We start from the raw sequence: 55767 nt of genomic DNA, 5'->3' as shown, positions 1-55767 counted from the left end.
CATCCGATCCAAACCATCCTCGATCGCCACAACCCCACCCGACAACGGGTCAGGCAACGAAGCAAGAACAGCCGACACGGGCAACCTCCAAAGCGGAATCTACAACCCGAAATCCCTACAATTCCGGTGCACAAACCACTCTGCCCCACACCTCAGACACTCACTTTTCGAGCGACCGAAGTTATCCACAACCGCCCTAGCGAGTCGTGCTGGCCCGCACCTGCAGCTTGCTCGGCACGATAACCGGAGTCGTGACTTCGCGGCCCTGGATGCGAGCGATCAACAGTTCGACCGCTGCCGCAGTCTGCTCCGTCGGACGTAGGTCGACCGCCGTGACTGTGGGAGTGCTCTCGCGGGCCTCACGTCCGTCATTGCCGCAGACGAGCAGGATGTCATCGGGTATTCGCAGCCCACGTTCCAGACATGCCCTGGCGATGCCGCTGCTGTACCTCTCGGCGGGGGCATAGAACGCGTCTGGTGGTTCGGGACCGTCGAGCAGCACTCCGGCCGCCTCCCAGGCATCGCGTTGATCGAACCGCACCGGCACGACGACGCGAACCTGATCCTGTCCGCGCGCATCGCACCAGTCGGCGTAGGTCGCGTCGATGTCGGTCGACCAACCGCGGGTCCAGTCCGTCGCTACCAAGGCGATGCGCCGCGCTCCTTGATCGCGAAGGTGATCGAGGACCTGGCGGGTGTTCGACACATTGTCGCCGGCGACGTAGTAGGTCCAATCGGGACGCCCACCGTCTCGTTCGATCGTCACGACCGGCACGTCGATGCTTTCCAGCACGTCGATGAGCGGATCGCCGCCCACCGGATCGCATAGCAAGACCCCGTCGGGATTGACTCGCGCCCAATCCGTCGCGGTCTTGAGTTCCGGCGGCAGAATCAGGGGCCTGTTGTGCACGAAGGCCGTTGAAGCCGCCGCAGCCGCGATCTGCACGTAATAGTCGAGACCCAGGATCTCGGCCGGCATCCCCTGACTCTGCCGGGGCACGACCAGGGCGATCGCACCGGTGCGGCCGCTTCGCAAGGCCTGAGCTGTCGCGCTGGGCCGATAGCCCAGCTGCTCAGCCGTGGCCTGCACCCGCGTGATCGTCGCGGCACTGACCTTTCCCTTGCCGTTGAGGGCATGCGAAACCGTCGTCACTGAGACCCCTGCACCCCGCGCGACATCGCGAATTGTGACCCGAGAATTATTCACGCTGACAGCCTACTCGGGCCGACATTCCAGTGAGTTGTCAAAAGAGACTTACTGACACTTTTCGGTCCGACGCAGATGTGCCGATCAACCGAAGTTCAGGGCAATGTCATACACGGGGTTCTTGGCGGATGCGCACCGCAGTAGCCTCCGCTGCCTGCCGAGCTGCGTCCGTCAGCGCGTCCCCGTCCAAGAGACCCGCGATCAACGCCGCGGTGAACGTGTCACCGACCCCGGCAGGGCTGCCGGGCAGGAGCGGATGGGTCAGCAGATCGGCTGACTCATGGGAGAGCACGAGTTCGCCGATGAGCTGGGAGCCGGTCGAGTCGCCGAGCGCCTCTCCGCGCAGGCCCGTGACCACGATCCACTGCGTGCGGGCCGACAACAGCGTGCGAGCCGCCTCGGTGATCGACTCCAGCTGGTTCAGCGCTTCCGGCGTCGTGCCGGTCAACTGAGCCAGTTCGAACAGATTCGGAGTGATGGCCCAGGCCTGAGGGACCAGCAGATCCCGCAATGGCTCGACCAGCCGCGGGTCGTTGTAGAAGCCCAGCCCGACATCGCCCAGAGTCGGATCGAGGATCAATCGGATGTCTGCCAGAGATGCCGGTCCGCTACGGCGCCAGTCGACGAGCACATGTGCTTGATCGACGGTCGCGAGATATCCGATGCTGATGGCTCGGAGCTGATCGAGGGCCCCGCTGGCATGCAGATCCATGAGGGTGTCGGCCAGCCACGATGCCGACATATCGGTGCGGTGCACCGACGGATAGTGCGGCAATACGCTGAGGATCGTGGTCGGCACCGACGCATATCGCAGCCCACGATCGTCGAACACCGGCAAGGTGGCGTTGAGTCCGACTCGCCCGTATGTCAGTTGGGAGCCGATCGCGAGAACGTCCGCGAGTCTCTGATCGAGCTCGAGGCTGCGGACTTCCGGCACGTCCCAAGTAGCGCTCATCGCTCGACGGGCCAGTAGTGGTCATTGGTCGTGTTGCGAGCGCCGAAGATGGCCTGCCCGACGCGGACGCAGTCGGCACCTTCCTCGACGGCGGCCTCGTAGTCACCCGACATGCCCATCGACAGATATCCCGGGCCGGTCAGGTCGGGGTCCTGCTCGCGCGCGCGGTCTCGGACGTCCCGCAGGACCCGGAAGCACGCACGTACCCGGTCGGTGTCGTCGGTGAACAGCGCCAAGGTCATGAAGCCGCGCACCCGCAGACTCGCGTAGGCAGGCAGTTCGCGTAGGAACCCGGGAACATCGTCCGGCGCGAGACCGAACTTCGACTCTTCGGCGGAGGTGTTGACCTGGACGTACACATCCAGTCCCCGCCCGGCTGCTTGCAGACGACGGTCGAGCGCCGCGGCGGCACGCAGGCTGTCCAAGGCCTGGAACTCGGAGGCGAATGCGGCGACATCGCGTGCCTTGTTGGTCTGGAGGTGGCCGATCACGGACCATCGCACATCCAAGTCGGCGAGATTGGCGTGTTTGCGTGCGGCTTCTTGCACCTTGTTCTCGCCGAGCTCGGTACAACCGGCCGCAACCGCGAGTCGTACCCGCTCCTCCGGAACGGTCTTGCTCACCGGCAGCAACCGCACGTCATCGGCGGAACGTCCCGCCCGAGTGGCCGCAGCGGCGATATTCGCCCGGACGGCGGAGAGGTTGGCACGGAACTCGTCCACGGTCGTCGCCGGAGGGTAACTTGGCATAGGTCAAATCTAACATGGCCTAGACTGGGCAGATGCCGAGCTCGATCCAGGGAAAGACCGCTGCCGACATCGCCGGCAGCATTCGCACACTCGTCGACAGCGGCGCTCTCGCAGCCGGCGCGGGACTTCCGCCATCTCGCGAACTCGCTGTCCGGCTCGGCGTGAACCGCAACACCGTCGTCTCGGCATATCGCCAACTGTCGGTGGCTGGAGTCGCCGTGACCAATCGCGGCGGGGGCACGACGATCGCCCCGACGACGAGAGTGACCGAGGAGGGCTTCTCCCCCGACACCGCCCTTCGCGACATCAGCAGCGGCAACCCGGACCGGGATCTGCTGCCCGATCCCGCCCGAGTGCGCCTGAGCCCCGCGCGTCCACCAGTGCTCTACGGGGAGTCGACGATAGACCCGGATCTCGCCGAGTGGGCGGACCGCTGGTTCAGCTTCGACCAGCCCCGTCCGTTCCGGTTGACCGTGACCAACGGGGCTGTCGACGCGATCGAGAAACTTCTTGACCAAGCACTCAGCCACGGAGATGCCGTCGCATTGGAAGACCCGTGCTTCCTGACCAGCATCAACGCCGTTCGCCGGGCCGGCTACCGGCCCGTCCCGGTGCCGATCGACGCGGAAGGCATGACGGCCGACGGATTGCGCCAGGCGCTCGAAGCAGGCGTGCGCGCAGTGGTGTGCACACCCCGCGCGCACAACCCCACCGGCGTCAGCCTCTCTGCCCGGCGTGCGGGTGAGCTACAAGACGTTCTCGCGGACTATCCGCACGTCCTGGTCATCGAGGACGACCACTTCTCGCTCCTGTCCACGTCCGAATATCGGACGATCATCGCCGCGAGCCATGAACGGTGGGCACTCGTACGATCGATGTCGAAGTTCCTGGGTCCGGATCTGCGGATCGCTCTGGTCGTCAGCGACGAAGGCACCGCGCAACGGTTCGCGAGCCACATCAGCGCCGGCAGCAAGTGGGTCAGTCACCTCCTGCAACGCACGGCCCACGCGATGCTCGCCGATGAGCAGGTCCGCGAAACGGTCACGACCGCCGCAACGCACTACCGCACTCAAAACGCCCGCTTCATCCGGCTGCTGGGCGAACGCGGCATCAGCTCGATCGGGACCGATGGGCTCAATGTGTGGGTCGACGCCAGCGCGGGCGGTGACGCCCACACAGTGGCAGCCCGGTTGGCGCGACTCGGCTGGGTCGTGCGCACCGGAGACAGTTTCGCCCTGACACCCGCTTCAGGAAGCGGCCGACTCCGGATGACCGTCCACGCCCTGGACGACGACTCGGCGGCCTTGCTCATCGATTCCGTTGTCGAGTCCGTCGCTGCCCCGTAGACCTACCGCTGGGCCACGACGATGGATTGGTCCGCTCGACTGCTGCGAGTGGTGCCATCCTTCTCGGCACGACGCTCCAATGCACCTGACAAGACCGCGATCGCGAGCGCTCCGGCCACCAGAAGGGCCCCGACCCAATTGGGCGCGGTGTAGCCGAGACCTGCCGCGATCACGACCCCGCCGAGCCATGCGGCCAGGGCATTGCCCAAGTTGAAGGCACCGATGTTGACCGCAGAAGCCAGCGTGGGTGCACCGCTGGCCTGATCCAGCACCCGCTTCTGCAGGGGCGGGACTGTGGCGAAGCCGAGGGCGCCGACCAGGGTGATGCTGATGGCCGAGAGCACTTTGTCGTGCGCCGTGAAGGTGAAGAGTCCGAGCACGATCGCGAGTCCGCCCAGCGAGGCGTACAGAAATGGCATCAGGGCACGGTCCGCATACCTGCCGCCGATCAGATTGCCCCCGACCATTCCGCTGCCGAACAACACGAGCAGCCAGGTCACCGCACCTTCGGAGTAACCGGCGACCTCAGTCATCATGGGCGCGATGTACGTGATGGCCGCGAAGACTCCGCCGAATCCGAGCACCGTCATGAGCATCGCCAAGACAACCTGGACATTACGGAAGGCCGCCAGCTCATGGCGCACGCGCACATCGCTCTCCCGCGGGGCGAAGGGCACGAGGGTCGCGACGCCGATCATCGCGATGACGCCGAGCCCGGCCACCAGGACGAACGTTGTGCGCCAACCGATCTCCTGCCCCACATAGGTTCCCAACGGGACTCCGACCACATTGGCCAGTGTGAGCCCCGTGAACATCGTGGCGATCGCCCCGGCCCGCTTGTCAGGGGCCACCAGACCTGCCGCGACGACCGATCCGATACCGAAGAACGTGCCGTGGGCCAGCGAGGCGACGAGCCGTCCGGCCACCATGACCTCGAACGTCGGCGCGAAAGCCGTGAGGAGATTGCCGATCACGAAGATGCCCATCAGCGCCGTCAACATCTGTTTGCGCGAGATCCTGGTGCCCAGGATCGTCAGCAGCGGCGCTCCGATCAACACTCCGAGTGCATAGCCCGTGACAAGCCAACCGGCTGTGGGGATCGAGACTCCGAAATCGGCCGAGACGCCGGGCAGCAGACCCATAATGACGAATTCCGTGGTGCCGATCGCGAACGCTCCTACAGCGAGGGCGAGCAGTGCTAATGGCACAATGAGCCTTTCCAGACGAACGATGGTTACCGTTGACGACAATAGTTGCAGGCGCGGGTTAATGCAAACGACGATTATTGCTGTTTGGTATCTTTGTCCCGTAGAAGGAAGGGAACCCATGACCGCAACAGATCCGGCCATGACGGCTCTGGCCGACGGATGGTGGAGCCTGTCGCTGCTCCACGGAACGATCGAATCGCGGATCGAGCGGGCGCTTCAGGCCGAGCACGATCTCAGCGTCCGTGAGTTCTCGCTCCTCGACGTACTGAGCCGCCAGCATCCGGGCGACGGTGGGCACCTGCAGATGAATCAGGTCGCGGTCGCGGTCGTGCTGAGCCAGAGTGCGACGACCCGGCTCGTGAGCAGACTCGAGGATCGTGGCCTCCTCGCCCGATATCTGTGCCCGACCGACCGTCGAGGCATCTACACCGATGTGACCGACAAGGGATTCGAGCTTCTCGAAGCCGCACGCCCGACCCACGATCAGGCTCTCCGGTCAGCACTCGACGATGCTGCCGAAAACAAGGACCTCGAACCCTTGGTCCGGGCCGTCGAAAGTCTCTCCTCGGCCAAGTCGGCCTGACCCCCGGTCGGTCACACTCGCCCCGTCTCTCGCGTCAGTAAGGTGACCAGCAGAGAGACCGAAAGGTGTAGGCCGTGGACCAGACCGAGCAATTCGAGGCCGAACGACCTCGCCTGATAGGAATCGCGAGCCGGGTGCTCGGTGACCACGCCGAGGCCGAGGACGTCGTCCAGCAGGCCTGGTTGCGTCTGCATGGCACCCACAGCCAGATCGACAGTCTGCCGGCCTGGCTGACCACCGTGACGACCCGTCTGTGCCTCGACCGGTTGCGCTCGCGCACCCCGGTACCCACAGAGGAAGTCGACCCCGGCGAGACCGTCAGCGATCCGGCCGACGACATCGCCCTGGCCGACACCGTCGGTATCGCACTGCATGTCGTGCTCGACCGGCTCTCCCCCCGCGAGCGGGTCGCCTTCGTGCTCCACGACAGCTTCGGTTTCGAGTTTCCGACCATCGCGGGAGTGCTCGACACGAGCCCGGCGGCGGCGCGCAAGCTGGCTTCGCGGGCACGGGCCAAGGTCTCCCAACCCCACTCGGAGGACCGTCTGGCCGATTGGGAAGTCGTCGATGCGTTCATGGCTGCCGCCAAGAGCGGTGACTTCGACAGATTGCTGCAACTCCTCGCACCCGACGCGAGCATCAGTGCTGATGATGCTGCGATCCGAGCAGGCACACCGCAGCAGATCGTGGGACGCGGCGAAGTCGCCGCTTTCTTCAACGGCAGCGCTCACGCCGCGCTACCGGTCTTCATCGGCGAGCAGCCCGGCAGCGCGTGGTTCCACCTCGGCGACGCCAAAGTTGTCTTCGACTTCACGATCGGGGACGGGCAGGTGCAGGCCATCACGTTCCGCGCCGCGCCCGAGGTGTTGTCGCGGGTCGTGCGCCGTGACGGCGGAAAGTCCCGCGACTGACCCGGTCACACTCGGTCCCTCCCATTCGTCAGAACAGTAAGAACCAGAAACACACCACAGCAACACACCACAAGGAGATCACCATGAAGACCATGACCTGCCGAGCCCTCGGAGGCCCCTGCGACCTCGAGCACCATGGCGAGACTGCCGACGACGTCATCAACGCCCAGGACCGGCATCTCAAGGAAGCCGAGAAAGCCGGCGACGCCTCCCACCAGGAAGCACGCAATGCCATGAAGGGCCGCTGGCGTCACCCCAAGAAGTCGCTGGGTTGGTACAACGACACCAAGAAAGCCTTCGCCGAGCTGCCCGAGGACTGACAACGCGGACGGGAGCAAGCGCCTGTCAGTGGCTGTCAGTCGTGGCAGCGCGATGACAGCCACTTGCCAGCGCACGAAGCCAGACTGGTCGACATGACTGCCACCGAACTGTCGTCCGCATCTCGCACCTATCCCTCATTGCGCGCGGCGTGGATCCCTCTGACCGCCCTGTGTCTGGCATTTTTCGTCGAGATGGCCGACAACACTCTGCTGACGATCGCCTTGCCGACGATCGGCCGCGACCTCGGCAGCGGCACGACCGCACTGCAATGGGTCACGGGCGTGTACTCGCTGACGTTCGGCGGTCTGCTGCTCACCGCTGGATCGATGGCCGACCGACTGGGAAGACGGCGCGTGCTCCTGGTCGGACTTTCGTTGTTCGGTCTGCTGAGCCTGTTGGTCCTGGCTGTCACAACCGCGGGAGAACTCATCGCCCTGCGTGCCGTGCTCGGTCTTGCCGCCGCGGCCATGGCACCCATCACCAGTTCGCTGGTTTTCCGTCTGTTCGACGACAAAGCGCTGCGGATGCGTGCCATGACCGTCATGATCATCGTCGGGATGTCCGGATTCATCCTCGGCCCGCTGCTCGGCGGCACCATGTTGGCTCATTTCCGTTGGGAATGGCTCCTGGTCGTCAACGCCCCGATCGCGTTGATAGCGTTCATCGGCGTCCGCCTCGGCGTACCGGCCGATCGACCGGAAGATCTGACCGACGACGCACTCGATCTGCCTGGAGCGGTGCTGAGCATCGTCACGATCGGCCTGGCCTGCTATTCACTGACCAGCGGTGTCGAGCACGGCTGGCTGTCCCCCGTCACGCTCGCCTCGATCTTCGGCTCGGTGGGCGCTGCGATCGCGTTCGTGCGACACGAGAATCGCACCGCATCGCCCATGCTGGATCTCGGCCTGTTCTCGAACGGCACAGTCCGCGGCGCCGCGATCGCCCAGATCGGGACATCGATCGCGATGGCCAGTGTCATGTTCGGGCTGATCTTGCACTTCCAGTACGCCTACGGCTGGAGCCCCATGAAAGCCGGTCTGGCCAATCTGCCGCTCATCGTGACGATGATCGCCGCGACGCCGGTGTCCGAATGGCTCGCGAGACGATTCGGCCACCGCATCGCCTGCCTGGTCGGGGCAGCCCTGCTCGCAAGTTCGCTGGGCGGTCTCGCGTGGGGTGTCGACCGAGGCTACGCGGTGATCGCGGTGTGCATGGTCGTCATGACGATCGGCCTGCGCACCGTCATGACGATCTGTGCGGTCGCGCTGATCGACGCGATGCCGAGCAACCGCACCTCGATCGGCGCGGCGCTCAACGACACCGCACAGGAAGTTGGTTCAAGTGTCGGCACGGCCGTGGTGGGCACCCTGATCGCCGTGATGGTCACGACACAGCTGCCCGCCGGGGCCTGGGACAGTGAACTGGTGGCCTCGTTCTTCCACGGGGAACGCGTCACGTACGCCATCTTGGCGGTAGTCGTCGGGCTGATCGCGGGAGTTGGCGCGCTGACGCTCACCGACTCCCACACCACAGAAGAACACGTCTGAGGGGCTCCCCACCGGGTTGCCGTTCGCCGATACACCCGCAGAAGCGCTCCGCCCCGGTAGCGGGCTGATCGGTCAGAGCCCGGATTCGTCGATCTCGTCGCCGGCCTTGTTCCGCACGATGGTCTGCAGCAGCGCTGTCACGGCACCGAGTATCGCCACGACGAAGGCTGCATAGACCCACATGCCGTGGAGCGCGACGATGCCGATGATCCCGGCGATGACCGCGATGACCGAGGCCGTCAGACCGATCGACCACCGCCGATTGATGACGAACAACTGGCGTCTGCGAGAACGTGGAGACATAACCTGGCTGTACCCGCCGATCCGCTGCGCATGCACGGGAGCTGTCACAACGATCCGTCGACACGCGCCATCAGCGCCATCGCGTCGAATGGCGCGCGAACCTTCATGTCATTGTCGAAATACACGTACACATCGGTCCCTTGATCGGACCACTTCCGCACGAGGTCAGCCCAACGATCCAGCGCCTCGTCGCCGTAGCCGCTCGCGTAGAGCTCGGTGTCACCGTGCAGGCGCACGTAGGCCAGATCGCTGGTGGTCTCTTTCAACAGCGGCCATTTGCCAGCGGTGTCGGCCACGACGACTGCGATGTCGTGCTCACGCAGCAGGTCGAGGAATCGCGGCGTCACGAATGAGTCGTGGCGTACCTCCAGAGCGTGGCGGATCGGCCGATCGCGGTCCGTCTCGAGCCAGGTTCGGCCCTCGACCCGGTCGTCGTGTTCGGTGGCGAGCTCGACCGCGGCAGTCGTCGTCCGCGGCAGCAGATCGAAGAAATCCCGGAGCCGGTCGGCGTCGAAACCGAACGTCGGAGGAAGCTGCCACAGCACGGGGCCCAGCTTTCGTCCCAGCGCGAGTGGGCCCGAAGCGAAGAAGTTCGCGAGGGGCTTTTCGACGTCAGCAAGTCGCTTCATATGGGTGATGAACCGGCCGCCCTTCAGCGCGAACACGAAGTCTTCAGGTGTGCGGTCACGCCAACTCGCATAGCTCTCGGGACGCTGCAAGGAATAGAACGACCCGTTGATCTCGATGCTGGTCATCCGGTCCGCAGCGTAGGCGAGCTCGTCGGCATGTCGGAGCCCCCGCGGATAGAACTCCCCGCGCCACGGCGGATAGAGCCACCCGGAGATGCCGATCCTGATGACCCCGGTCATCGTCCTGACTGTTGCGCCCGTCCGGAACGCTCGGGAGGATTCTCGTGGACTTCGTGCTCCGGATCCGGCGCAAGACCCGGATCGGCGTCGAAGTCTGGTTCGGCGGGTGTCTCGCTCATGGCATTCCTTTCGTAGGAGGGCCCCGACTCAGCGCCTCGACTGCACATCGTTGATGACCTGCGAAGCCCATCTCCTCTCCCGACGGTACCGCCGCCAGGATGGGCGGGCGACCGGTACCACGCGCGACTCTTTCCGCCGAGTCGGTGTAGATCGCGACGGTGCGGGTAAGCACTCCCATGACAGCGCAACCGCGACCCACAACACCTGCCAGGAGGAGAGAGTCATGTCCACATCGCCGCTGGACCCAGAACCCGGCACCGACCCAGGTGAAACTGACGATCCGTTCGCTGATCCGTCGGACTTACCAGATGACACACCCGATCTCGAACCGGAGTACGACGTGGTCCAGGTTCCTCTCGATGATTGACCCTCGCCCGTAGGGACCCGATACAGGGCAGACCAAGTGCGTTAAACAGTCAGCCGCTTGGCCTGTCCGCTAGGGGACCTGGCGAGACTTCACGATCTGCTCGGCGATCTCTCGCAGCGGATGGTTCGAGCATTGCGAGAACCGGCGAAGCACCGAAAAGGCCTGATCCGCGTCGATGTCGAAGCGCTCCATCAACATGCCCTGGGCCTGGCCGATCAGTGTTCGGGTCTCCAGCGCCTCCCGAAGCCCCCGTTCACTGCTCATGACCGCCATCAGTGCGGCACTCTGATCGGCCAGGATGTTGGCGAGTTCGACGTCGTCGGCATCGAATGCCTTCTCGCTGTGACTGTAGAGATTGAGCGCGCCGATCCGACGGCCTCGCCCATGCATCTCGGACGACAAGACACTGCTGATTCCGAGACGTGCGACCTCGGGTCCCCACCGTGGCCATCTGGAGTCGTTCCCGACACAGTCCGAGAGCACCGACCGTGACTCTTGAGCCGCATCGACGCACGGGCCTTCACGCAGTTGGTACTGGGCCGCATCCGCCTGGTTCACCTTCGGATGCGTCGCGCCGAGTGTCTCGAGGTGCCCACGCGAACGCAGCAGCGTTATCCCCCCGAAGCTCGCGCCCACAGCCTTGACGGCGTACAGAATCAGGTGCTCGGCGGTGTCGTTGAAGTCTTCCGCCTCGGTCAGACTAGCCGCGAACTCCGCGAACTTCTGCGCAAAACCGTCCATGAGCTGCTCCCGGCCCAAACGTTTCGGCGCCGTCCTTGACACCACCTTTGACGATAGTTCACTCCGGACCCCTTGGACCAGATCCAGGGCGCGCTTCATACGTCCCGTCGGCCCGCCGGACCACCAGACCGAGCTGCTCGAAAGCAGTCAGCCAGCCCAGCATGGGCCATTCGCCCCACCTGTCGTGGAACAGATTGGCGTTGCGCACGATGTCGTCGACGTGCTCGACCGGGGGCGTGCTCACGGCATGGTGCTGGTGGAATGATCGGGCTTCGCCCACCCAGGCCAGGACGGTTCCGGCTCTCTGCGCGCGTCGGGCGAAGTCGGTGTCCTCTCCCCCGTAGCCGAGATAGTGCTCGTCGAAGCCGCCGATGTCGAACCACGTGTCGGCCGACAGCGCGAACGACAACGACCAGAACAGCTCGTAGTCGTCGCGCGAACGGATCACCTCGCCGGCGAGCGGTGCCGGTCGAGCCGGGTGTGGCTCACCCATGGACGACAACGTCGCCAGGTCGTAGCCTCCCTCCGGCGGAGGCGGCAGATATGTCACGGGACCGCACAACAGATCGCGCGAGGTCGCCGGGTGGGCCACGGTCTGTTCGTACGCCCCGACCAGTTCAGGCGCCGGAATGCAGTCGACGTCGAGAAATATCAGCAGTGTCGCGCCTTCGGCGATCGCCGTCTGGGCACCGATATTGCGTGCCCGTGCAAGCGGCAGATGGCCACTGACGCGCGGCACGTGGACGACCCGGCGGGTCAACGGTCCCGCAGCACCGATCGACTCCACTGAGCGGTCGTCCATCGCGACGACGACATGACTGTCGGGAAGACGAGTCGACCGGAGCAGGCCCGCATGCTGCATCGCCAGGTGATCGCGACGGCCATGCACGATCGTCACGACGGCGACCGTCACGGCGGTCCCGTCGGGGTCCGGTCGAGCTCCTGGTGAATGATGTCAGCGATGCGCCGTGCACCCTGACCGTCATTCCAGGCGGCCCAACGGGAGCCGTCCAGCACCGCGGTCTTGTCGAGCAACTCCTCCCAGTCCGTCTCGGGCAGCGCGGAACACACCGTGACGGGGAACCGGGAGTCGGTCGCCAGTACGGCGGCCATCGTGGTCTGTTCCCAGAACGGGCGCGGCTGCGGCACCACGACGGCAGGTCTCCGGGCAGCGGCGACCTCGGCGATCGCGTTCTGACCGGCGTGGGTGATGACGACATCTGCCTGGCACAGCGCCTCCCACGGATCGTCCAGCCAGGTCGTCCCGCCGAGCACCTGCCAGGACCATCCCGGTGTCTGCGCCTGCGCTGCGGTGAGGTCCCACAGGTCCAGGCTCTGGTTGCCCGCGCCTTGAAGCACCAGCACCCTCTTGGTCCCCGGGCGGTCGACAGCCGGTATGTCACGCCCGTCGAACCGCGACAGCCCGCCGACGCAGGCGAGTCGGTCTCGGTGGACGTCGAGTCCCTTGACCATGCCGTCGACATCGGCCGGCCAGGCCGCGATGATGCGCCGGGCCACGGAGTGCACCAGATCGTGGGCCGAGTCGCGGCGGTCGCCCGGTAGAACCGTCGTGACGACCGGCGTCCCGTGCAGCCGTGCCAGCAACGACACCTCGGCCGACACGTCGACCACCATCAGTGCGGGTTCGACATCGGCGATCCACGACGAGATCTCCGCCATGCGCGCGGTCAGGCCGCTGTCCATCTCGGGCACCCAGTGCAGTCGTCCCCTTGCGCTCGCGTCGACGGGGTCACTGCCTTGGTCGTCGCGCGGCAGCACCAACCAGGGTCCGATCCAGCCGGCCGGTCGAGGCAATGAGCTCAGCCCGACGACGACGGTGTCGATTGCCGCCGCCACCGAGATGGCACGATGCAGGTGCCCTTTGCCCTGATGGTGCACGTAGTAGCCGATCATGCGGCCTGCTCCGTGTACGCGCGCAGGTAGATGTCCTCGTAGGCCGACACCATACGCTCGACGCCGAGGTGCCGTAGCGCATGTTCGCGTACACCGCGCCGGTCCAACCGCCACGCCTCGTCGATCGCCATCGCCAACGAGCCGACGTCGTCCGGCGAGGCGAGCACTCCGGCAGCGTCGGCGACGATCTCGGGCAGCGCGCCGCGGCGAAATGCCGCGACGGGAGTGCCGCACGACATCGCCTCGGCGGCGACCAGGCCGAACGGTTCGTCCCACACCGGGGAGACGACCGCGACGGCCGCGCGGGCGACCAGATCGACCAGATCGTCCGAACCCAGGTGTCCGACGTAGCGGGCATGCTCGCCGAGCAGCGGCTCCACCTCATCGGCGAAGTAGACCGGATCCTGCACGGGTCCGGCCAGGTCGATGGGCACACCGGCCTCGCGGGCCGCCCGCATCGCCAGGTGCGGGGCCTTCTCCGGCACCAGCCGCCCGGTCCAGACGGCCCGGTCGCCGCCCGGACCGGCACGCCACTTCTCGGTATCGACGCCGTTGAGCACGACCTCGGCTCTCACCGCGTGCTTCCAGGCCGCTGCCGTGTGGCGGCTGACTGCGACGAACGTCGCCGGACCGCGGCACAGCGTCAGTGCCGATTCGAGCCATGGCACGGGTGGGGTGTGCAGGGTGGAGACCATCGGCAGCCCCACCAACTCGGACATCGCGACAGGTAGATGGTGCAAGGAGTTGTTGTGCACGACGTCGAACCGGTCGGCGCCGGTCCGGGCCAGCTCCATCATCAGGCCGAGGTAAGCGTGATGCTCCTGCATCCAGCTCCGTGGCATGGCGCCCACATCGCGCAGGGACGCCTCGCTCGGCTCGAACGGCACCACGGCGAGCTCCTCGGTGCGAAGACGGCGGTCCGATCCGGGCGCTGCGAAGACGCACACGTCATGTCCGCGTCTGATGAGCCGTTCGGCGAGCATCGCCGTGTGGGCCTCCATGCCACCGTGAAATGGCTCGCGCACCGGAAACCGGCTCGACGCGATCAGACAGATCCTCATGACTGGACGAGCCGGGTGTACAGATCGCGATGCACCGCCGCGATCTCGTCGCGTTGCCGCCTGCGCTCTCGCAGATCGACCGGCGGAACAGGATCATTGTGCGCCTGCCACACCGCACGGACGAGGGACTCCTCGTCATACGACTCTGAGTCGAGCAGATAGGGATGCACGGTGCCTTGATCCGCGTAGTAGCCACAGCTGGGGGCCACGACCTGGGTTCCGAGATCCCTGCAGGCCTCCAGCCAGCCCGAATGGGTGCCGTGACGGTAGGGAAGCACCGAGACGTCCAGGCGACCCAAGTACGACCAGAACTCGGTATCGGACAAGAAATCATGCACACGCAGGTCCACCGCGGCGCCCAGATCAGCCAGCGTGCGGGCCACATGGGGGTCGAACCGCGCACCGTCGGGTTCGAGGACATCGCGATGACCGTTGACCTGCAGCACCGCATTCGGGAGGTCCCGCACGGCCCTGACGAGTCCCGGCAGGATCGTCTCGACGTCCATGCACGCGCGCAGGCTCTTGACGTGGACCCCCACGCGGAATGGCCCGGTCCTCGACTCGCGCGCCCGTCTGATGCTCGATGCCGTCATGGGGTCGACCACGTGTGGGTGCGGCACGACGATCGCGTGGCGGTGCCATCGGGCGGCGATCTCCCGGGCAGCGCCCTCGGTGAGCGTGATCAGCTGGTCGGCGGCAGGCACGAGCACGTTGAGTTGATCGTCGTGCGGTCGACGATCGGCATGGTGCGGATTACGCAGGTCATGCACTGTGAACACGAACTTCTTCCCCGCTGCCCGCAGCGCGTCCACCAGATCGGCCAGCTCGCTCGGGGCACAGGCGTCGAATCCGAAATGCAGGTGGAAGATGTCGAATTCGGCGGCATGGGCCCTGACCCACTCGGCGTCGAGCATCACCGGAGGCCACCAGGCCGATTCGGCCGAGACCCGACCCGCCGGGTGAGGATCCGGCAGCCGGACGATGTCCCTGTCCGTTCCGTCCGGAGCAGTCAGATGCCGCACATAGACGTGCGACGAAGGAACAGAGGCGATTCTGACGCATCCGGGCTTCGAGCGAGGAATATCGCGAGTGACCGTCGGCAGCATGGGGCCCTTCCAGTTCTTGGATAGGAGCGACCTTCTGCACTCAGCATGCGTCTTACCCATCCCGCTGCGACCCAAACACACCGCGAGCTAGTACCACCGTGAGTCAGCGTCCGACCGCCTTCTCGAGTTCGGCCTTGTTCATCTTCGACCGGCCCTCGATGCCCTTGTCCTTGGCCTCGTTGTAAAGCTGGCGTCGTGTCCGGCCGCCTGAACCGCGGTGTGACCGCAGTCCCCCGCGCCGGCCCGACGAGATGTCGTCGGTCGAACTCCGGCTGCTTTCGCGGGCCTCCCCGGCACGGGCTCGCTCCTTGTTGACCGTGCGAGCCGCAATCTCCTCGGCAAGGTCTTCGGATCGTCCACTCTCTTCCAGACCGCTCTTGATGTGTTCGTACTGACGTTCGCGCTTCTCGCTCCACGCCTTCGGCATCGTCGTTCCTCACTCTCGATCGCCGGCGCTGATTTCGCCTTTGTCGGTTGGCTGTGACGTACCCACCGGCCCCGCAGTCAATCGCGTCCTGTACCCCGGCCATGGCGTGTGAGCGCTCTGCGTCTCCACGACGGTCATGAGTTCGGTGCGGGCGTCGTTGCAGGTCAGCACGTCCATCCTCATCCGCGATCCGCCGGGTGCTGTCCTCCGACGCGCTACATCCCTAGGACTGCGGGAGCGGCGTCGAACGTCCATAGCCGCGGCCCTGTGCCACATGATCGAGAAGCGGTTGGACGCGATATGGAATCGGGGTCGAGACAGCCATTGTGGTGATGGTGTGCCGGACCCCGGGAATCGCGACCATGATCGCGACCAGATCCTGCAGGCCTTCCAGAGTCGTCGAGGCCACGTGGGCGATCAGATCTTCCCGGCCCGCCTGCGCCTTGACTTCCAGGACCTGCGGGATGGCCCCCAACGCGGCGATGACTTTCAAGATCTTCCGCTGATCGAGTTCCAGACTCACATAGGCCTCCACGGCCACACCCACGGCCGACAGGTCGATCTGTGGCCTGAATCCTGCCAGCACCCCTGAGTCCTCAAGTCGACGAAGCCGGGCCTGGATCGTGTTGCGACTGACCCCGAGGTCGGTCGCTAGTTCCACGACACCTGTGCGGGCATTGCCCGTCAGCCTCCCGATGATGTCGACATCGAGCTGATCGATGCTGATCATTGTGCCCACCACTTTCGCTCCAAATACGGCGCATCTTCACCGATTGCCACATTAATTGACCACGTATTGACCATCTGGTCTCGATCATCCACGGTTAGTTCAGCGAATGGCAAATGTGACACGCGCTACGTCGACAGCGGATCGCACCTTGTGCCCGCTCTATCGAAGGGATGCCTGAATATGGCGACTGCACTGATCGACACGATCCCCCGCGGGTTCGGAGTCTTCGACCGCGCCGACGAACTCGATTCGGCTCACCACGAGCAGGTCATCTTCTGCCGAGACACTGCCAGTGGGCTTCGCGCGATCATCAGCATCCACGACACGACGCTCGGTTCCGCATTGGGCGGCACCCGCTTCTACCCGTACGAGTCGGAGGCAGCTGCTCTGACCGATGGACTGCGCCTGTCACAGGGAATGACCTATAAGGCCGCTGCGGCCAATCTCCCGTTGGGCGGGGGCAAAGCCGTCATCATCGGCGATCCGTCGACCCACAAGTCTCCCGAACTCCTGCGCGCGTACGGCCGATTCGTCGAGACCCTCAACGGCCGCTACATCACGGCCGCCGATGTCGGCACGACGTCGGACGATCTGGACATCATCGGCCAGACCACAAATCACGTGGTCGGACGGAACACGGCCGCCGGGGGCTCCGGCGACAGCGGCTTCTCGACCGCATTCGGTGTCTTCTGCTCCATGCGGGCGGGTGCGGAGTTCCTGTGGGGCGACGACGGCCTGAACGGCAGGACGGTTGGCGTGGAAGGCGCCGGCAAGGTCGGTTTCCACCTCATCGGACTGCTGATCGACGCAGGAGCATCTGTCGTCCTCACCGATCCCCAATCCGCCTCGACCAACCGGGTTCTCGACACGTACCGCGATGTCACGATCGCCTCCTCCGTGGTCGATGCCGACGTCGACGTATACGCGCCGTGCGCGCTCGGAGGAACTCTCTCCGAGTACTCCCTGGGATCCTTGAAGGCCAAGCTGGTCTGTGGTGCGGCCAATAACCAGCTGGCCGAGCAGAGCATCGATTCGGCTCTCACAGCGCGCGAGATCTTGTGGGTGCCCGACTTCATCGCGAATGCCGGGGGCCTGATCCAGGTCGCCGGAGAACGCGACCGCAAGGAAGCCGAAGCCGTCCGGGCAGACATCGGATTGATCGCCAACACCGTGACCGAAGTGCTCGAAGCCGCTCGCGCGGCCCACACGCCGACCGGCGCCGCAAGCCTCAAGGTTGTGACCGCGCGGTTGGCTGCCGCGAAAGCCGAGAACGCTTCATGACCGAGATCGCGGTTCGACCGCCCACCGAAGTGCCGTACGACCTCGCGGATCGCTATTCCAGCGGCTCGGCACCGGTCCTCCTCACCGGCGTGCAGGCCATCGCGCGGCTTCTGGTCGAGCAGCACGAACTCGACCAGCGTCGCGGCAAGCACACCGCGACGTTCGTCTCCGGATACCAAGGCAGCCCACTGGGCGGTGTCGATAAGATGCTGGCCGAGATGCCCGAGGTGCTCGCGAAACACGACATCAACTTCATCCCCGGCCTCAATGAGGAACTCGCGGCGACCTCGGTATGGGGAAGTCAGAGCGAACTGCCTCTGGGGACGGCGACCCACGAAGGCGTGATCGGTGTCTGGTACGGCAAGGGCCCCGGCGTCGATCGGGCGACGGATGCGCTGCGTCACGCCAACATGTACGGCGTGAACCCCAAGGGCGGGGTGCTCCTGCTCGTGGGAGACGACCCCGCATCGAAGTCGTCGACCGTTCCCGCCGTCAGCGAGCGAACCCTCGCTGCGCTCAACATCCCGGTGCTCTTCCCCCGCAATGCCGAAGAGGTCATCACGCTCGGCATGCACGGGATCGCGATGTCCCGGGCGTCGGGCTGCGTCGTCGCGCTGAAGATCGTCGCCGACGTCGCCGACGGATCCTGGGTCGTCGACGATTCGGTCGCAGACATCGATCCCATCACGCCCGAAGTCGATTGGGCCGGGCGGGCGTTCACGTATCAACAGCGCTCGATCGCGGTCAAGCCGGAACGGATCGCCGATGCCGAATCGGATCTGTTCGGCCCCCGCATCGCGACTGTGACCGAATACGCCAAGGCCAACGTCCTGAATGTCGTGGAGGTCGAATCCGACCACGCCCGACTCGGGATTGTGACATCCGGTACCACCTACGACGCACTCCGACAGGCCCTCCAGGATCTCGGCATCGCGGAAGCCGACCTCGTGAATGCAGGAATCCGGATTCTCCGCATGGGACTCATCCATCCGGTTGAGAGAACCTCCCTCGTCGAATTCGCCCGAGGCCTGGAAGAGCTGCTCGTCGTCGAGGACAAGACACCGTTCCTCGAGACCTATATCCGCGAGGCCCTGTACGGAACTCCCGCGGCCCCTCGTATCACCGGCAAGCAGGATGCGGCCGGAAAGCCGTTGATCCCCAACGGCGGCGAACTGACCTCGGGCCGGCTTCTGTCACCGCTTCGCCACGTCCTGGCAGGACGCATCGAGATCAAGGTTCCCCGCCCCTCGACGATCCAGTTGCCGCTGTTGCAGACGTCGCGCACCCCGTACTTCTGCAGCGGCTGCCCCCACAACCGGTCGACCGCTCTACCCGACGGCTCGCTCGGCGGCGGCGGCATCGGCTGCCACATCATGGTGACCAACTCAGGCCGTGAAGACAGTGCCGTCACGGGGGTCACCCAGATGGGCGGCGAGGGCGCACAGTGGATCGGCCAGGCCGCCTTCACCGACGTCGATCACATGTTCCAGAACGTCGGCGACGGCACGTTCTTCCATTCCGGCCAGCTCGCCGTGCAGGCGTGTATCGCGGCTGGGGTGAACATCACCTACAAGGTTTTGTACAACGAGGTCGTGGCTATGACCGGCGCACAGGACGCCGAAGGAGCCCTCTCCGTCGAGCGCCTGAGCCATAAACTCACGAGCGAAGGCGTCGCGAAGATCATCGTCTGCGCCGACGAGCCCCAACGGCACAACCGGCGCAAACTCGCCAAGGGCACCGTCTTGTGGCACCGCGATCGTCTCGACGAGGCGCAGCGCATACTGCGCGACACACCTGGCGTCACCGTGCTGATCTACGACCAGCACTGCGCGGCCGATGCCCGTAGACAGCGCAAACGGGGCACCTTGCCGGCCCGCAACACCAGAGTCGTGATCAACGAGGCGGTCTGCGAGGGCTGCGGTGACTGTGGCATCAAGAGCAACTGCCTCTCGGTGCAGCCCGTCGAGACCGAATTCGGACGCAAGACCCGGATCGATCAGACATCGTGCAATACCGACTACACATGCCTCGACGGCGATTGCCCCTCCTTCGTCACCGTCGAAGTGGACCCCTCTGCCAAACAGGCACGGAAGGCCACCCCGCAGCCGCCCAACACCAAGCGCCCCGCCACCGAGCCGATGGCCGGCACGCAGGACATCTTCTTGGCCGGTATCGGCGGTACCGGGATCGTGACGGTGAATCAGGTCTTGGCCACTGCTGCCCTTCGCGCCGGGTTCGAGGTCGAAGCCCTCGATCAGACCGGTCTCAGCCAGAAGGCCGGGCCCGTCACGGCTCACTTGCGCTTCTCCTCGGGCAAGCTCGAGCCGGCGAACAGGTTGACCCCGGGTTCGGCCGACTGCATCATCGCCTTCGACCTCCTGACGGCCGCGACCAGCAATAACCTCGGGTACGGAAGTCCGGACTCGACGGTCGGGATCGCGTCGACCAGTCAGACCCCGACCGGTGACATGGTCTACGACTCATCGGTGACCTATCCGGCCGATGACGACCTCCTGAACCGGCTCGCATCCGCGACCCGTCATGTCCATGCCTTCGACGCCCTACAAGCCGCCGAGGTCCTTTTCGGCAGCACGACGACGGCGAACTTCCTCCTCGTCGGCGCGGCGTACCAGGCCGGGGCTCTGCGAATCCCCGCGGAGAAGATCGAGGAGGCCATCGGCATCAACGGCGTCGCGGTCTCGGCGAATATCGCCGCCTTCCGTTGGGGACGTACCGCGATCGCCGACCGGGCAGCTTTCGACGCGGCGACGACAGTCGCCGGGCCGAGAACGACCGCCGTCCGGCACGTCAAAGCTCTCGATGACGCGACCTTCGACGTTGAAGTGAGAAGGCTCGTCGAACGCAGAGCATCCGACCTCGTCGCGTTCCAGAACGAACGCACTGCGAACCACTACATCGAGCTCGTCCAGAAAACCTGGGACCTCGAACGTCGCGTGACGTCCGAGACCCGCCTCTCCGAGGCCGTGGCGAAGTATCTGTTCAAGGTCACGGCCTACAAGGACGAGTACGAAGTGGCCCGGCTGCTGACCCAGCCGGAGTTCACCGACGAGGTCGCCGGTCAGGTGCCCGGAGGCAAGAAGCTGACGTTCAAACTGCACCCGCCTGCACTCCGCGCGATGGGCCGGTCCAAGAAGGTGTCGTTCGGACCGCGATCGCATTTCACCCTCAAAGTCCTGGCCCGGTTGAAATTCCTGCGGTCCACGCCTTTCGACCCGTTCGGCTATGCGCATGTGCGCAAGATGGAACGACGGATCATCGCGCACTACGAGGATCTGATCGGAGGCCTGGGCTCCTCGCTCACCGCAGAGAGCTACGACAAGGCCGTCACCATCGCGTCGTCACCCGACATCGTCCGCGGATATGAGGACATCAAGATGCGCAATGTCGAAACGTACATCTCGACACTGCGCGATCTCGGGGCCGATGTCACGCGACTCGAATCTGGGAGATCCTGAACGACGCGATATCGACGAGCGACTCAATCTGATGACTGGACATCGTCAGATCTCTGTCCGTCGGCTCGCCCAGTGATGAGCACGATCACGGCAGCAGCGACGCAGATGAGAGCGGTGGACGATCCGATCACCACGAGGGTGTGCGTCCACCGGGTGTGGTCGTGACCGGGCCGGTGGATCCGCACGGCGGTGGCACACACGGCGACGCCCAGACTGATCCCGAACTGACGCGCAGCGTTGACCGCACTGGAGGAGACACCGGTCTGGGACGGGGCCACGTCGTGCATCGCGGCGGCGGGCAGGACTGGTGAGATGATCCCTGCGCCCACGCCCGTGAGGATCATCGCCGGCATGATCGCGTGCCACCCCGGTGTCACGGCGGGAAGGCCCAGACCCAGGCAGCCGAGACCGCAGATCGCCAGGCCGATCGTGAACGGGATGCGCCGATCGAGTCCACCGACGCGTGTACCTGCAAGGGCCGAGGTCAGGAAGAACGTCACCGGCTGAGCTGACAGGACCAGCGCGGTTCCGACGGGGGTCAGATCGCGAGCGTCCTGCAACCAGGAGGAGACAGCCGGCAGTGCCCCGAAGGCAGCGAAATAGTACGCGGCGGCAACCACGACGGCCATGAGGAAGACTCGATTGCGGAGCAGCGCCGCACTGAGGAGCGCCGTGGTGGGGTGGCGTTTTTCGTGGGCGATGAGCCCGAGGAACAACCCGGCGCACACCGCGAGCGCCAGCATCGACGTCCGGCTCACGCCGTGCTCGGCGAAGACAAGGGTCGCTACGACGAGTCCGCCGACAGTCGTCGCGAGCAGGATCATTCCGGGTAGGTTCAGCGGGGTTCGTACCTTCGGCCGGTCGACGGGGATGAACACCGCCGTCAGCAGTGCGGCAGTCAACGCGATGGGGATGGCTGCGGCGAAGATCGTGCGCCAGCCGAACGCGGACAGAAAGCCGCCAGAGACATTTCCCACGGCGGCCGCCAAGCCTGATACGGCACCCCAGATGGCGAAGGCACGGTGTTTTGCCCGTCCACTGTAGGTGGCCTGCAACAGGGGCAGAGTCGTCGCGAACAATGCTGCGGCCGCAACTCCCTGCACGAACCTGGCCACTGTGAGGACCATGACATCCGGAGCCAGCGCACAGGCCGAAGACGCGACGGCGAAGGCGACCAGGCTCCAGATCAGCAGAGCACGCCTGCCCGTCCGATCGCTGATGACGCCCAGCGGGATGAGGAGTGCGGCAAGCGCGATCGTGTAGATGTCGATGACCCACTGCAGGGCACCGAAGTCCGTTCGGAGGTCGTCGGCGATCACGGGCATCGCGACGGTGACGATCGTGCTGTACGCCAGTAGCAGGAACGTTGCCGTACACGAGATGATGAGCGGCATCTGTCGCCTCATGCGCGTCTCCCACGTCATCGGTGCGGGACCGCCGAAATGCGACCCGTACCGATCCTTTCGCCGGAACCGCGCGCGCGGTGTGGAGAAAGACGCTCCCCTGTGTGGAGAGAGCGGCCTGTCTAGCGGCCGTGCGTACGCCGGTACTCGGCCGGAGTACACCCGAGGCGTCGGCGGAACGCGTAGACGAAGTTGCTCGCTGCGGAGTACCCGACCTCGGCACCGATCCGCCCGACCGTCCACTCCGTGTCGACGAGTAGATCAGCAGCGCGATCCAGGCACTGTCGGCGGTGATACTCGATGGGCGGTGCCCCGAAAAGGACTTTGAACCCGTTGGCCAGACGCTTCGGACTCATCGACAGCAGGTGCGCCAACTCGGCGATCGTCGGCAGCTCGTGCCGCTCCTGCCACAGGATCAGTGGGACTGTGCGCAGAGCGTCGATCTCGTGGTCCGCAAGGCTGCTGTCGGTCGTGCCTGATGGTGCGTCGACGAGGAGGGCGAGAGCCGCCATGACCCGCGATTCCATCAACAAGGTCTTGCCGGCAGTCTCCGCGCGCATTCCGAACAGATCCGCCAGGACGCTCGGCACGCCGTGAAGCTGCGCTCCCCGCCCCAGGTAGAGATCATCGCCTCCGGAAGAATCGAGCCGAGCAAGTGAGGACGCGAACGTATCGGTGTCGACGCTGCCCAGATACGGCCACAGCGCGTCACGGCTGCCGGTCAGGGAAACACCTCGATAGAGCTGACCAGCGGGGTGGGTCAGCATTCCCTGCGTCGGGCGGGGAGGTGTCAGCGACGAGGAGAACCGTCCGAGATCGCCTTGCCCAGCAGTTTCCTCAGCGATGCGCAGTCGACCGTCGAGACAGACCTCCAACTCGAACCGATCCGCGGAGAAGCGATACCCCAACCGGTGATCGGCCAGGAAGGTCACGTCGTAGCGGACCATCCGCACTCCGCCTCGCAACCGCGTCACCTCGATCGAGCCGTGGCCGATCTCGGGACGCAGCGTGTAGGTCGTGACGTTCGGTGCGATCCGTCCTGTGGCCTTGTCCGCGATCGCCGCGTAGTAGCGCTCGTATTGGCGTTTCTGCTCGATGGAGTCGAGATCGCCGGAGACGATCACGATATCCGAGCGCGCAGCTGTCATGGATCGACAACGTCCTCGGCGACTTCCCGGTTCCAGGCACCCTTGATCGTGCGCCACTGTTCGTCGTCGTAGCCGCGGCGCCAATACGGCGAGCAGGACAGATGCTCCTGATCGACCACACCTGAGCTGAGCAACTGTCGGCGGACCGCCCGGGTCTCCACGGCCTCTCCGTGCACGAATGCGCTGACCACGCCTTCGAAGACCGGCAGCGAGGCGACGGCCGCGGCGAGTAGTGAGTCGAGCTCATCGGCGCGGCCGGACCGGTGCACCCAGTGAACCTCCAGCTCGCCTGGCGACGTGAGCTCCAACTCCCCCTCGGCATCTTCGACCTCCACGATCACGACCACTCGACGACCGGCGGGCACCGCCTCTGCGGATGCAGCGATCGCCGGGAGGGCGCTCTCGTCGCCAACCAACAGATAGGCCGCGGCGTCGGCGTGCGGCACGTAGGTACCGGCCGGTCCGCGCATCTGGAGCCGGTCGCCGGGTTGCGCGCGCAGCGCCCACCGACCGGCATGTCCGACGTCGCCGTGGGCCGCGATGTCCAGAGTCAACAGGCGTCTGAGCCCATCCCAGTGCCGTACCGTGATCCGGCGCGGGAATGGCCGGTGCTCACCCTCGACGTCGTGGGCCTCCTGGCCTTCGAACAGACAGTTCACATACTGATCCGTGGCATCGCCGGGCACGTAGTCGGCAAGTCCTTCGCCGCCGAGGACGACCCGCACCAGTTGCGGGGTGAGACGCGACGTCGAGACAACCTCGCCGTACATAGAAACTCCTTCGTTCAAAGGGATACTGATCTGGCCAGCGCCGCTGCGTGCGCGCCGAGTGGGACCACAAGTGGTCCACCGGTGACCGGGTCTTCGATCACCACGTTGCGAAGTCCGAACACCCCCTCGATCCGTTCGGAGGTGATCACCTCCTGTGGGGTGCCTTCGGCAACGATCGCACCGTCCTTCATGACGATGAGATGCGATGCGTACCGCGCCGCCTGGTTCAAGTCGTGCAGAACCGCAACCAAGGTCCGCCCCTCCCGGTTGAGTCGAGCGAACAGCTCCATCAGCTCGATCTGATGGGCGATGTCGAGGTAGGTCGTAGGCTCATCGAGCAAGACGATCGGTGTCTGCTGAGCGAGCACCATCGCGACCCAGACCCGCTGCTGCTGACCGCCTGAGAGCTCATCGACCATGCGCGCCGAAAGCTCTGTCGTCTGGGTCACAGCGAGAGCATCCGCCACCGCCGACTCGTCGTCGGGGCTCCACTGGCGCAACAGGTTCTGGTGCGGATACCGACCGCGAGCCACCAGATCCGCAACCGTGATGCCATCTGGGGCCGTCGCCTTCTGCGGCAACAGCCCGAGCCGCCGAGCGACTTCCTTGGGTCGATGGCTTCCGATCTCCTGGCCGTCCAGGAGCACCTGCCCCGCCCGCGGTGCGAGCACATTGGCCAAGCCACGTAACAGCGTCGATTTGCCGCACGCATTGGGCCCGATGATGACAGTGAACGAGCCATCCGGGACGTCGACACTGAGCCCCGTGCTGATCGTGCGGCGGTCGTAGCCCAGCTCGACGTCGACCGCGCGAAGCCGGTTTCCGTCCGCTGGACCCTGCGACATCGGCACATCATTCACGCTCCACCTCATCTTTGCCTCCGGATCTCATGCACGATCATCCACACCAGGAACATGCCCCCGATCACGACCGTCACCACACCGGCCGGAAGACTGACCGGCAGCAGATGCTGGGCCACGAAATCCGCAACCAGCAGAAGCAGTCCGCCGACCAGGGCAGTCAAGGTCAAGGGCAGGTAAGGCGTAGCCGCCAGACGTCGCGCGATCTGCGGCGCGGCCAACGCGATGAACGCGACCGGGCCGACGACTGCGGTCGCCACGCACACCAAGGCGACCCCGACCAGCACGGCCATGCCCTGGACCCGACCGACCGGCATCCCGAGCGCTGCCGCGACATCGTGACCGAGGTCGAGCTGACATAAGCGCGGCATCAGGGCGCCGCAGGCGACGAAGAGGACGGCCACACACGCGCCGGCCCCGATCATCTGGCCATTGGTGACGCCGTTCAAGCTGCCCGCGCCCCAGGCAGAAGCGAACATCGCCGTGTCGACCTCGATCTGCAACAGCATCCAGGTGTTGGCAGAAGCAAGCATCGAGGAGATCGCGATGCCGACCACGATGAATCGGAACCCCTGAACCCCGTTGCGGTAGGCAAGCAGGTAGATCAGGGCCGCCGCAGCCGCGCCGCCGGCAACCGAGCCGATCGTGACCTGGAGCCAAGAGCTGCCGACCAGCAGGACTGTCAGCAGCATCCCGGTGAACGCACCGTGTGAGAGTCCGATGATGTCGGGACTTGCCAGCGGATTGCGGGTCAACGTCTGGAAGATCGCTCCCGAGACCGCCAACGCCGCCCCCAGAACTACGGCGGCCAGCACCCTCGGAAGCCGCCACGACAACACGACGGTCGGATTGAGACCGTCCTCGACCCCCAGGAAGACCTCGACCACCTCACGAGATGTGAGCGGGAAATCACCCGTCATCATCGAAACGACCGCAATCGCGCACAATGCGACAACCAGGACCATCCCGACCAACACGCTGCGCAGCCGCAGCACGACCTTCGTTCCGCCGACGCCGATGACCCGACGTCGGTAGCCGAAGGCCACCGGAATCTGGACGCTCACAGCGCGCTCACCTCCCGCCGGCGGATCAACACGATCAGCACTGGAGCGCCGACGAAGGCCGTCACCACGCCGACCGGCATCTCGCCGGGTATCACCAGAAGCCGCCCGACGATGTCCGAAACCAGAAGAAGGATCGGCGCCACCAGCAAGGTGCCCAGCATGATCGCCCGCTGGTCGGGGCCGGTCACCCAGCGCACGGCATGCGGAACCATCAGGCCGATGAACGTGATCGGTCCCGCGMCCGCGGTCGCGCAGCCGGCCAACAGGGTCACGGCGATCACCACCAACAGTCGAGTGCGAGCGACGTTGACACCCTGACTCCGTGCGACGTCGCCACCGAGCGCGACCGAGTTCAAGCCGGGGGCGACCAGAACCGCCACCATCAGCCCGATCGCGATCAGGGGCAGCACCGGAAGCAGGACGTCGTATCCCCGTCCCAAAATGGTTCCGGCGTGCCAACCGCGCATCGACTCGAACGTGGCAGGGTTGCTCAAGCTCAGCGCCGTAGTGATGCCCGAGAGCACTGCCCCGATCGCGACACCGGCGAGGGTGAGGCGCACGGGGTCGGCAGGTCCGCGACCTGAAAAGCCGATCAGATAGACCGCGACCGTCACCACCAGCGCACCGATGAACGCCAGCCAGACATATCCGGTCACCGAGCGCACGCCGAGGAAAGCCACGCCCAGCGACACGAAGAACGCTGCTCCGGCATTGACGCCGAGGATGCCGGGATCGGCCAACGGATTGCGCGTGAAGGCCTGCATCAGGGCACCGGAGACCCCCAGGGCCATGCCCACCACGATGCCGGCCAGGGTTCGCGGAACCCGTAGGTCCAACACGACATACCGCGTTTCAGTGTTCCCTCCCCCGGTGACCGCCGCAAACACCTCGCCGATACCCAGCGGCTTGGAGCCCACTGCCAGCGAGAGCAGCACGACGACCCCGAGCGCCACCGTCAGACCGAGCAGCCAGGTCAGGCGATTGCGCGAAACCGGGCGCGGTCCGACGGCGGCGCCGGCGGTCTCGGCGGTCTCGGCGGTCTCGGCGGTCAGTGCGGCCGATGACATCAACTTTGCTCAGCGGGCATTGCTCAGGATCGCCTCGATGTCGTCGAGCACGGCTTTGCCTCCGAGCGGCCCGACCCCGGCGACCCAGTAGGAGAAGTCGACCAGGTGCGGGTCGGGGAACGCCTCGGCGTTGGCGCGTACCGGTGCGGGCAAGGTGCTCTTGTCGTCCGGATCGTTGCTGGTCACGAAGACGACGTCGCCGACGGCGTCCATGACTCGCTCGGGCGAGATGTCGACCGAGATCGAACCTTTCCAGTCACGGTCGGGGATCTTGAAACCGACGCACTCCAGGGCGCTTCCGGCAAATGATGTCGGGCCGTAGATGCTCAGCACGGTCTCGTCACGCGGTCGCAACAGCTGAGCCGTGGAGCCGTCGACCTGGTGTTCCTTGGCGATCGCGGCACACCGATCGTTGTAGTCGTCCAACAAGGCTGCGGCTTCCTCGGGCTGATTCAGCGCCTCGCCGACCAATGCGACATTGTCCTGCCACGGGTCTTCCTGCGTGGCCATGAAGACCGTGGGCGCGATATCGCTGAGCTGCTGATAGAGCTTGGAGTGACGCGACTCGGTGCCGATGATCAGGTCCGGCTTCTGCTTGGCGATCAGCTCCAGCGACGGTTCGGTGACGGTGCCGACGTGAGTGATCTCCTGGGCGGCGTCGCCCAGATAGCCGGGAATGCCGGTTTCGACGCTGGCAACAGCTGCGCCGACCGGAGTGACGCCGAGTGCCACCGCTGTGTCGAGCTGGACCGGTTCGAGGACGACAACTCGCTTGGGCGAGTCGGGGACGTCGGTGGTTCCTCGGGCGTGCTTGACCTCGTGGCCCGAGCTCCCCTTCTGTTCCGAGCCGCCACCATCGGAGGAACAGGCGGCAAGGGTGAGCGCGGCGAGCACACCGACCGAGATCAGAGCGAGCCGCCGAACAGGACGCGCGGCAAAGGGTGCGGGAAACATGCGTGATCCTCAAGAACTGAGCGCCAGTAGGTCGGCGCGTGGAGACGTGTTGGGGGCCATCGGGCAGGACCGCCCCGGCCTCGCCCAGAGTATAGGTAAGGCTCACCTCATTAACATGGGGTAATGTGACAGTTTATGTCCCGATCCCGACATCGATTGAAGGCTGTGTGAGCGTCACCACATCCCCCGCCGCGCTGATCACGAGACATCTCGTCGAGCCCCGCCCCCGTCAGATCGGGTGGCACACCCACAGGCGTCACGAGCTGTTGTGGGGATTCACGGGAGTACGAACTGCCGAGACCGACGGCGCTGTCTGGACGCTGCCTCCGACGGCGGGCTTGTGGATCCCGGCCGGCACCCGGCATGCCGGGTTCGCCGGAGAAGGGTCTCGGCACTACTTCACTCTCGTGGACCCGACAACCTTCCCGTCGCCGTGGTCACAACCAACCCTCGTCGGAATGCCACCGGCCATCCGAGAGCTGCTGATCCACCTGCGAAACTCCACGCTGAGCCCTGCCGAGCGCCATGACCCTGAGCGGGCTGCGATAAGCCTGCTGCGGCCCATGGTCGGTTCCGAGATCGTGTTACCCACCCCATCCGATCCACGGGCCCGCGCCGTGTCCGTGGCAGTCGCCAACGATCCGGCGGACAACCGGACCACCGAGCATTGGGGACGCGAGGTGGGAGTGTCCGGACGCACCCTGGACCGGCTCTTCGCCTCGCAGACCGGGATGACCTTCACCCGATGGCGCCTGCAAGCCCGGGTACGTGCCGCAGTGCTGCTGATCGCCGACGGCCAGTCGGCGACGGCGGTCGCCCATCAAGTCGGCTACCAGACCACCAGCGCCTTCGTGCGGGCTTTCAGACAGACCACGGGCAGCACGCCCCGGGCCTATGTGGCGGCCCAGCGCGATCACAGTTCACGCTGATCCCCGCAGCGCGTCAGATGGCCGGGTCGATGGTGAACCAGGTGAGCACGGGTGCGGCTGCCAGCAAAGGTCCGAGATCGGTGATCGCGCCGGCACCGGCACGGAACTCACGGTAGGCGGCGTCGTGCTCCAGCGACTCCCACGTCTCATACGCGATCCCGTGGGCCGGATCGTCCACGTCGACGAGGACGTCGACCCCGAGATTTCCGTCGAAAGCGCGGGTCTCTTCCAGAACTCGTCGCACGACGATGCGAGCGTCGTCCAGGAGCTCGGGTTTGAACCGCAGATCGAGTGTTGCTGTGACAGTCATGTCGTCCTCCGTCGGTGGCTGCGGAACCAGACTAGAGCCATCGAAGCCCGGCTTGGGCCAACCCCACTCGCATACTCTCTCGCTCCGCGGCATCCCACGGTTCTGATGCGGCCAGGGGGATCCCTGTTCTACCCAACACCTGAACCCGCTTCTGCAGGTCCAGGTGTCTTCGATCTCTTGCGAGATCACATTGTCGGGCTGACACGATTGGAACCTACGACCCCTTGACCCCCAGGCGTCCAGACGGTTCAGATCATGCAGAGCACGTCACGAAATGTATGGTTTGCATGATTCTGGTCCCCTTTTGGTCCCCCCTCAGCCCGTGCATGCGGGCTGGCCGATAACCGTATGGGGGTCGCCTTGACGAAGGGGGCCAGTACATCGAGCACCGAGAACAGCAGCGCTTGCATTCGAAGAAGTGCGCGGCGTCCGGACTGCCACCGCTCAAAGTAACGAGTTCGTCCAACCACGGCGTTAATAATGCGGCGCGGCTTTCGCCCAGCCTGACAATCTGAGCCGGGTCGGCATAGATCGTCTTGGCGAACTGCCGGGCATGGAGACGATCGGACGGCAGGGGCGTGTGCTGCCAGAAGATCTGGTCGACCAGGTAGTCCGTGTCGAGGCAAATCGTCGTGATGGTGATCGATCTCTCTGGCACGCAGCCGCACAGCGTGTTCGCCCCCAAGGAGCACAGCGTCTCCGAGGCGGATGGGCTGCTGCTCGAACTCGCTCGAGAGGAACGCTGACCCTCACGGACGACGAGCAGCATCACGCAGTCGTGCGCAGACGGAAGGACTGGGCAGCGCAACACCGTCGTCCTTGCGAGGAAAGGCCGATACAGGTGCTTCATGCGCCGCTGTCGCAGTTGCTAATGTCACGGCACGTTAAGCGGCTGGCTGCAGCCGGCTCGCGCCGGGCCGGGAGTATTGCGCTCTCACTTGCCGAACCTTCGTGAAAGTGCATTGCGATAGTTCCCGACCCTTGCCCTTCGCTACCGCCGAGGAAGGGCGACGGCGCAGAGCGCGAAGGTGACCGCGAACGCGGCCTGCACGAGCATGCAGATGGCGAGCGCGATGGTGTATGTGCCCGCAATGGGCGTCGCGGCGTCGCTGACGGCGGAAGAGAGGACGCCGCCCGCGATCGCGACTCCCAGACCCATGGACGCCTGCTGCGCCGTTTGCAAGACGCCGGACGCGGCCCCGGCGATGGTCGGAGGAACGTCTGCGACCATGGCGCCGACGAGGGGGCCGAACATGAGTGCCTGCCCGACGCCGACACCGATCAGCAGTGCCGCGAAGGTCCAAGAGCTCAGTTCGGGACGCTGTAGGAGTACGGAGGCGGCGGTGACCGCCAGCACGACGGCCTGAATGAAGCCGCCGGCGATGAGGAGTCGGCGGAAGCCGAACCTGGTCGCCAGCTTGCCGGACCAGACTGAGACACCGAAGAAGCAGAGCGCGAAAGGCAGCAGAATAAGCGCAGTCTGCATCGGCGGCCAGCCGAGGCCGGTCTGCGCGGTGAGGGCGTAGACGAAGGTGAACGCGCCGTAGGCGGACTGAAGCATCAACGCCATGAGAATGCCGACGCGGTAGGACCGAAGGCCGAACAGCGGGGGCGGCACCAGCGGAGCCTTCTCACTGCGGTGAACGCGGTGCTGCCACCTCCAGAAGGCGGCGAAGAGTGCCGGAGCCAGGATCAGCAGTGTCCAGCACCAGATCGGCCAGCCGAGCCTGGCGCCTTGCGAGAACGGGACGAGCAGGGAGAGCAGTGCGGCTCCCAGCAGTGTCGTGCCGAGCAGGTCGAGAGAGCGGTGGCCGGGCGCGCTGGTGGGAGGCACCCAGCGCAGCGCAGCGCAGAAGGACAAGGCCCCCATCACGACGCTTGCGGCGAAGACGGTGCGCCATCCAGCGCCGAATAACGGGAGCGACAGGAGGATGCCGCCGAGAACTTGCCCGACCGCCGTCGCGCCACCCGCTGTCGCTCCGAACCAGGCGACGGCTCGGGCACGCTCGCGTCCCTGGGTCGAGGCCGTGATCGTGGCAAGCACTTGCGGGACCATCACGGCCGCTGAGAGGCCCGTGAGCGCACGCGCGGCGATCAGGACAGCCATCGTCGGCGCGAACGTGGCCATGAGCGAGAACAGCGTGAAACCGGCCATGCCGATCAGGAACAGGCGCCTGCGGCCGTAGAGATCCCCGAGTCGTCCGCAAAGTACGAGTGGGACGGCGAATCCGAGCGCGTAGATAGAGACGACAAGGGACTGCTCGGCCGCCGTCGCCTGTAGCGAGGCGCCGATGTCGGGCACGGCGATCCCTGTCGCTGCGAAACTCACGACGGAGAGGAACAGAGCGGCGAGGGTGGCGAACAGCCCGCCTCGCCCCAAGCTGCTCGGCGGTGAGGAAGACGAAGCAGCGGGAACGGAACCGGCGCGAGAAGATGAAGATGCAGTACTCACCCTTCGATCGTGATCGTCCACTGATCCTGGTACCAGAAGCCTGGTTATGGAGGTACTGACTGAACCTGGATAAGTCCGACACTATGCCTCAGCATGGAACAGTGACCGATACCAGTTCCGTGATCGCGCGCCGAGAGCTCGGAGATTTCCTGCGTAGTCGGCGAGAGCGACTGTCTCCCGAGCAGGTGGGGTTGCCATCTACCGGTCGTCGCCGCACTCCTGGGCTTCGCCGTGAGGAAGCCGCCGTCCTCGCGGGTGTCGGGGTGACGTGGTACACCTGGCTCGAGCAAGGTCGCACGATTAACGCCAGCATGCAGGTGCTCACGGCCATTAGCCGTGCTCTCCGCCTGAACGATGAGGAGTCGCAGCATCTGCTGCGACTCGCAGGAATGCAACCATCAGAGCCTCAGACTGTCGCCTGCGATCCTGTTCTGCTCGCCGCCTTCCAACCGGTGCTCGACAAGCTCGATCCCTATCCCGCGTGCGTGCAAACGCCGTTGTTCAGCGTCGTCGCCTACAACCAGACGTATCGGCACCTTTTCACGGACATGGATGCCATCCCGGCCGCAGATCGAAATTGTGCAGTGAAGTTCTTCACCGACCCATCCTGGCGCGACCGCTATGTCGACGCCGACCTGGTGGCATCCAGGATGGTGGCAAGGATGCGCGCCGCTGCAAGCACAGCAGCAAACGGCCCGGAGACCGCCTTCGTGATCGACCGGCTGCTCGACCAATCCGAAGAGTTCGCGCAGCTCTGGAAGCGGCATGATGTGCTCCTCCAGCACTACGACGTGAAGCACCTCGACAGCCCTTTGGTCGGCCAGCTCAGCTTGAGCTTCGTCTCAACTCAAATCGCCGAAACGGGTCACCGACTGACGATAATGACGCCTGAGAGCGACCAGACGCGTCGTCGGCTGGAACAACTCTCGGCCCTCGCGCTCGGTTCGCATCTCGAGGCCCACGCGATTGACGAGGTGACCCGAGACTGGGCTGCTGCAACTGGCCAATAGCGCCGTCACCACAGCACATGTGCACAGTCCAGCGCGTTGACGGCATAGCTACGCGGCAACGTCGGTAGCGCATGCTGTTAGCACGGTCACTCCTTTCGCTGCATGCGTGCTTGAGCTTCCAGATGGTCAGCTTTCGTAGTTCGAGGCGCCCTTCCCGGAAACTGGAAATGGATAGCGATGTCGCGGGCCTGGCGAAGGCCGGCCTCACATTGGGATGCGTGGTGATCACCTTCGACGTCGTAGATGAGGTGGCTCTGGACATCGTCGATGCCGCAGTAGACGAACACCCCGACGTCGCACCAGCCATCAGCCCGCTGTCGCGCAGAAGGACATCCTCGGCCACGCCTCCGTTGAGACCGCCCGCGGATACCTGCACCCTGACGACCGACACCTCGCATCAGCCGCAGAGCAGACGAACATGACAAAGCCCCGATGAAAATGGCTTCTCATCGGGGCTTTTCTGTCGGGCTGACAGGATTTGAACCTGCGACCCCCTGACCCCCAGTCAGGTGCGCTACCAAGCTGCGCTACAGCCCGATTGGTACCGAAGAGGAACTTTACCGTAGGCGATCTGGCTGACCGCCACCGGGGAGAGCCTCGGTCGGTGACCTCGGTTCAGCGGCGTTCGCGCTTCTTGCGCGGTCGCTGCTGCAGGTGGATCGGGGTGCCGACGAAGCCGAACTCTTCGCGTAGCCGACGCTCGATGAAGCGCATATAGGACGCTTCGAGCTTGCCCGAGGTGAACAGGACGAAGGTCGGCGGAGCCGTGGAGGCCTGCGTGCCGAACAGGATCTTGGACTGCTTGCCGCCACGGACGGGGTGCGGGTGCTCGGCGACCAGACGGCCCAGGAACGCGTTGAGCATTCCCGTGGGCACTCGTGTCTCCCAACCCTCCAGCGCGGCGTCCAATGCGCGCACGAGGCGATCGACGTGCCAGCCGGTGCGAGCCGTGATGTTGATCGTCGGCGCCCACGGCACCTGGACGAGCTCGCGCTCCATCTCGCGTTCGAGATAGTAGCGACGCTCCTCGTCGACAAGATCCCATTTGTTGAACGCGATGATCAGCGCACGCCCGGCGTCGGCAACCGAGCTGATGATGCGGGTGTCCTGCTCAGTCAGCGGCACGCTGCCGTCGATGATCACGACTGCGACCTCGGCCCGGTCGATCGCCGAGCTGGTACGCAGGCTCGCGTAGTACTCGTGGCCGGAGGCATCACGCACCCGGCGGCGGATACCGGCGGTGTCGATGAAGTTCCAGGTACGGCCACCGAGTTGGACGATCTCGTCGACCGGGTCGACCGTCGTGCCCGATGCATCGTCGACGACAACGCGCTCTTCGCCGGCGAGCCGGTTGAGCAGGCTCGATTTGCCGACATTGGGCTTGCCGACGATCGCGACGCGACGCGGTCCCTGAGGGGCGTCGAAGTCTTCGGGCGGCGGATCGGGCAGCGCGTCGATGACAGCATCGAGCATGTCGCCGCTGCCTCGACCGTGCAGCGCCGAGACGGGGAACGGCTCACCGAGCCCGAGGTTCCAGAGCCCGGCAGCTTCCGCCTCGGTGCGCTGGTCATCAACCTTGTTGGCCGCCAGGACGACGGGCTTCTTGGCCTCACGCAGCAGGCGGACGACCTTCTCGTCGACGTCGGTGATGCCGACGGTCGCATCAACGACGAACAGCACGGCATCAGCGACCTGGATCGCGATCTCGGCCTGAGCGGCGATGCGCTCGGCGAGCCCGCGTGCGTCCGGGTCCCAGCCACCGGTGTCGACGACCGTGAAAGCACGCCCGTTCCACACCGCGTCGTACGACACCCGGTCACGGGTCACGCCGGGGACGTCTTCGACGACTGCCTCGCGGCGCCCGATGATGCGGTTGACCAAGGTCGATTTACCGACGTTGGGACGCCCGATCACAGCGAGAACGGGTACAACGTCAACCATCGGAGCTTCCTGTCGGCAAGGGGCCGGGCAAGTCGCGCTTCAACGCGGTCTTGGCCCGGGAGACATGGGCACGCAGGTGATCACGAATCTGCTCACCTGCGTCTTCCATCATCCCACGATCTCGCGGCCAAGCTTGCATCGGGAACTGGATCGACTCGCCGTAGACGATATCGAGGCGCCTTCCACGCGGTGGACGGGCCTGAGAACTCTCCCCTGCCTCACGCGTACCGAAGATCGCGACGGGGACGACCGGCGCTCCGGTCACGAGTGCCAAATAGGTCACGCCGCCCTTGAAATTCCTGAACTCACCATCGCCTCGGGTGCCTTCGGGGTACAGCAGCACCGCCTGATCGGCGGCCAGCGCCCGCAGCGCCTGCCGCACCGCGCCGGAGTCCGTCCGGTTGCGGGCGACCTTGATCTGGCCGACGAAACGCAGCAGACGACCGGTCTTGCCGACAAACTCCTCTTCCTTGGCCATCGCATGGAGCGGACGCGGAGCCGTCGCCACGAGCAATGGGCCGTCGAGCCAGCCGATGTGATTGCTCGCGAGGATCACGGGCCCTTCAGCTGGCACGAATCGCTGACCGCGTTCGTGGATCTCCCACTTGCGGTAGAAGTACCCCTGTGTGCGTCCACGAGCGAAGCGGAGGCCCCTCTCGGGAATCCCCGCCCCGTGGTTGGTTGCGACACTCATCGCGAAGCAGCGACAATTCCGACGATGTGCGCGATGACCTCGTCCAACGTCAGGTGAGTGCCGTCGACGAGTACCGCGTCATCGGGCATCGACAGCGGCGACGCAGCACGCGTCGAGTCGATCTGATCGCGCCTGGCCAGCGCCGCCTGCATGGCAGCGGTGTCAACGTCACCGGTCTCGGCTGCTCGCCGTTCGGCTCGCGCGGCCGGATCCGCGACGAGGTAGATCTTGACCTGCGCGTCCGGCGCGACGACCGAGCCGATGTCGCGCCCTTCGACGACGATTCCATCGCTGCCGTCGATCGCGGCTCGCTGCAACTCGACCAGTTGGGCCCGGATCTCGGCCACCGCGGCGACCTTGCTGACGGCCGAGGTGACCTGGACGCTCCGGATCGGCTCGGAGACGTCGACGTCATCGGCGAAGATCGCCGGATCGGCCGCGTCGGTCGTCCAGCCGAGCTTGACCTGCGCCGCAGCCTGCGCCATGGCCGGCGCATCGTCGAGGTCGGCGCCTCGTTCCAGCAGTGCCCAGGTCATGGCCCGGTACATCGCGCCGGTGTCGAGGTACGCCAAGCCGAGCTGGGTGGCGACTCCTCGCGAAGTGCTCGATTTGCCGGAGCCGGACGGTCCGTCGATCGCGACGACCAATGGCTTACTCACGTGTTTCTCCTTGGCAATACAGTTCTTAGACGTAGACGTGCTGGGAGTCGGGCAGTCTCAAAGGTAGGCGGACCAGCCACGCTGGGTGAGCGCTTCGACCAAAGATTCGCCGACGCCGAGGGCGACAGCGATCTCGGCCAGACCCACAGGACGACCCAGATCGTGATCGAGGCGCAGGTCCTCGATGTTGACACCCGATTGTCCCGTATCTGCCATGAGCCTCGACAGTTCGCCGGGCTGATCGGCGACCTGGACGTGTACGACGTCGACTTGATCGGGCTGCGAGCCGTGTTTGCCGGGGATCAGTTCGGTGCCGCGACGGCCCGCATCCAGCACATCGCCGATGACGCCATCGTCTTGGCCCAGTGCCGAGATGACGCGGTCGAGATCGTCCCTCACGAGTGTCAGCACCGAACGGACGTCGCTCGCGTTGGCGCCGAGGATGTCGACCCACAATGCCCGGTCACTGGCGGCGATTCGGGTCGTGTCACGCAGGCCCGGGCCGGCGAGCGACAGTGACGTGCCTTCGGCCTCGTTGAGCCGCGCAGCGGTCAGCGTCGACATGAGCTGCGGGACGTGCGAGACCAGAGCCACAGCACGGTCGTGGCTCGCGGCGTCCATGATGATCGGGAATGCGCCGGTGTGCAGCGCGAGGTCGACGACGGCATCGAGTGCGCCGGGAAGGGTCCGTTCCCCGGGCGTGACGGCCCACGGACGTCCCTCGAAGAGTTGCGCAGAACCCGACATCGGCCCGGATCGCTCGCTGCCGGCCATGGGATGCCCGCCGGCATAGCGCTCGGCTCCCGGCAGGGCATCGATATCGACCTGCAGGCCCGCCTTGACGCTCGTGACGTCGGTGACGAACGAGGTCGGCCAGCGGACCAGCGCATCCGCGACGACACTCGCGGCCGCACGGGGCGGAACCGCGACCAGCACGAGGTACGGCACGGAGTCGTCGAGGGGCCGGCCGGCTCCACGGGACTGTGCCACTTCGACGTTCGCCGGCAGGGAATCCTGCAGCAACACGTCGACATCGTGTGCCCGCAGCGCTAGGCCAACTGATGTGCCGATCAGGCCGCAGCCCACGACCAGGACAGGCCCCGGCAGAGCGTCGGGAGAAGCAGCGGTCATGCCACATCCACGCTGTCGAACAAGGCTCCCAGCTCATCGCGGGTCAGGTCACGCATGGCTCCCGATGACAGGCCACCGAGGTGCAGGGGCCCGAATGCCGTGCGGGTCAGCTCACGCACGGGGTGTCCGACCTCGGCGAGCAGCCGTCTGACGATGCGGTTGCGGCCCATGTGGATCTCGAGCTCGACGATGGAACGGCCCCGCGAACGGTCTTTGACCTGGAACCGGTCGACCTTGGCGGGACCGTCCTCCAGTTCGACGCCCTTCTTGAGCAATGCCCCGAGCGAATCGGGCACATCGCCGTCGACCAGCGCGACATAGGTCTTGCTGATCTCGAATGACGGGTGCGCCAGCTTGTGCGCGAGATCGCCGTCATTGGTCAAGATCAGCAGGCCCGACGTGTCGGTGTCGAGTCGTCCGACATGGAAAAGGCGATCTTCGCGTCCGGCGATGAATGACGCCAGATCCGGGCGACCCTGCTCATCGGCCATCGATGTGACGATGCCTCGCGGCTTGTTGAGCAACACGTACGCGTGATCGTTGGGTGCGGGGATCCGCTTGCCGTTGACTCGGACGACGTCGGTCGCCGGGTCGACGCGAGCGCCCATGACGTCGATGATCTCGCCGTTGACCTCGACCCGGCCCTGGGCGATCATGTCATCGCAGCGGCGGCGGCTGCCGAGTCCGGCCTGGGCCAGAACCTTCTGCAGTCGAATCTCAGTCACGGTCTTCACTCTCTGATGGGATAGCACTGCCCGATGGGGTCGCGCTGGGTGTCGGGTCGGTCTCTGATTCGATCTCGTCCTGGGGCGTCGCTGCGGCAAGGGCGGCCTCGACGCCTTCCAGACCTTCTTCTTCCATGTCGTCCATATCTGGCAGATGCTGCGCGATGTCAGGCAGTTCGCTGATGCTGCCCAACCCCATCCGTTCCAGGAAATAGCTCGTCGTGCGGTAGAGGATCGCTCCGCTCTCGGCGTCGACGCCACCCTCTTCGATCAGTCCACGGGTCACAAGCGTGCGGACGACACCATCGACGTTGACGCCGCGGATCGCCGAGATGCGCGAACGACTGATCGGCTGTCGGTACGCCACAACGGCCATGGTCTCCAGAGCCGCCTGCGTCAGGCGGGCTTGCTGGCCGTCGAGGATGAATCTTTCGACCGCCCCCGCGAACTCCTCGCGGGTGAAGAATCGCCAACCTCCTGCGATATTGCGCAGCTCGAAGCCTCGTCCCTGCTCGGTGTACTCGGCCGCCAGAGCCTCCAATGCCTCCTGGACGTCGGTCGGCGGGTGACCCACCGCCTGGGCCAGGGTCAAGTGATCGAGCGGCTGATCGGCCACCATCAGGACGGCTTCGAGCGCCGGCTGGAGGTCGAGCATCTCCAACTCGAGCTCATGCGGTCCGGTGGGCAGGTTCTGGTCAGTCATCTGTGCTCTCAACAGTCGAGGTGTCGGGGACATCGTCATCGATCAGGCTCGCATCGACCAGGACGGGCTCATCGTCGACGTCGAGCATGGGCTCGTCGAACTCGTCGCCGACATCGATATCGCCCTCGCCACTGCCGGTCCAACGCACGTGGAGGTCACCCAACGGAGTCGCCTGTTCGAATGCGATCGCACCCTCGCGGAACAGTTCGAGCACCGCCAGGAATCGGGCCACCTTGGTCATGATGTCGGGCGCATCGGCCGTCAGCGCCCGGAACGTCATCTCGCCTTTACGGCGCAATTGGTCGACGACCAGGTGCGCCTGCTCGCGGACGCTGACCTGCGGCGCGTGCAGATGCGTCAACGACAGGATCGGGACCGGTTTGTCTTCGAACGCCTTGGCCGCGAGCATCGCCAACTCGTCCGGGCCGACCGAGATCAGCACTTCGGGCAGCAGATCGGCGAACCGGGGCTCTAGGCTCACAATGCGCGGGAACCGCTTCGACTCGGTCGCGAGACGTTCGGCCATGATGCCGGCGACCTGTTTGAAGGCTCGGTACTGCATCAACCGGGCGAACAGCAGGTCTCTGGCCTCCAGGAGCGCCAGATCCTCCTCGTCCTCGACCTCTGCCTGGGGCAGCAGTCGGGCGGTCTTGAGGTCGAGCAGGGTCGCCGCGACGAGCAGGAAGTTCGTGGTCTGCTCGAGATCGTCGCCGAGTGCCTTGATGTACGCGATGAACTCACCGGTCACCGCCGACAGAGCGACTTCGGTGATGTCGAGTTCGTGTTTGGAGATGAGTTGCAGCAGGAGGTCGAAGGGACCCTCGAAGTTCGTCAGGACGACTTGGAATCCGGCAGGCGGCGGCGTCTCGACATCCTCGACGATCACGACTCGCTCAATCGCCGTGCCACGTCGCTGTCGGTACCGTGCAGTTCGAGATCTGCCAATGCCACGGCCAATGCTGCTCTGACGAACCGGCCACGGTCGACGCTGCGGCCGAGCTCGCTGCGCAACTTCAAACGGGCCTGCTCGACGGCCATCAGCTCGGATGCCGTGACATACACCGTCATCTTCTCGTCGTGCTTGACCCGGCCGCTCGCAGTGCCGCTGGGCTCCGGACTCGGTGCAGGAGCAGGAACCGGGGGCTCGGCGGACTTGGCAGGTGCAGTCGCCCGGAAGAGCTCGTCGGCGCCGGGCATGGAGGGACGCTTGCCGGACCCTCCTGCGGAGGGTGTCACGCGTCGGGGCATCGAACGAGAACCTCCCGTGCCAATTGGCGGTACGACTCGGCTCCCGGCGAGTTCGTGGCGTATTCGGTGATGGGCTCCCCCGCGACGGTCGAGTCGGAGAATTTGACCGTGCGGCGGATGACGGTGTGGAACACCAGATCGCCCCAGCCCTCCACGAGGGTCTGCAGGACTTCCTTGCCGTGCAAAGTGCGGCTGTCGTACATCGTGCCCAGCAGGCCGATGATCTCCAGGTCGAAGTTGGTCCGATCGCGGACCTTCTCGATCGTGTCCTTGAGCAGCGCGACGCCGCGCAGCGCGAAGTACTCACACTCCAAGGGCACCAGCACGCCGGTCGCGGCGGTCAGCGCGTTGACCGTCAGCAGACCCAGCGAGGGCTGGCAGTCGATCAGGATGACGTCGTAGTCATCGCGGACCGGCTTCAGCACTCGAGCCAGGACCTGCTCGCGTCCCACCTCGGTCACGAGCTGCATCTCAGCGGCGGACAGATCGATATTGGACGGCACCAGGTCGAGGCCTTCGACCGCGGTGTGCATGATCAGGTCCTTGATCGTGATCTCACGATCCATCAGGACGTGGTAGATGCTCTGCTCGAGGTCGTGGGCGTTGACGCCCAGTCCGACTGTCATGGAGCCCTGCGGATCGAAGTCGACCAGCAGCACCCGGCGGCCCGTCTCGACCAGCGCGGCGCCCAGGTTGATGGTCGTCGTGGTCTTGCCGACGCCGCCCTTTTGATTGCACAGCGCGATGATCGTCGCCGGTTTGGCCGGATCGCGCGGCTGGGGCTCCGGGAAGTCCGGCATCGGCCGTCCGGTCGGTCCCAGTTCCTTGCTCATTGGCTACCCCTGCACTAGACCCGGCGGACGAGCGCAACTCTACCGCGACGGCGAGGGTTCGCGATCACGCAACCGGCCAATTCGCCCGATGCCTACCGAGATGCCCGCGGATGAGCTGTCGCATATATCTCACGCAGCTTCTCGACAGTGACCAGAGTGTAGATCTGGGTCGTCGTCACCGAGGCGTGGCCGAGTAGTTCCTGGACGACACGCACGTCGGCTCCGCCATCGAGAAGATGTGTTGCGAATGAGTGTCGCAGCGTGTGCGGCGAGACGTCCGTGCCGATTCCGGCCCGGTCGGCGGCTTTGGTCAGAACTGTCCAAGCGCTCTGCCTCGACAGCCTGCCGCCACGGGCGTTGAGGAACACGCCGGGTGTTCGTGTCGTCGCCGACACGAGCGTCGGACGAGATGCCGTCAGATAGTCCGCCAGAGCCGAGCGGGCATACGAACCGAGCGGCAGGATCCGCTGTTTGCCGCCTTTGCCTCGTAGCAGGACCGATCCCTCCTCGAGGTCGAGATCGTCGATGTCGAGTCCGACCGCCTCCGAGATGCGCGCCCCGGTGCCGTACAGCAGCTCCAGCAGTGCTCGATCCCGTGAAGCAAGTGTCGTGCCCGGTGCACTGGCCGCGTCGAGGATCGCCTCGACGTCGGACAACGGCAGTGCCTTGGGCAACCTGGCCGCCGGGCGCGGTGGCTTGATCGCCGCAGTGACGTCGGTCGCGACGACCTGTTCCCGCAGCCAGAAGCGGTGCAGGCCCCGAACCGCCACGATGGTCCGGGCGGCACTCGCAGTTCCCAGCGGCACATGGTCCTCGTCGCCGGTACGCAACTCGCCCAGGAAGGCCGTCACGTCCAGCTCGGTGACCGCAGCCGGGTCGGTCAGGCCGCGCGAAGCCAAGAACGACTGATAGCGGCGCATGTCGCGGCGATACGAACGCAATGTGTTGTCGGCCAGCCCGCGCTCGACGCCCAGATGACTCAGATAGTCCTGGATGCCTCGACTGACGTCATCGCTCATCTGGTTCGGTGAACCTGTTCCGCGAGAATTGCAGCCACTGTCATCGAGTCGGTGATGCGTCCGGCCAAGACGGCATCGACCGCCTGCTCGAAGGGGAGCCACCACTGGAGCATGTCGGCTTCCTCGGCCTCACGGTCCGTGCGTTCTGCCTGCGGCACCGCCGAAAGGCCCGTGGCGCGAAAGACCTCCCAGCCTTCGGTCGAATAGCCCGGAGTCGCAAGGAGTCGCAAGAGCGAACTCCAGCGGGCTGCGAGGATATCGGCCTCTTCGGCCAGCTCGCGGACGGCAGCATCCTGCGGCGCTTCGCCCTCGACGTCGAGGGTGCCCGCCGGTATCTCCAGCAAGAACTTGCCCACCGGGTGACGATATTGCTGGACCAGCAGTAGCCGGTCCTCGTCGTCGAGTGCCAACACGCCGATCGCGCCATTGGGCTGCGCCACCGCCCGGGAGTGCTCATCACCGGCTGGATCGACGATCGTGTCGATCCGCAGACTGATGTACGGACTCTTGTACTGGGGCGCACTACCCGAAACGGGCCATGACCGATCGGCGTCGGCAAGGCCTGATTCGGCCAGCGCGCCCGGAAGAACCGGATGGTCGGTCATATCGTTAGTGTCCGGCCTCGACGGTCTGCGGCGAGGCCTCCACCGGCAGTCGGCTCTCACGTTGACGGGTTATCGCCGCACCGATCAGACCGGCGAACAGCGGATGCGCCTTGGTCGGGCGCGACTTCAATTCCGGATGCGCCTGCGTCGCGACGTAGTAGGGGTGAACCTCGCGCGGCAGCTCGACGAACTCGACGAGTGAGCCGTCAGGAGAAGTTCCGCTGAAGACCAGACCGGCCTGTTCCAGCTTGGGTCGATACGCGTTGTTGACCTCATAGCGGTGCCGGTGACGCTCGTCGACCTTCGTCGTTCCGTAGGCTTCGGCGACGATGCTGCCCTCATCGAGCGTTGCCGGGTAGGAGCCGAGGCGCATAGTTCCGCCCAGGTCGCCCTCACCGTCGACGATCGACAGTTGTTCGGCCATCGTCGCGATGACCGGATGGGCCGACTGCGGATCGAACTCCGACGAACTCGCGTCGGCGATTCCGGCGACATTGCGGGCATATTCGACGACCATGCACTGCAGCCCGAGGCACAGGCCCAGAACCGGGATTCTTTGCTCACGGGCGAATTTCAGAGCACCGAGTTTGCCTTCGATTCCGCGAATACCGAATCCGCCAGGCACGCAGATGCCGTCCACGTCACCGAGGTGCTTGGCGGCACCGGCGGGCGTCTCGCAGTCATCCGATCCGACCCAGCGCAGCTTGACCCGGGCCTCGTGGGCGAAACCGCCGGCGCGCAGGGCTTCGCCGACCGACAGATAGGCATCGGGCAGGTCGATGTACTTGCCGACCAGAGCGATCGTGATCTCTTCGGTCGGCTCGTGCACGCGCCGCAGCAGCTCGTCCCACTGCGTCCAGTCGACGTCACGGAACGGAAGGTCGAGGCGACGAACGACGTAAGCATCGAGGCCCTGGCCGTGCAGCACCTTCGGGATGTTGTAGATCGACGGCGCATCCGGGCACGTCACGACGGCCTCTTGGTCGACATCGCACATCAGCGAGATCTTGGCCTTCATGCTCTCGGGGATCTCGCGGTCCGCGCGGCACACGATGGCGTCAGGCTGGATGCCGATCGACCGCAGTGCCGCGACCGAGTGCTGTGTGGGCTTGGTCTTGAGCTCACCGGACGGGCCGATATACGGGATCAGCGAGACGTGCAGGAAGAACACGTTGCCGCGACCGACGTCGTGACGCACCTGGCGGGCGGCTTCGAGGAATGGCAGCGACTCGATGTCGCCGACAGTGCCGCCGATCTCGGTGATCACGACGTCGACGTCAGGACCGGCCATGGCGCGGATACGTGACTTGATCTCGTTCGTGATGTGCGGGATGACCTGCACGGTGTCGCCGAGATAGTCGCCGCGACGTTCGCGGGCGATGACCTCGGAGTAGACCTGACCGGTCGTGACATTGGCCTTGCCCGACAGGTCGACGTCGAGGAAGCGCTCGTAGTGACCGATGTCGAGATCGGTCTCGGCGCCGTCCTCGGTCACGAAGACCTCACCGTGCTGGAACGGATTCATGGTGCCCGGGTCGACATTGAGATACGGGTCGAGCTTTTGCATCGTGACCCGCAGCCCGCGTGACTTCAGCAGCCGACCGAGACTTGAGGCGGTCAAGCCCTTGCCCAGTGAGGAAGCAACCCCGCCGGTGACGAAAACGTGCTTGGTAACCGCGCTACCTGCCAAGGTGACTCCCGTGGTCGAATTCGATGTCGAGCGCTCACGATGCAAGATTTGCATCAGGCCTCCACGGGATTCCAGCCTACCAACGATTGCGCCCGGATGGAGAACCGTGGACGTGTCGGATCCCCCACATCGGGAACCCGGACCGATTTGATCTCGTCGTAAGGGCAACCCCACCCCGAGGAGCCGGTATGGACGCAGCGACCGAGGCGTACTTCGCCGCCTTCGCACGCACCCGATGGCGTGATCTCGTCCGAGCCGCAATATTCCTCGGCGCCAGTCCCGACGAAGCAGAGGATCTGGCCCAACAGACTCTGATCCGCTGCTACTCGGCCTGGGACAGAGTTCAGCAGGCCGACAACACCGAGGCGTACGTCTACCGCATGCTGGTCAATCAGCTCCGGGACGCTCGACGCACCCGCTGGTGGCGGGGACGGGTCGACTACGACCATGACCAACCCGTCGCAGACAGCAGCGATCGGGTCGCCACGACCGATGCCGTATCCCGCGCCCTCGGAGGTCTGCCGAAGGAGCAACGTGAGGTCGTGGTGCTCCGATATTTCGTCCAGCTCGGCGAAGCGCAGACAGCCGCCGCGCTCGGCATCGCTCCCGGCACCGTCAAGAGTCGGCTGTCGAGGGCGCTCGCCCGACTGTCCACATCTGACCATCTCACCCCGCACTCCGAGGAGCACCGATGAGTGATCTCGAAAAGCTCTGGGACGATCTGCCCACCAGGCCGGCACCGGTCGACGACCTGATCCGTGCCGGACGTCTCCGCGCGACTCGTCGCAGGCGTCTGGTCATCCGACCTCTGATCGTGACCGGAAGCGTTGCAGCGTTGCTCGCCACGTTCATCGCAGGCACACAGGTCGGCGACGGATCCGGAGACGCCACTCCCCCGCCAACCGATATCCAGGCTGCCTCCTTCCAGGCCGACCTCGACCCGGCCACCTCGTGCACGGAACTGCTGACGTCATACCGAGACCGAGGACTCGCACAGGTCACCGCATGGGGTTGGGGCAACGGCTTCGAAGGGTACGTCGGCCGACGCGACCACTTTTCGGCATCCAACCTGTCCGGTTCTGTCGTGCCGACGCCCACGAAGACGTCTACTCGTGCCAGCGACACCGGAACCAATGTGCAAGAAGCAGGTGTCGACGAGCCCGACACGGTCAAAACCGACGGTAGGCGCGTCGTGCGGTTACGCGGTTCGACGTTGATGATCCATGAGGCGACTGACCAGGGCATGAAGAAACTCTCCTCGCTCCATCTGCCAAGACTCGACGACGGCGAGATCCTCCTCGACGGCGATACCGTCATCGCGCTGGGCGCAGACCGCACCAGCGAACGCGATGAGTCCACCGGGGCACGTCGTGGCAGTCGCGCCATCACGATCTCGCTGGCCGATGCGACCAAACCCGCCATCACCTCCGATGTCACCTACTCCGCCCGGGTGATTTCGGCCCGTCAGCATGGCAGCATCGCTCGCTTGGTGCTGTCGAGCGGTCTGCCGTCACTCGACTTCTCCCAGCCCGATGGGCGCAAAATCTCCCCCGAACAGGCGTTGACCGCCAACCGTGAGGTCGTCAAGACATCGAAGATCACCGACTGGCTGCCGACCTACGACGACGGCACCGGCCCCCGCCCGCTGCTGGACTGCACGGATGTCGCGATCGGACCCGACGACCTGGGACTCGACACTGTGAGCATCGTCGGCATCGATGTCGATCGGCCCACCCGTCCGAGTGCGATCGGCCTGTCCGGCGCGACCACGGTCGCCTATGAGTCCGTCGATCACCTCTATCTGGCCTCCAACCCCGTTTACACACCGGACGGCACAACCCACATCTTCGACTTCGAGCTCGACGGCATCGCGGCCCGCCACATTGCGTCGGGCGAACTCGAAGGAACAATCGCCGACAGATGGTCGCTCGACGAGGCCGACGACGTACTGCGAGTCGCGCTGGGCCCGTCGACCGAGACCGGCGACTTCAACTCCGTTGTAACCATGCAACGGGTCGGCACGGAACTCGTGGAGCTGGGGCGAGTCGATCGTCTGGGCCCCGGAGAAGAGATCAAGGGCGTGCGATGGTTCGACGACCTCGCCATCCTCGTGACATTCCGAGAAGTCGACCCCCTCTTCACGATCGACCTGTCGAACCCGGCACGCCCGGTCCTTCTCGGGAAGCTCAAGATCCCCGGATACAGCGACTACCTGCACCCGGTCGGCAATGACCAGATGCTCGGAATCGGCTACGACGGCTCAGGCCGTTCGACGCAGATCGCGCTGTTCGATATCGCGAACCTCTCCGACGTCCGAAGGGACGATGTGCTGACCTTCGATCGTCATCGTTCGATGGCCACCGAGGATCCTCGCGCGTTCACCTGGCTTCCCGAACGCCGCACCGCATTGACAGTCCTTCAGAAGGGCCGCTCGGTCTACCTGGCCACGATCACGGTGCGCGGCGGGCGCCTCGAGAGTCGGATGGAGCAAGTCGAGTACGGCGAGGACGCGCGCCGTGTGCGGACCGTGCAGCTGTCCGACGAACGGGTCGCTCTGGTCACCGGCGAAGACGTACGGCTGCTCGATCTGCCGTAATCCCCGCGAGGGGACTACTTCGGCAGGGCTCCGCCAGCGCTGCGAGAGGTTCCCCACGCGCCGGGCTGGCCGGCGACCTGGGAGACCGCTGCCAGCACGGTGACAATGCGTCCCGCAGCCGAATCGGTCACGTCGACTGTCGAGATCTCGGCTGCGGCGCTGCCATCGCGTACGGCCTTGACCGCACCGCCGTCGGTGCTCGATGACGGCGGTCCGGCCACCACGACACCCTTGCCGGTCGTATTGAGCGCCGATGCCAGCGCCGCGATGACGGTGCTGCGGTCGCTGCCGTTGGCATCTTGCGGACCGGCCACCACGATCGCCACTGTCGCGGCGCGTTTCGGGGCCTTGGTCTGGGTGATGAGATCGCCTTCGGCGAAAGCTGACCGAATTGTGGTGGCAGTCGCATCGAGGTCGGCGGGGGCCTTGGCCATGACGGCTCGGCCCAGAGCTGCACCGATCCGCTCATAGGCACCCGAGGCGGTACTGACGGCAGGCACATCGGCTGCAGCCTGCTCGGCCACGCCTTCGGCAAACTGGCGTCCGGAGGAATCGAGCAACTTGCTGGTCATTTCGATCTCACCCGTGACCTCCGCACCCGCGAGAGCCAGGCTCGAGGTGACGCCTTTGACCTGCTCGGCTTCAGTGCCGGGCACCGTGATCAGGAGCACCGACTGGCCTTTGAGCTTGTCCTTCAGCAGTCCCGAGGCCGCCCGGTCGGCAAAGCCCGCTTCGAACTTGGAAACCGCCGGATCGGCCGTCTGATTTGCCGCCGGCTTGTTGTCGAGAGCGTCCCCGGCGTCGTCGAGCGGACCGGAGCCCAGCGCGATACCCGCCGCCAGAGCGATCAGGATCGCGGCGATCGAGACGAGGTGGTAACGGAAGTTGATCACGAGAAAAGTCCTTTGATCCAGGAGCCGAGGTCGGCGAGCTGGTCCCCGAGTGAGTCGAACCAGTCCTGCCCGACTGGCGTCACGGACACCGCGACAGCAACTGCAGCGACGGCCGCGACAAGCAGCAGGAGAATGGGCCACAGCGAGATCCGCTGTGAGGTGAAGTGGTGAACGGATTTGGCGTCGACGAGTCTGGACCCGGCACGCAGGCGAGCGACGAACATCCGGGCGGCTTCGGCGGGCACACGTTCGAGGAAGTCCGTCAGCGTCGCGGGTCCCCCCACGTGCACGATGACGTCGGCCTCATGGGTGTCGACGAGCAGGATCGCGAGATCGTCATCGGATCCGCTGGAGACGAATGTGACGATCTGCTTGCCGTGCCGCTCCAGCCTTTCGGGCGTGTCCACGACGCCGGAAGCCGTGGTCACCACGACCTCCCCGGACGTCCGGATGGCTTGATCGGAGATATTGTCCAGCGCCCCGATCACGATGTCGGGTGTGTACCCGGCCTGGATCAGCACATCGGCACCGGGCCCTGCGCCGACCAGCACCGGGTCGTTGTCGCCGATGTACCGGCGCAGGCCGCGCAAGTCGGCAACATCGTCGTACGCACGTGACACGACCACGACCGGACGACCGCCGAGCTTGGTCCGCAACTGCGGAACCGTGGCCCCCGTCAGCAGCATGACCTGCTCACGGTGGATATGGTCCGATGCATTCGCCGTCAACGAGTCGAGGCGATTGGACATACTGTCCTTGGCCGCGGCCAGTGCCTGCGCGGTCTTGGCCTCGTCGAGTTCCAGGCCGCTCGCGATCAGTACCTCGTCGCGGAACACCCGGCCGTCCTCGATCCGGACGTCATCTCCGGATTTGAACCGCGACCAGACATCGTCGCTCGTGACATCGATCAGCAGGATGCCCGCCCGGGCCAGCATCTGAGGGCCGAGGTTGGGGATACGGCCGCTACTGGAGGTGCCGGCGTTGAGCACAGCGCGAATCCGCTGATCGATCAAGGTCTGTGCTTGGCGGGTATCGAGGTCGGGATAGTCGACCAGAGCGATCTCGCCCTCGCTCAGTGACTTGACGTCACTGTCACGACGCACGAATCGCAGGGTCCCCACAACGCCCTTGACGTCTACCGGCAGGGCTGTCTTCCGCTTCCAAATGGCCATCAGGACCCATGCTTGCCGCTAAACGTGATCGATTTGCGCGCTGCGTCGGCGTGTCGCCTGTGAGAGAAATCTTTTCAGCTGCGATCGAGAGCGCGCCTGGCCAGCCGGATCGTCGCAACCACACCGACGATCGCGATGCCGACCAGGAGAATCGTCGCGATCACACCGCCTGGACCGACAGAACCGTCTGTGCAGGTGGTCTGTTCGTCATTGCCTGACACGATCGTGACGCATTCTTGGCCGACGCCGGCAAATCCCAGCACGATCCAGAGCACGAGTCCCGGCGCGGGGACGAGCAGCGTTCCCCAGAGCTTCTCCCTGGCAGTCCACCTGGTCGAGAGCCACAGCAGCACGATACCCACCAGCACGAGCACGATCGGCACGATGAAGCCGGCCAATACGGCACCGATGAAGACAAGCGCCAACGAGGCGATCGAGAACCACGGCTTGGACCGGATGCCTTCTGAATGCCCGGAAGCCGGCGTCGGCCCCGGTCCCCCGGCCGACGCCGCGATGGCCTGCGGATCGCCCAGTTCGCGCAAGACATCGGACAACCTTCGCCCGTCTGCGGAGGTCGCGGTATCGATGTGCTCGTGCAGTCCGGCGATGATGTCACCCCGGTCGTCGACTCCTTGGGCGGCCAGCGCCGCGTCGACCTCGTCGAGGTACCGCTGGACCTCGTCGGTGGTGTCCTTGCTCATGTCGTGTTCCCCTTCTGTGGATTGCTGGGCCCTTCGAGGAGAGCAGCATCGACGGCATCGCGAAATGGCCCCCAGGCCGACTCGAACGCCTGCAAGGCGGCTTCGCCGTCTGGGGTCAAGCGGTAGTAACGCCGAGGCGGACCCTCGACCGATTCTTGCCACGACGATGCGACCAAACCGCCCTTACGCAGTCGAGAGAGCAAGGGATACAGCGTTCCGGCGCTGGCCAGCAAGGTGCCTTCGAGCTCACGGGCGATATCGAAGCCATATCTCTCACCCGTGCGCAAGGAGGCGAGGATGCAGTTCTCGACCACCCCGCGTCTCAGATTCGCGAGCGCCTGCGCCTGACTGGGTACCATGCGTCACACGCTACCATGTGAGACAGAGTCAGGATCCCGAACGTGCCAGTTCCAGAAGTTCCCGCGCGTGGGCCTGCGCCGTCGCCGAATCGTCCTGGCCCGCGAGCATCCGGGCCAGTTCGTCGACCCGGTCGGTTTCGTCGAGCCGGATCACCGAGCTGCTCGTGACATTGCCGTCATCGTCCTTCGACACCACGAAATGATGATCCGCGAAGGCCGCGACCTGGGGCAGGTGGGTCACTGCGATGACCTGGGCGTGATCGGCCAGACGCGCCAGTCGGCGGCCCACCTCGACGGCCGCCTTACCGCCGATGCCGGCGTCGACCTCATCGAACACCAAGGTCGGCACGGTCGTCCGATCGGCCAGCACGACCTCCAGTGCCAGCATGAGCCGGGACAACTCGCCGCCACTCGCCCCTTTGTTGAGGGGACGTAGGCCGGCACCGCTGTTGGCCGCGAACAACAGTTCGACCTCGTCGAAGCCCTGCGGTCCGGGGGTTGCGTCGTCCTGTGTCGTGACCCGGACTTCCAGAGTCGCCGACGGCATCGAGAGCTGCGCCATCTCGGCATCGACCAACTTCGACAGGCGTCCGGCCGCCTCATCTCGGATCTTGGACATCTGCCCGGCGATCTCACACACCTGGCCGATGAGTTCGGCCTGTTCGACCTCGAGGGCGGCAACCGCTTGGTCGTCATGGCCCAATTCGCCCAGTCGTGCCGCGCTCGTCTCGGCCCAGTTCAACACATCGGCCAGGGTCGGTCCGTACTTGCGCTGCAGCCCGGCCAGCGCCGCGCGTCGCTCCTGCAACTCGGCGAGACGTTCGGGGTCGAGCTCGACCTGTTCGGAGTACGAACCCAGCTCGGCACCCACCTCGTCGAGCAGGATGCCGATTTCGAAGACCCGGTCGGCCAGGGCATCGAGTTGCGGGTCGTGTCCCCCGGCCTCGCGCAGCTGCGCGGTAGCCTCGGCGACGGTTGTCCGCGCCGAGGTGACGTCCATGTCGCCCACGAGTGCTTGGTGCGCGATCGAAGCTGCCCTGGCCAGGGCTTCAGAGTGCGCCAACCGCCCCTCTTCGACCTTCAACGCCTCGTCCTCACCCGCCTGCGGATCGACTGCGGCAATCTCATCGAGGCCGAACCGCAAGACGTCGAGCTCACGCGCCCGCTCCTGGGCATGGGTGCGCAGATCATGAAGCGTGCGCTCGACGGTCCGCCACCGCGAATACAGCGGGGTGTAACTGGCTGCGACGGCTGCGAACTCAGGACCGGCGAAGCGGTCGAGTGCAGCTCGCTGTTCCGCCGCGCGCAACAACCGATGCTGGTCGGACTGGCCGTGCACCGCAACGAGCTCGTCGGTGACCTCGGTCAACAACGCGGCCGGCACGGTGGCTCCCCCCGCCACGGCCCGCGAGCGTCCCTGGGCTGAGAGCACTCGACCCAGAATCACGACATCGTCGTCGATCTGCCCACCAGCCTCTTCGACTGCCGTGACTGCGGCTCCATCGGGCCGAACACCGATGCTCGCCTCAACCCTCGCCTGGTCGCTGCCCCGGCGGATCAGGCCCAGGTCAGCTCGTTCACCGCGCAGGAGGCCTAAAGCCGTCACGACCATGGTCTTGCCCGCGCCCGTCTCACCGGTGATGACGGTGAAACCCGCCGAGAGATCGAGCTCGGCCGATTCGATGACACCGAGATTGCGCAGGCTGAGCCGCTCCCAGATCGAGCGAGTGCCGGCCATCAGCCGCGTTCCTCTCTGCGGCGTTCGGCCGCACCACGCCAGCCGGCGACGGGCAGATCGAACTTGCGCACCAACCGATCGGCGAACGATGCCGCCTGCAGGCGCGCCAGACGAACCGTCTCGCGTCCCTTGACGACTTCGACCCGGGCGCCCATTGGAAGATCCGCCGCCCGACGGCCGTCGCACCACAGCACGCCTGCGCTCTGCTCCCCGACAACCTCGATCGCCAAAGTCGAGTCAGGCGACACGACCAGCGGACGGGCGAACAGCGCATGGGCACTGATCGGCACCATCAGGAGAGCCGACACCTCAGGCCAGACGATCGGACCTCCGGCGCTGAAGTTGTACGCCGTCGATCCGGTCGGCGTGGCACACACCACCCCGTCACAACCCCAGCGCGAGACCGGACGGTTGTCGATCTCGACCACGACGTCGAGCATGCGCTCTCGCGCGGCCTTCTCGACCGTCGCCTCGTTGAGCGCCCAGTTGGTCGCCACGATCTGACCTGCGACACGCACCGAGACATCGACAGTGAGGCGCTCCTCGACCGAGTAGCTGCGCTCGACGACTCCGCGAACCACATCGTGAATATCTTCGACATCGGCTTCAGCCAGGAATCCGACGTGCCCCAGGTTGACGCCCAGAACCGGCGTGGTGGTGCCGCGGCACAGTTCGGCGGCACGCAGGATCGTCCCATCACCCCCGAACACGACGGCGAGCTCACATCCCGCTGCCGCACCCGGCCGCGCCTCGACGACTCGAGCGTTCTCGACGCCTGCCACTCGCATCGCATCGGCTTCGCTGTCGAGCACCGCGACCCCGATACCTTCGGCCTGCAGGTCGGCTGCGAACGCTGCGGCGACTTTGGTCGCTTCTTCCCGTGCGGCATGCACAGCCAGGAGGACAGTTCTCATTGCGGTGCTCCCGACGTGACCAGAGGTCCGGCCGCCACGACGTCGTGCGCTGCCTGCAGCGTGGGCGCGTCCGCATCGGAGCGCAGCCAGCAGAAGTACTCGACATTGCCAGCCGGACCGGGCAACGGACTGGGCGCGAGGGCTCGGGTCCCCCACCCCAGATCGTGCGCGGACTGGCACACCCGCAGGACGGCATCGGCATGCAGATCCGGGTCACGGACCACCCCGTTCTTGCCGAGGTTGGATTTGCCCACCTCGAACTGGGGTTTGATCATCAGCACGATGTCGCCTCTCGGACTCGGCTCACACACCCGTGTGAGCGCCGGCATCACCACGGTAAGGGAGATGAACGACAGATCCGACACGATCAGCTCTACCGGTCCCCCGATATCGTCCGGCTCCAAGTGACGCACATTGGTCCGGTCGTAGACGTGTACGCGTTCATCGGACTGCAAGGCCCAGACCAACTGGCCGTAGCCGACATCGACCGCACACACTTCGCGCGCACCCTTGCGTAGGAGCACGTCGGTGAAACCGCCAGTTGATGCGCCGGCATCGAGGCAACGGCGTCCCTCGACCGACAGGCCCATCGGCTCGAACACCGAGAGGGCTCCCAAGAGTTTGTGAGCACCACGCGATGCGTAAGTCGGCTCCTTGCTGGCCTGCACGATGATCGCCTGATCAGTCGTGACGCCGGTGGCAGCCTTCGTCGCGACGGAGCCGGCGACCTTGACCAGTCCCTCTTCGATGAGCGATCCGGCGTGATCGCGCGAACGAGCCAGCCCACGTCTCACGAGCTCGGCATCGAGTCGTAGTCGCCTGGTCATGCCGATTCCACATCGACTCCGTCGCGACCGGCATTGGCTAGCGACTCACGCAGGACCCCGTGGATCGCGTCGAACTCTTCGGGGTGCGCTGTGATGTCGAGGTCGCTGAGTCGCTGGAGCCGTTCGAGGGCCTCATCGATCTGTGGGTGGCCGGTCAACGAGATGTCGGGGACGTCGGTCATGTTCCCAGTGTCCCATCCGGGACGGCTTGGATGCCGGACTGATCCCTCACCGACCATGCCAGCCCCACTGCGGCGCGCAATGACGTCGTCGCACGCGGATCACCGGCACGTAGCCGAATCACGTCCCCATCGAGTTCTGTTCGCGCCTCTTGGCACTGAGCCGACGATCCGATGATCTCGACGTCGGAGTGCACCTCATCGAGACCGCCCAGATCGGCCGAGACGAACGTCGGCCGGTGACCGGGCGCGGCAGCGAAGATCTCGCCCAGACCGCTGACTCCGGTCAGCACTGCAAGACTGTCGATTCCCGCATTGATCGCGCCGTCGATGTCGGTGTCGAGCCGGTCACCGACCATCAACGGACGCACCCCGCCGACCCTGGCGATCGTCTCGTCGAACAAAGCCCTCTGCGGCTTGCCGGCGACGATCGGCACGGCGCCGGTCGCATTGCGCACCGCCTGCACCAACGAGCCATTGCCCGGTGCGATTCCCCGCGCGGTCGGAACCGTCATGTCGGTGTTGCTGACGTACCAAGGCAGACCGGCCTGAATCGCATACGAAGCCTCGGCCAACTGCTTCCAGCCCAGATCCGGGTCGAAGCCCTGGACAACTGCGACCGGCCCCTCGGCCATGGAGGTCACGCAGCGCAGGCCTCGAGCTTCAAGCGGTGTTCGAAGTCCTTCACCGCCCACGACCAGCACCGCCGAGCCTGCCGGCAGAGCATCGGCCATGAGATGGGCCACTGCCTGCGCAGATGTGACAACGTCTTCATCCTCGACAGGAGGAAGACCCATCCCCCGGAGCTTCTCGGCAACGTCGCCGGCTGTCCGCGAGGCGTTGTTGGTGATGTAGGCCAATCGCATCCCGCGAGCGCGCGCGGCCGCCAMCCCGGCGGCCGCTCCCGCGATGACGTCCTGACCCAGATAGACCACACCGTCGAGATCCAGCATCGCCACGTCGTACGTGGCGCTGAGCGCCACCGTCGTCGAATCCAGACTGGCAGCAACAGCGATCGTCATGGACTCGAGGCTACCGCCGGGGGCGACACCTTTCGACACGAGTGGACCTCGACCGACACGAAGCTGATGACGCGACCGCCCGCCCCGGAGAACCGGCGACGCAGTGCCCCACTCACTGCGACATCGACTCCCGGTTCCCATCTCAGCACCTTGCGCTGCAACGCCGGACGCCATACCGAACAGTCGATCGTGTCGACGGGTTGCTTCGAGCGCCGCAACGCCTGGGCGCTACGACGCACGACCAGTCGAAACGACACGACATCGTCTCCGCTCGGCAACGTCTTGACCTCCGGAGCCGACGAAACTCGTCCGACCAGTTCGACCTTGTTGTGATGTGTCATGAAATGACGATGCCCCTCACCGATAGTGAGGGGCATCGTCTGGGGTTTGAGCTGTGGACAACCGCAGCAGACTCAGTCCTGTGGATGGGGCTCGAGTTCGGTGAGGCGTTGTTCAGCGTCGGTGGTTTTGTTGCCGTCGACTGCAACGGTGCGATGGAACCACTCGATGGCATCGTCCTTGCGGCCAGCGCTGAGCAGCGTGTCAGCATAGGCATAGCGCAGCCGCGGGACCCACTCCCCACGACCCTTGGTGTGCAGGGGCTCGGTCTCGAGGAGACGCAGTGCGGCATCGTGCTGTCCGAGGTCGCGTCGGGCACCGGCCACCACGATGGTGAGTTCGATGTTGCCTGCCTCATCGAGATGCGAACGTGTCTCGGGGGTGTCGTACTCAAGTGCCTTGGTGGGGCGTTTGAGGGCGCGTTCGCAGTCGGCCATCATCGGTGCGTAGGCGGTGTTGCCGTTCATGCGGCGGGCGGTGCGGAATTCTGAGAGCGCCTCGGCCCATTTACCGGCGGCGTAGGCAGTTTCACCGCAGGCTTCGCGGACGAGTCCCGTACGCGTGGCGCGCGCGCGAGCTGCCAGGGCATG

Annotated in this window: 59 protein-coding genes, 1 tRNA gene and 1 pseudogene (1 of these 61 only partly in view); 13 read left to right on the top strand and 48 right to left on the bottom strand. The window is 65.4% G+C overall.

The features are described from left to right. The 4 genes from ACXJKC_RS12845 to ACXJKC_RS12830 form a co-directional block, all read right to left on the bottom strand. Nucleotides 1-78, bottom strand: partial view of a DUF222 domain-containing protein gene (locus ACXJKC_RS12845; protein WP_456697121.1) — the 5' portion only. 594 nt of this gene lie to the left of the window's left edge; 78 of the gene's 672 nt are visible here — the first part of the coding sequence; the start codon lies at nucleotides 76-78; its stop codon lies beyond the left edge, outside the window. 118 nt (nucleotides 79-196) lie between these two features. Next, nucleotides 197-1207 (bottom strand): LacI family DNA-binding transcriptional regulator, encoded by a 1011-nt coding sequence (locus ACXJKC_RS12840; RefSeq protein WP_456697120.1) that lies wholly within the window; start codon nucleotides 1205-1207, stop codon nucleotides 197-199. Between the two features lie 106 nt (nucleotides 1208-1313). Further along, nucleotides 1314-2162 carry a PfkB family carbohydrate kinase gene (locus tag ACXJKC_RS12835; RefSeq protein WP_456697119.1) on the bottom strand — a complete coding sequence of 283 codons (849 nt, stop codon included), beginning with the start codon at nucleotides 2160-2162 and terminating at the stop codon, nucleotides 1314-1316. After that, complete coding sequence (locus tag ACXJKC_RS12830) at nucleotides 2159-2911, bottom strand: YggS family pyridoxal phosphate-dependent enzyme (RefSeq protein WP_456697118.1); 753 nt, start codon at nucleotides 2909-2911, stop codon at nucleotides 2159-2161. Before ACXJKC_RS12830 ends, ACXJKC_RS12835 begins: the two co-directional genes overlap by 4 nt. 32 nt (nucleotides 2912-2943) lie before the next feature. Between ACXJKC_RS12830 and ACXJKC_RS12825 the strand changes: the two genes are divergently transcribed. Beyond that, nucleotides 2944-4257 (top strand): aminotransferase class I/II-fold pyridoxal phosphate-dependent enzyme, encoded by a 1314-nt coding sequence (locus tag ACXJKC_RS12825; protein ID WP_456697117.1) that lies wholly within the window; start codon nucleotides 2944-2946, stop codon nucleotides 4255-4257. Nucleotides 4258-4259: 2 nt separating this feature from the next. On the opposite strand, the gene ACXJKC_RS12820 is transcribed toward ACXJKC_RS12825, so the two are convergent. After that, on the bottom strand, nucleotides 4260-5465 hold the full coding sequence (locus ACXJKC_RS12820; RefSeq protein WP_456697116.1) for an MFS transporter: 1206 nt from the start codon (nucleotides 5463-5465) through the stop codon (nucleotides 4260-4262). Between the two features lie 118 nt (nucleotides 5466-5583). Between ACXJKC_RS12820 and ACXJKC_RS12815 the strand changes: the two genes are divergently transcribed. The 4 genes from ACXJKC_RS12815 to ACXJKC_RS12800 all read left to right on the top strand — a co-directional run bounded on the left by ACXJKC_RS12815 (nucleotide 5584) and on the right by ACXJKC_RS12800 (nucleotide 8827). After that, the gene (locus ACXJKC_RS12815; RefSeq protein ID WP_456697115.1) at nucleotides 5584-6048 is read left to right on the top strand and encodes a MarR family winged helix-turn-helix transcriptional regulator; all 465 of its coding nucleotides are present in this window, start codon (nucleotides 5584-5586) and stop codon (nucleotides 6046-6048) included. 74 nt (nucleotides 6049-6122) lie between these two features. Then, complete coding sequence (locus ACXJKC_RS12810) at nucleotides 6123-6959, top strand: sigma-70 family RNA polymerase sigma factor (RefSeq protein ID WP_456697114.1); 837 nt, start codon at nucleotides 6123-6125, stop codon at nucleotides 6957-6959. Between the two features lie 83 nt (nucleotides 6960-7042). Beyond that, entirely contained in the window at nucleotides 7043-7279 is a 237-nt protein-coding gene (locus tag ACXJKC_RS12805) for a DUF1059 domain-containing protein (RefSeq protein WP_456697113.1), read from the top strand. A 93-nt stretch (nucleotides 7280-7372) separates the two neighbouring features. After that, nucleotides 7373-8827, top strand: coding sequence for an MFS transporter (locus ACXJKC_RS12800; protein ID WP_456697112.1), 1455 nt, complete (start codon nucleotides 7373-7375; stop codon nucleotides 8825-8827). 72 nt (nucleotides 8828-8899) lie between these two features. Here ACXJKC_RS12800 and ACXJKC_RS12795 read toward each other — a convergent pair whose 3' ends face one another. From ACXJKC_RS12795 to ACXJKC_RS12785, 3 genes are read right to left on the bottom strand one after another with little or no spacing between them, the layout of a single operon-like run. Continuing rightward, entirely contained in the window at nucleotides 8900-9130 is a 231-nt protein-coding gene (locus ACXJKC_RS12795; protein WP_456697111.1) for a hypothetical protein, read from the bottom strand. 44 nt (nucleotides 9131-9174) lie between these two features. Then, the gene (locus tag ACXJKC_RS12790; protein ID WP_456697110.1) at nucleotides 9175-9999 is read right to left on the bottom strand and encodes a DUF72 domain-containing protein; all 825 of its coding nucleotides are present in this window, start codon (nucleotides 9997-9999) and stop codon (nucleotides 9175-9177) included. Then, nucleotides 9996-10118: a hypothetical protein gene (locus ACXJKC_RS12785; RefSeq protein WP_456697109.1), complete on the bottom strand. Its 123-nt coding sequence runs from the start codon at nucleotides 10116-10118 to the stop codon at nucleotides 9996-9998. Before ACXJKC_RS12785 ends, ACXJKC_RS12790 begins: the two co-directional genes overlap by 4 nt. Nucleotides 10119-10342: 224 nt before the next feature. Between ACXJKC_RS12785 and ACXJKC_RS12780 the strand changes: the two genes are divergently transcribed. Beyond that, nucleotides 10343-10486 carry a hypothetical protein gene (locus ACXJKC_RS12780; protein WP_456697108.1) on the top strand — a complete coding sequence of 48 codons (144 nt, stop codon included), beginning with the start codon at nucleotides 10343-10345 and terminating at the stop codon, nucleotides 10484-10486. A gap of 69 nt (nucleotides 10487-10555) precedes the next feature. Here ACXJKC_RS12780 and ACXJKC_RS12775 read toward each other — a convergent pair whose 3' ends face one another. From ACXJKC_RS12775 to ACXJKC_RS12745, 7 genes are all read right to left on the bottom strand, one after another. Next, nucleotides 10556-11227, bottom strand: coding sequence for a GAF and ANTAR domain-containing protein (locus ACXJKC_RS12775; protein ID WP_456697107.1), 672 nt, complete (start codon nucleotides 11225-11227; stop codon nucleotides 10556-10558). 58 nt (nucleotides 11228-11285) lie between these two features. Beyond that, nucleotides 11286-12140, bottom strand: a complete 855-nt coding sequence (locus tag ACXJKC_RS12770; RefSeq protein ID WP_456697106.1) for a glycosyltransferase family 2 protein — start codon at nucleotides 12138-12140, stop codon at nucleotides 11286-11288. After that, complete coding sequence (locus ACXJKC_RS12765; protein WP_456697105.1) at nucleotides 12137-13141, bottom strand: glycosyltransferase; 1005 nt, start codon at nucleotides 13139-13141, stop codon at nucleotides 12137-12139. The genes ACXJKC_RS12770 and ACXJKC_RS12765 overlap by 4 nt, the downstream gene beginning before the upstream one ends. Further along, nucleotides 13138-14202 carry a glycosyltransferase gene (locus ACXJKC_RS12760; RefSeq protein ID WP_456697104.1) on the bottom strand — a complete coding sequence of 355 codons (1065 nt, stop codon included), beginning with the start codon at nucleotides 14200-14202 and terminating at the stop codon, nucleotides 13138-13140. The genes ACXJKC_RS12765 and ACXJKC_RS12760 overlap by 4 nt, the downstream gene beginning before the upstream one ends. Continuing rightward, on the bottom strand, nucleotides 14199-15224 hold the full coding sequence (locus ACXJKC_RS12755) for a glycosyltransferase (protein WP_456697103.1): 1026 nt from the start codon (nucleotides 15222-15224) through the stop codon (nucleotides 14199-14201). The genes ACXJKC_RS12760 and ACXJKC_RS12755 overlap by 4 nt, the downstream gene beginning before the upstream one ends. Before the next feature lie 187 nt (nucleotides 15225-15411). Next, entirely contained in the window at nucleotides 15412-15735 is a 324-nt protein-coding gene (locus tag ACXJKC_RS12750) for a plasmid stabilization protein (RefSeq protein WP_456697102.1), read from the bottom strand. Nucleotides 15736-15958: 223 nt separating this feature from the next. After that, complete coding sequence (locus ACXJKC_RS12745; protein ID WP_456697101.1) at nucleotides 15959-16465, bottom strand: Lrp/AsnC family transcriptional regulator; 507 nt, start codon at nucleotides 16463-16465, stop codon at nucleotides 15959-15961. Between the two features lie 180 nt (nucleotides 16466-16645). On the opposite strand from ACXJKC_RS12745, the gene ACXJKC_RS12740 reads away from it, so the two are divergent. Continuing rightward, the gene (locus ACXJKC_RS12740) at nucleotides 16646-17746 is read left to right on the top strand and encodes a Glu/Leu/Phe/Val family dehydrogenase (RefSeq protein WP_456697100.1); all 1101 of its coding nucleotides are present in this window, start codon (nucleotides 16646-16648) and stop codon (nucleotides 17744-17746) included. Then, a complete protein-coding gene (locus ACXJKC_RS12735; RefSeq protein WP_456697099.1) occupies nucleotides 17743-21222 on the top strand; it encodes an indolepyruvate ferredoxin oxidoreductase family protein in 3480 nt (1159 codons plus the stop codon). Before ACXJKC_RS12740 ends, ACXJKC_RS12735 begins: the two co-directional genes overlap by 4 nt. Nucleotides 21223-21245: 23 nt before the next feature. Here the strand turns inward: ACXJKC_RS12735 and ACXJKC_RS12730 are convergent, their stop codons facing one another. The 7 genes from ACXJKC_RS12730 to ACXJKC_RS12700 form a co-directional block, all read right to left on the bottom strand. Next, nucleotides 21246-22628, bottom strand: a complete 1383-nt coding sequence (locus tag ACXJKC_RS12730; protein ID WP_456697098.1) for an MFS transporter — start codon at nucleotides 22626-22628, stop codon at nucleotides 21246-21248. A 119-nt stretch (nucleotides 22629-22747) separates the two neighbouring features. Further along, nucleotides 22748-23773, bottom strand: coding sequence for a helix-turn-helix domain-containing protein (locus tag ACXJKC_RS12725; protein ID WP_456697097.1), 1026 nt, complete (start codon nucleotides 23771-23773; stop codon nucleotides 22748-22750). Next, complete coding sequence (locus tag ACXJKC_RS12720) at nucleotides 23770-24543, bottom strand: siderophore-interacting protein (RefSeq protein WP_456697096.1); 774 nt, start codon at nucleotides 24541-24543, stop codon at nucleotides 23770-23772. Before ACXJKC_RS12720 ends, ACXJKC_RS12725 begins: the two co-directional genes overlap by 4 nt. 14 nt (nucleotides 24544-24557) lie before the next feature. Further along, nucleotides 24558-25388: an ABC transporter ATP-binding protein gene (locus ACXJKC_RS12715; RefSeq protein ID WP_456697095.1), complete on the bottom strand. Its 831-nt coding sequence runs from the start codon at nucleotides 25386-25388 to the stop codon at nucleotides 24558-24560. A 23-nt stretch (nucleotides 25389-25411) separates the two neighbouring features. Then, entirely contained in the window at nucleotides 25412-26467 is a 1056-nt protein-coding gene (locus ACXJKC_RS12710; RefSeq protein WP_456697094.1) for a FecCD family ABC transporter permease, read from the bottom strand. Further along, nucleotides 26464-27534 (bottom strand): iron chelate uptake ABC transporter family permease subunit, encoded by a 1071-nt coding sequence (locus ACXJKC_RS12705; RefSeq protein ID WP_456697093.1) that lies wholly within the window; start codon nucleotides 27532-27534, stop codon nucleotides 26464-26466. The genes ACXJKC_RS12710 and ACXJKC_RS12705 overlap by 4 nt, the downstream gene beginning before the upstream one ends. Before the next feature lie 9 nt (nucleotides 27535-27543). After that, nucleotides 27544-28488 (bottom strand): ABC transporter substrate-binding protein, encoded by a 945-nt coding sequence (locus ACXJKC_RS12700; protein ID WP_456697092.1) that lies wholly within the window; start codon nucleotides 28486-28488, stop codon nucleotides 27544-27546. A 167-nt stretch (nucleotides 28489-28655) separates the two neighbouring features. Between ACXJKC_RS12700 and ACXJKC_RS12695 the strand changes: the two genes are divergently transcribed. Then, on the top strand, nucleotides 28656-29417 hold the full coding sequence (locus tag ACXJKC_RS12695) for a helix-turn-helix domain-containing protein (protein WP_456697091.1): 762 nt from the start codon (nucleotides 28656-28658) through the stop codon (nucleotides 29415-29417). A gap of 13 nt (nucleotides 29418-29430) precedes the next feature. Here ACXJKC_RS12695 and ACXJKC_RS12690 read toward each other — a convergent pair whose 3' ends face one another. Continuing rightward, nucleotides 29431-29727: a putative quinol monooxygenase gene (locus ACXJKC_RS12690; RefSeq protein ID WP_456697090.1), complete on the bottom strand. Its 297-nt coding sequence runs from the start codon at nucleotides 29725-29727 to the stop codon at nucleotides 29431-29433. A 614-nt stretch (nucleotides 29728-30341) separates the two neighbouring features. On the opposite strand from ACXJKC_RS12690, the gene ACXJKC_RS12685 reads away from it, so the two are divergent. Next, nucleotides 30342-30473: a hypothetical protein gene (locus ACXJKC_RS12685; RefSeq protein WP_456697089.1), complete on the top strand. Its 132-nt coding sequence runs from the start codon at nucleotides 30342-30344 to the stop codon at nucleotides 30471-30473. Nucleotides 30474-30718: 245 nt separating this feature from the next. Here the strand turns inward: ACXJKC_RS12685 and ACXJKC_RS12680 are convergent, their stop codons facing one another. After that, entirely contained in the window at nucleotides 30719-32179 is a 1461-nt protein-coding gene (locus ACXJKC_RS12680; RefSeq protein ID WP_456697088.1) for an MFS transporter, read from the bottom strand. A gap of 83 nt (nucleotides 32180-32262) precedes the next feature. Between ACXJKC_RS12680 and ACXJKC_RS12675 the strand changes: the two genes are divergently transcribed. Beyond that, a complete protein-coding gene (locus tag ACXJKC_RS12675; protein ID WP_456697087.1) occupies nucleotides 32263-33189 on the top strand; it encodes a helix-turn-helix transcriptional regulator in 927 nt (308 codons plus the stop codon). Between the two features lie 463 nt (nucleotides 33190-33652). On the opposite strand, the gene ACXJKC_RS12670 is transcribed toward ACXJKC_RS12675, so the two are convergent. The 13 genes from ACXJKC_RS12670 to ACXJKC_RS12610 form a co-directional block, all read right to left on the bottom strand. After that, nucleotides 33653-33726 (bottom strand) — tRNA-Pro (locus tag ACXJKC_RS12670). Nucleotides 33727-33804: 78 nt separating this feature from the next. Next, nucleotides 33805-35130 (bottom strand): ribosome biogenesis GTPase Der, encoded by a 1326-nt coding sequence (gene der, locus ACXJKC_RS12665; protein WP_456697086.1) that lies wholly within the window; start codon nucleotides 35128-35130, stop codon nucleotides 33805-33807. Continuing rightward, nucleotides 35123-35824, bottom strand: a complete 702-nt coding sequence (locus ACXJKC_RS12660; RefSeq protein ID WP_456697085.1) for a lysophospholipid acyltransferase family protein — start codon at nucleotides 35822-35824, stop codon at nucleotides 35123-35125. Before ACXJKC_RS12660 ends, der begins: the two co-directional genes overlap by 8 nt. Continuing rightward, complete coding sequence (gene cmk / locus ACXJKC_RS12655) at nucleotides 35821-36483, bottom strand: (d)CMP kinase (RefSeq protein WP_456697084.1); 663 nt, start codon at nucleotides 36481-36483, stop codon at nucleotides 35821-35823. Before cmk ends, ACXJKC_RS12660 begins: the two co-directional genes overlap by 4 nt. Before the next feature lie 57 nt (nucleotides 36484-36540). Next, entirely contained in the window at nucleotides 36541-37614 is a 1074-nt protein-coding gene (locus ACXJKC_RS12650) for a prephenate dehydrogenase (protein WP_456697083.1), read from the bottom strand. Further along, the gene (locus tag ACXJKC_RS12645; RefSeq protein ID WP_456697082.1) at nucleotides 37611-38339 is read right to left on the bottom strand and encodes a pseudouridine synthase; all 729 of its coding nucleotides are present in this window, start codon (nucleotides 38337-38339) and stop codon (nucleotides 37611-37613) included. Before ACXJKC_RS12645 ends, ACXJKC_RS12650 begins: the two co-directional genes overlap by 4 nt. Continuing rightward, nucleotides 38332-39042 (bottom strand): SMC-Scp complex subunit ScpB, encoded by a 711-nt coding sequence (gene scpB, locus ACXJKC_RS12640; protein WP_456697081.1) that lies wholly within the window; start codon nucleotides 39040-39042, stop codon nucleotides 38332-38334. Before scpB ends, ACXJKC_RS12645 begins: the two co-directional genes overlap by 8 nt. Continuing rightward, on the bottom strand, nucleotides 39035-39928 hold the full coding sequence (locus tag ACXJKC_RS12635; RefSeq protein WP_456697080.1) for a segregation and condensation protein A: 894 nt from the start codon (nucleotides 39926-39928) through the stop codon (nucleotides 39035-39037). The genes scpB and ACXJKC_RS12635 overlap by 8 nt, the downstream gene beginning before the upstream one ends. Beyond that, nucleotides 39925-40290 carry a hypothetical protein gene (locus tag ACXJKC_RS12630; RefSeq protein ID WP_456697079.1) on the bottom strand — a complete coding sequence of 122 codons (366 nt, stop codon included), beginning with the start codon at nucleotides 40288-40290 and terminating at the stop codon, nucleotides 39925-39927. Before ACXJKC_RS12630 ends, ACXJKC_RS12635 begins: the two co-directional genes overlap by 4 nt. After that, nucleotides 40275-41123 (bottom strand): ParA family protein, encoded by an 849-nt coding sequence (locus ACXJKC_RS12625; protein ID WP_456697078.1) that lies wholly within the window; start codon nucleotides 41121-41123, stop codon nucleotides 40275-40277. The genes ACXJKC_RS12630 and ACXJKC_RS12625 overlap by 16 nt, the downstream gene beginning before the upstream one ends. A gap of 92 nt (nucleotides 41124-41215) precedes the next feature. After that, nucleotides 41216-42142: a site-specific tyrosine recombinase XerD gene (gene xerD / locus ACXJKC_RS12620; RefSeq protein ID WP_456697077.1), complete on the bottom strand. Its 927-nt coding sequence runs from the start codon at nucleotides 42140-42142 to the stop codon at nucleotides 41216-41218. Further along, nucleotides 42139-42747 (bottom strand): NUDIX domain-containing protein, encoded by a 609-nt coding sequence (locus ACXJKC_RS12615; protein ID WP_456697076.1) that lies wholly within the window; start codon nucleotides 42745-42747, stop codon nucleotides 42139-42141. The genes xerD and ACXJKC_RS12615 overlap by 4 nt, the downstream gene beginning before the upstream one ends. Before the next feature lie 4 nt (nucleotides 42748-42751). Then, the gene (locus ACXJKC_RS12610) at nucleotides 42752-44491 is read right to left on the bottom strand and encodes a CTP synthase (RefSeq protein ID WP_456697075.1); all 1740 of its coding nucleotides are present in this window, start codon (nucleotides 44489-44491) and stop codon (nucleotides 42752-42754) included. Nucleotides 44492-44625: 134 nt separating this feature from the next. On the opposite strand from ACXJKC_RS12610, the gene ACXJKC_RS12605 reads away from it, so the two are divergent. Both ACXJKC_RS12605 and ACXJKC_RS12600 read left to right on the top strand, forming a co-directional pair. Next, nucleotides 44626-45132, top strand: coding sequence for a SigE family RNA polymerase sigma factor (locus tag ACXJKC_RS12605; protein WP_456697074.1), 507 nt, complete (start codon nucleotides 44626-44628; stop codon nucleotides 45130-45132). Next, a complete protein-coding gene (locus tag ACXJKC_RS12600; RefSeq protein ID WP_456697073.1) occupies nucleotides 45129-47033 on the top strand; it encodes a beta-propeller domain-containing protein in 1905 nt (634 codons plus the stop codon). Before ACXJKC_RS12605 ends, ACXJKC_RS12600 begins: the two co-directional genes overlap by 4 nt. Before the next feature lie 14 nt (nucleotides 47034-47047). Here ACXJKC_RS12600 and ACXJKC_RS12595 read toward each other — a convergent pair whose 3' ends face one another. The 11 genes and pseudogenes from ACXJKC_RS12595 to ACXJKC_RS12545 all read right to left on the bottom strand — a co-directional run. Then, nucleotides 47048-47926 (bottom strand): copper transporter, encoded by an 879-nt coding sequence (locus tag ACXJKC_RS12595; protein WP_456697072.1) that lies wholly within the window; start codon nucleotides 47924-47926, stop codon nucleotides 47048-47050. Next, a complete protein-coding gene (gene steA, locus ACXJKC_RS12590) occupies nucleotides 47923-49098 on the bottom strand; it encodes a putative cytokinetic ring protein SteA (protein WP_456697071.1) in 1176 nt (391 codons plus the stop codon). The genes ACXJKC_RS12595 and steA overlap by 4 nt, the downstream gene beginning before the upstream one ends. Before the next feature lie 74 nt (nucleotides 49099-49172). Continuing rightward, the gene (locus ACXJKC_RS12585) at nucleotides 49173-49799 is read right to left on the bottom strand and encodes an HAAS signaling domain-containing protein (RefSeq protein WP_456697070.1); all 627 of its coding nucleotides are present in this window, start codon (nucleotides 49797-49799) and stop codon (nucleotides 49173-49175) included. Next, on the bottom strand, nucleotides 49796-50158 hold the full coding sequence (locus ACXJKC_RS12580; RefSeq protein WP_456697069.1) for a PadR family transcriptional regulator: 363 nt from the start codon (nucleotides 50156-50158) through the stop codon (nucleotides 49796-49798). The genes ACXJKC_RS12585 and ACXJKC_RS12580 overlap by 4 nt, the downstream gene beginning before the upstream one ends. A gap of 28 nt (nucleotides 50159-50186) precedes the next feature. Next, entirely contained in the window at nucleotides 50187-51896 is a 1710-nt protein-coding gene (recN, locus tag ACXJKC_RS12575; RefSeq protein ID WP_456697068.1) for a DNA repair protein RecN, read from the bottom strand. Further along, entirely contained in the window at nucleotides 51896-52810 is a 915-nt protein-coding gene (locus ACXJKC_RS12570) for an NAD kinase (RefSeq protein WP_456697067.1), read from the bottom strand. Before ACXJKC_RS12570 ends, recN begins: the two co-directional genes overlap by 1 nt. Further along, nucleotides 52807-53637 carry a TlyA family RNA methyltransferase gene (locus ACXJKC_RS12565; protein WP_456697066.1) on the bottom strand — a complete coding sequence of 277 codons (831 nt, stop codon included), beginning with the start codon at nucleotides 53635-53637 and terminating at the stop codon, nucleotides 52807-52809. Before ACXJKC_RS12565 ends, ACXJKC_RS12570 begins: the two co-directional genes overlap by 4 nt. Continuing rightward, complete coding sequence (locus tag ACXJKC_RS12560) at nucleotides 53634-53819, bottom strand: hypothetical protein (protein WP_456697065.1); 186 nt, start codon at nucleotides 53817-53819, stop codon at nucleotides 53634-53636. Before ACXJKC_RS12560 ends, ACXJKC_RS12565 begins: the two co-directional genes overlap by 4 nt. Further along, a complete protein-coding gene (locus tag ACXJKC_RS12555) occupies nucleotides 53816-54838 on the bottom strand; it encodes an HAD-IIA family hydrolase (protein ID WP_456697064.1) in 1023 nt (340 codons plus the stop codon). Before ACXJKC_RS12555 ends, ACXJKC_RS12560 begins: the two co-directional genes overlap by 4 nt. Beyond that, nucleotides 54835-55179 carry a single-stranded DNA-binding protein gene (locus ACXJKC_RS12550; RefSeq protein ID WP_456697063.1) on the bottom strand — a complete coding sequence of 115 codons (345 nt, stop codon included), beginning with the start codon at nucleotides 55177-55179 and terminating at the stop codon, nucleotides 54835-54837. The genes ACXJKC_RS12555 and ACXJKC_RS12550 overlap by 4 nt, the downstream gene beginning before the upstream one ends. A 72-nt stretch (nucleotides 55180-55251) precedes the next feature. After that, nucleotides 55252-55767 (bottom strand): annotated as a pseudogene (locus ACXJKC_RS12545) (tetratricopeptide repeat protein); the annotation flags it as partial.

The organism is Aeromicrobium sp. P5_D10 (genome assembly GCF_054049535.1).
The sequence above is the reverse complement of the archived record's forward strand: the minus strand, read 5'-3'. Positions and strand labels throughout refer to the sequence as shown.

Excerpts from the sequence above, each read along its gene's own strand:
- ACXJKC_RS12650 (WP_456697083.1), bottom strand. The coding sequence starts at position 37,614 with ATGACCGCTGCTTCTCCCGACGCTCTGCCGGGGCCTGTCCTGGTCGTG.
- ACXJKC_RS12675 (WP_456697087.1), top strand. The coding sequence starts at position 32,263 with ATGCCTCAGCATGGAACAGTGACCGATACCAGTTCCGTGATCGCGCGC.
- ACXJKC_RS12630 (WP_456697079.1), bottom strand. The coding sequence starts at position 40,290 with ATGCCCCGACGCGTGACACCCTCCGCAGGAGGGTCCGGCAAGCGTCCC.
- ACXJKC_RS12600 (WP_456697073.1), top strand. The coding sequence starts at position 45,129 with ATGAGTGATCTCGAAAAGCTCTGGGACGATCTGCCCACCAGGCCGGCA.
- ACXJKC_RS12605 (WP_456697074.1), top strand. The coding sequence starts at position 44,626 with ATGGACGCAGCGACCGAGGCGTACTTCGCCGCCTTCGCACGCACCCGA.
- ACXJKC_RS12625 (WP_456697078.1), bottom strand. The coding sequence starts at position 41,123 with ATGAGCAAGGAACTGGGACCGACCGGACGGCCGATGCCGGACTTCCCG.
- ACXJKC_RS12790 (WP_456697110.1), bottom strand. The coding sequence starts at position 9,999 with ATGACCGGGGTCATCAGGATCGGCATCTCCGGGTGGCTCTATCCGCCG.
- recN (WP_456697068.1), bottom strand. The coding sequence starts at position 51,896 with ATGGCCGGCACTCGCTCGATCTGGGAGCGGCTCAGCCTGCGCAATCTC.
- ACXJKC_RS12560 (WP_456697065.1), bottom strand. The coding sequence starts at position 53,819 with ATGACCGACGTCCCCGACATCTCGTTGACCGGCCACCCACAGATCGAT.
- ACXJKC_RS12805 (WP_456697113.1), top strand. The coding sequence starts at position 7,043 with ATGAAGACCATGACCTGCCGAGCCCTCGGAGGCCCCTGCGACCTCGAG.
- ACXJKC_RS12780 (WP_456697108.1), top strand. The coding sequence starts at position 10,343 with ATGTCCACATCGCCGCTGGACCCAGAACCCGGCACCGACCCAGGTGAA.
- steA (WP_456697071.1), bottom strand. The coding sequence starts at position 49,098 with ATGGCCATTTGGAAGCGGAAGACAGCCCTGCCGGTAGACGTCAAGGGC.
- ACXJKC_RS12615 (WP_456697076.1), bottom strand. The coding sequence starts at position 42,747 with ATGACCGACCATCCGGTTCTTCCGGGCGCGCTGGCCGAATCAGGCCTT.
- ACXJKC_RS12815 (WP_456697115.1), top strand. The coding sequence starts at position 5,584 with ATGACCGCAACAGATCCGGCCATGACGGCTCTGGCCGACGGATGGTGG.
- ACXJKC_RS12585 (WP_456697070.1), bottom strand. The coding sequence starts at position 49,799 with ATGAGCAAGGACACCACCGACGAGGTCCAGCGGTACCTCGACGAGGTC.
- ACXJKC_RS12690 (WP_456697090.1), bottom strand. The coding sequence starts at position 29,727 with ATGACTGTCACAGCAACACTCGATCTGCGGTTCAAACCCGAGCTCCTG.
- ACXJKC_RS12550 (WP_456697063.1), bottom strand. The coding sequence starts at position 55,179 with ATGACACATCACAACAAGGTCGAACTGGTCGGACGAGTTTCGTCGGCT.
- ACXJKC_RS12565 (WP_456697066.1), bottom strand. The coding sequence starts at position 53,637 with ATGACCAGGCGACTACGACTCGATGCCGAGCTCGTGAGACGTGGGCTG.
- scpB (WP_456697081.1), bottom strand. The coding sequence starts at position 39,042 with ATGACTGACCAGAACCTGCCCACCGGACCGCATGAGCTCGAGTTGGAG.
- ACXJKC_RS12610 (WP_456697075.1), bottom strand. The coding sequence starts at position 44,491 with ATGCAAATCTTGCATCGTGAGCGCTCGACATCGAATTCGACCACGGGA.
- ACXJKC_RS12720 (WP_456697096.1), bottom strand. The coding sequence starts at position 24,543 with ATGTACGGCGAGGTTGTCTCGACGTCGCGTCTCACCCCGCAACTGGTG.
- ACXJKC_RS12745 (WP_456697101.1), bottom strand. The coding sequence starts at position 16,465 with ATGATCAGCATCGATCAGCTCGATGTCGACATCATCGGGAGGCTGACG.
- ACXJKC_RS12715 (WP_456697095.1), bottom strand. The coding sequence starts at position 25,388 with ATGTCGCAGGGTCCAGCGGACGGAAACCGGCTTCGCGCGGTCGACGTC.
- ACXJKC_RS12785 (WP_456697109.1), bottom strand. The coding sequence starts at position 10,118 with ATGAGCGAGACACCCGCCGAACCAGACTTCGACGCCGATCCGGGTCTT.
- ACXJKC_RS12730 (WP_456697098.1), bottom strand. The coding sequence starts at position 22,628 with ATGAGGCGACAGATGCCGCTCATCATCTCGTGTACGGCAACGTTCCTG.
- ACXJKC_RS12660 (WP_456697085.1), bottom strand. The coding sequence starts at position 35,824 with ATGAGTGTCGCAACCAACCACGGGGCGGGGATTCCCGAGAGGGGCCTC.
- ACXJKC_RS12800 (WP_456697112.1), top strand. The coding sequence starts at position 7,373 with ATGACTGCCACCGAACTGTCGTCCGCATCTCGCACCTATCCCTCATTG.
- ACXJKC_RS12700 (WP_456697092.1), bottom strand. The coding sequence starts at position 28,488 with ATGTTTCCCGCACCCTTTGCCGCGCGTCCTGTTCGGCGGCTCGCTCTG.
- ACXJKC_RS12795 (WP_456697111.1), bottom strand. The coding sequence starts at position 9,130 with ATGTCTCCACGTTCTCGCAGACGCCAGTTGTTCGTCATCAATCGGCGG.
- ACXJKC_RS12830 (WP_456697118.1), bottom strand. The coding sequence starts at position 2,911 with ATGCCAAGTTACCCTCCGGCGACGACCGTGGACGAGTTCCGTGCCAAC.
- ACXJKC_RS12580 (WP_456697069.1), bottom strand. The coding sequence starts at position 50,158 with ATGGTACCCAGTCAGGCGCAGGCGCTCGCGAATCTGAGACGCGGGGTG.
- ACXJKC_RS12775 (WP_456697107.1), bottom strand. The coding sequence starts at position 11,227 with ATGGACGGTTTTGCGCAGAAGTTCGCGGAGTTCGCGGCTAGTCTGACC.
- xerD (WP_456697077.1), bottom strand. The coding sequence starts at position 42,142 with ATGAGCGATGACGTCAGTCGAGGCATCCAGGACTATCTGAGTCATCTG.
- ACXJKC_RS12835 (WP_456697119.1), bottom strand. The coding sequence starts at position 2,162 with ATGAGCGCTACTTGGGACGTGCCGGAAGTCCGCAGCCTCGAGCTCGAT.
- ACXJKC_RS12750 (WP_456697102.1), bottom strand. The coding sequence starts at position 15,735 with ATGCCGAAGGCGTGGAGCGAGAAGCGCGAACGTCAGTACGAACACATC.
- ACXJKC_RS12760 (WP_456697104.1), bottom strand. The coding sequence starts at position 14,202 with ATGAGGATCTGTCTGATCGCGTCGAGCCGGTTTCCGGTGCGCGAGCCA.
- ACXJKC_RS12825 (WP_456697117.1), top strand. The coding sequence starts at position 2,944 with ATGCCGAGCTCGATCCAGGGAAAGACCGCTGCCGACATCGCCGGCAGC.
- ACXJKC_RS12735 (WP_456697099.1), top strand. The coding sequence starts at position 17,743 with ATGACCGAGATCGCGGTTCGACCGCCCACCGAAGTGCCGTACGACCTC.
- ACXJKC_RS12765 (WP_456697105.1), bottom strand. The coding sequence starts at position 13,141 with ATGATCGGCTACTACGTGCACCATCAGGGCAAAGGGCACCTGCATCGT.
- ACXJKC_RS12740 (WP_456697100.1), top strand. The coding sequence starts at position 16,646 with ATGGCGACTGCACTGATCGACACGATCCCCCGCGGGTTCGGAGTCTTC.
- der (WP_456697086.1), bottom strand. The coding sequence starts at position 35,130 with ATGGTTGACGTTGTACCCGTTCTCGCTGTGATCGGGCGTCCCAACGTC.
- ACXJKC_RS12570 (WP_456697067.1), bottom strand. The coding sequence starts at position 52,810 with ATGAGAACTGTCCTCCTGGCTGTGCATGCCGCACGGGAAGAAGCGACC.
- ACXJKC_RS12725 (WP_456697097.1), bottom strand. The coding sequence starts at position 23,773 with ATGACAGCTGCGCGCTCGGATATCGTGATCGTCTCCGGCGATCTCGAC.